Origin of the sequence: Aquitalea pelogenes, from assembly GCF_041914625.1 — a bacterium.
In the GTDB taxonomy this organism is placed as follows: domain Bacteria; phylum Pseudomonadota; class Gammaproteobacteria; order Burkholderiales; family Chromobacteriaceae; genus Aquitalea; species Aquitalea pelogenes.
The window spans coordinates 1-57671 of sequence record NZ_JAYSDA010000017.1; the positions used below are offsets into that span (position 1 = coordinate 1).

At 58.7% G+C, this 57671-nt stretch carries 48 protein-coding genes; 22 read left to right on the forward strand and 26 right to left on the reverse strand.

Annotated elements, in window-relative coordinates; all coding sequences use genetic code 11:
* Positions 1 to 206 precede the first annotated feature (206 nt).
* From ACE3SE_RS13705 to hda, 6 genes are all read right to left on the reverse strand, one after another.
* The gene (locus tag ACE3SE_RS13705) at positions 207 to 641 is read right to left on the reverse strand and encodes a hypothetical protein (RefSeq protein WP_374556169.1); all 435 of its coding nucleotides are present in this window, start codon (positions 639 to 641) and stop codon (positions 207 to 209) included.
* A complete protein-coding gene (locus tag ACE3SE_RS13710; RefSeq protein ID WP_374556061.1) occupies positions 638 to 1579 on the reverse strand; it encodes a Nudix family hydrolase in 942 nt (313 codons plus the stop codon). Before ACE3SE_RS13710 ends, ACE3SE_RS13705 begins: the two co-directional genes overlap by 4 nt.
* Positions 1580 to 1596: 17 nt before the next feature.
* Positions 1597 to 2478 (reverse strand): DMT family transporter, encoded by an 882-nt coding sequence (locus ACE3SE_RS13715; protein ID WP_374556063.1) that lies wholly within the window; start codon positions 2476 to 2478, stop codon positions 1597 to 1599.
* Complete coding sequence (locus ACE3SE_RS13720) at positions 2475 to 3353, reverse strand: ATP-binding protein (protein WP_374556065.1); 879 nt, start codon at positions 3351 to 3353, stop codon at positions 2475 to 2477. Before ACE3SE_RS13720 ends, ACE3SE_RS13715 begins: the two co-directional genes overlap by 4 nt.
* A 64-nt stretch (positions 3354 to 3417) precedes the next feature.
* The gene (locus ACE3SE_RS13725) at positions 3418 to 4104 is read right to left on the reverse strand and encodes an HAD family hydrolase (protein WP_045847288.1); all 687 of its coding nucleotides are present in this window, start codon (positions 4102 to 4104) and stop codon (positions 3418 to 3420) included.
* Positions 4101 to 4778, reverse strand: a complete 678-nt coding sequence (hda, locus tag ACE3SE_RS13730) for a DnaA regulatory inactivator Hda (protein WP_045847287.1) — start codon at positions 4776 to 4778, stop codon at positions 4101 to 4103. The genes ACE3SE_RS13725 and hda overlap by 4 nt, the downstream gene beginning before the upstream one ends.
* A 304-nt stretch (positions 4779 to 5082) precedes the next feature.
* Here hda and purM point away from each other — a divergent pair, with 304 nt between their 5' ends.
* From purM to ACE3SE_RS13780, 10 genes are all read left to right on the forward strand, one after another.
* Complete coding sequence (gene purM / locus ACE3SE_RS13735) at positions 5083 to 6120, forward strand: phosphoribosylformylglycinamidine cyclo-ligase (RefSeq protein WP_062788176.1); 1038 nt, start codon at positions 5083 to 5085, stop codon at positions 6118 to 6120.
* Between the two features lie 94 nt (positions 6121 to 6214).
* Entirely contained in the window at positions 6215 to 6844 is a 630-nt protein-coding gene (gene purN, locus ACE3SE_RS13740; RefSeq protein ID WP_062788179.1) for a phosphoribosylglycinamide formyltransferase, read from the forward strand.
* 13 nt (positions 6845 to 6857) lie between these two features.
* Positions 6858 to 8024, forward strand: a complete 1167-nt coding sequence (locus ACE3SE_RS13745) for a DUF3108 domain-containing protein (RefSeq protein ID WP_374556068.1) — start codon at positions 6858 to 6860, stop codon at positions 8022 to 8024.
* A gap of 5 nt (positions 8025 to 8029) precedes the next feature.
* Positions 8030 to 9283 (forward strand): RsmB/NOP family class I SAM-dependent RNA methyltransferase, encoded by a 1254-nt coding sequence (locus ACE3SE_RS13750; protein ID WP_197077194.1) that lies wholly within the window; start codon positions 8030 to 8032, stop codon positions 9281 to 9283.
* 105 nt (positions 9284 to 9388) lie between these two features.
* Positions 9389 to 10747, forward strand: a complete 1359-nt coding sequence (locus tag ACE3SE_RS13755; RefSeq protein ID WP_199102860.1) for a chloride channel protein — start codon at positions 9389 to 9391, stop codon at positions 10745 to 10747.
* A 93-nt stretch (positions 10748 to 10840) separates the two neighbouring features.
* Positions 10841 to 11152 carry a Grx4 family monothiol glutaredoxin gene (gene grxD / locus ACE3SE_RS13760; protein ID WP_045847283.1) on the forward strand — a complete coding sequence of 104 codons (312 nt, stop codon included), beginning with the start codon at positions 10841 to 10843 and terminating at the stop codon, positions 11150 to 11152.
* 154 nt (positions 11153 to 11306) lie between these two features.
* Positions 11307 to 12152: an EAL domain-containing protein gene (locus ACE3SE_RS13765; RefSeq protein WP_374556071.1), complete on the forward strand. Its 846-nt coding sequence runs from the start codon at positions 11307 to 11309 to the stop codon at positions 12150 to 12152.
* Positions 12153 to 12282: 130 nt separating this feature from the next.
* Positions 12283 to 12915 carry a uracil phosphoribosyltransferase gene (upp, locus tag ACE3SE_RS13770; protein WP_045847282.1) on the forward strand — a complete coding sequence of 211 codons (633 nt, stop codon included), beginning with the start codon at positions 12283 to 12285 and terminating at the stop codon, positions 12913 to 12915.
* 100 nt (positions 12916 to 13015) lie between these two features.
* On the forward strand, positions 13016 to 13657 hold the full coding sequence (locus ACE3SE_RS13775; RefSeq protein ID WP_242673485.1) for a hypothetical protein: 642 nt from the start codon (positions 13016 to 13018) through the stop codon (positions 13655 to 13657).
* Positions 13658 to 13711: 54 nt separating this feature from the next.
* Positions 13712 to 14956, forward strand: a complete 1245-nt coding sequence (locus tag ACE3SE_RS13780) for a uracil-xanthine permease family protein (RefSeq protein ID WP_045847280.1) — start codon at positions 13712 to 13714, stop codon at positions 14954 to 14956.
* Positions 14957 to 15240: 284 nt separating this feature from the next.
* Here the strand turns inward: ACE3SE_RS13780 and ACE3SE_RS13785 are convergent, their stop codons facing one another.
* The 3 genes from ACE3SE_RS13785 to ACE3SE_RS13795 form a co-directional block, all read right to left on the reverse strand.
* Positions 15241 to 15759, reverse strand: a complete 519-nt coding sequence (locus tag ACE3SE_RS13785; RefSeq protein WP_062788194.1) for a GNAT family N-acetyltransferase — start codon at positions 15757 to 15759, stop codon at positions 15241 to 15243.
* Complete coding sequence (locus tag ACE3SE_RS13790; RefSeq protein ID WP_131358193.1) at positions 15756 to 16268, reverse strand: GNAT family N-acetyltransferase; 513 nt, start codon at positions 16266 to 16268, stop codon at positions 15756 to 15758. Before ACE3SE_RS13790 ends, ACE3SE_RS13785 begins: the two co-directional genes overlap by 4 nt.
* Before the next feature lie 144 nt (positions 16269 to 16412).
* On the reverse strand, positions 16413 to 19241 hold the full coding sequence (locus tag ACE3SE_RS13795; protein WP_374556075.1) for an FAD-binding and (Fe-S)-binding domain-containing protein: 2829 nt from the start codon (positions 19239 to 19241) through the stop codon (positions 16413 to 16415).
* Positions 19242 to 19450: 209 nt separating this feature from the next.
* On the opposite strand from ACE3SE_RS13795, the gene ACE3SE_RS13800 reads away from it, so the two are divergent.
* Together ACE3SE_RS13800 and ACE3SE_RS13805 are read left to right on the forward strand one after the other, a co-directional pair.
* Entirely contained in the window at positions 19451 to 20005 is a 555-nt protein-coding gene (locus ACE3SE_RS13800) for a hydrolase (RefSeq protein ID WP_062788198.1), read from the forward strand.
* Positions 20006 to 20387: 382 nt separating this feature from the next.
* Positions 20388 to 20717, forward strand: coding sequence for a DUF2322 family protein (locus ACE3SE_RS13805; protein ID WP_374556077.1), 330 nt, complete (start codon positions 20388 to 20390; stop codon positions 20715 to 20717).
* Between the two features lie 84 nt (positions 20718 to 20801).
* Here ACE3SE_RS13805 and ACE3SE_RS13810 read toward each other — a convergent pair whose 3' ends face one another.
* The 12 genes from ACE3SE_RS13810 to ACE3SE_RS13865 all read right to left on the reverse strand — a co-directional run bounded on the left by ACE3SE_RS13810 (position 20802) and on the right by ACE3SE_RS13865 (position 32556).
* Positions 20802 to 22046, reverse strand: a complete 1245-nt coding sequence (locus ACE3SE_RS13810; protein WP_374556079.1) for an aromatic amino acid transport family protein — start codon at positions 22044 to 22046, stop codon at positions 20802 to 20804.
* Positions 22047 to 22117: 71 nt separating this feature from the next.
* Positions 22118 to 22489 carry a nuclear transport factor 2 family protein gene (locus ACE3SE_RS13815; protein ID WP_062788203.1) on the reverse strand — a complete coding sequence of 124 codons (372 nt, stop codon included), beginning with the start codon at positions 22487 to 22489 and terminating at the stop codon, positions 22118 to 22120.
* 18 nt (positions 22490 to 22507) lie between these two features.
* Complete coding sequence (locus tag ACE3SE_RS13820; RefSeq protein WP_374556081.1) at positions 22508 to 23953, reverse strand: FAD-dependent oxidoreductase; 1446 nt, start codon at positions 23951 to 23953, stop codon at positions 22508 to 22510.
* A gap of 281 nt (positions 23954 to 24234) precedes the next feature.
* Positions 24235 to 24684, reverse strand: a complete 450-nt coding sequence (gene rplI, locus ACE3SE_RS13825) for a 50S ribosomal protein L9 (RefSeq protein ID WP_045847268.1) — start codon at positions 24682 to 24684, stop codon at positions 24235 to 24237.
* An 18-nt stretch (positions 24685 to 24702) separates the two neighbouring features.
* Positions 24703 to 24930, reverse strand: a complete 228-nt coding sequence (rpsR, locus tag ACE3SE_RS13830) for a 30S ribosomal protein S18 (protein ID WP_011137185.1) — start codon at positions 24928 to 24930, stop codon at positions 24703 to 24705.
* 5 nt (positions 24931 to 24935) lie between these two features.
* Entirely contained in the window at positions 24936 to 25235 is a 300-nt protein-coding gene (priB, locus tag ACE3SE_RS13835) for a primosomal replication protein N (RefSeq protein WP_045847267.1), read from the reverse strand.
* 18 nt (positions 25236 to 25253) lie between these two features.
* Entirely contained in the window at positions 25254 to 25628 is a 375-nt protein-coding gene (gene rpsF / locus ACE3SE_RS13840; RefSeq protein ID WP_045847266.1) for a 30S ribosomal protein S6, read from the reverse strand.
* A gap of 154 nt (positions 25629 to 25782) precedes the next feature.
* The gene (locus ACE3SE_RS13845) at positions 25783 to 26058 is read right to left on the reverse strand and encodes a hypothetical protein (protein WP_374556086.1); all 276 of its coding nucleotides are present in this window, start codon (positions 26056 to 26058) and stop codon (positions 25783 to 25785) included.
* A 96-nt stretch (positions 26059 to 26154) separates the two neighbouring features.
* Positions 26155 to 26481, reverse strand: coding sequence for a metal-sensitive transcriptional regulator (locus ACE3SE_RS13850; protein WP_045847264.1), 327 nt, complete (start codon positions 26479 to 26481; stop codon positions 26155 to 26157).
* A 77-nt stretch (positions 26482 to 26558) separates the two neighbouring features.
* Positions 26559 to 28055 (reverse strand): multicopper oxidase family protein, encoded by a 1497-nt coding sequence (locus tag ACE3SE_RS13855; RefSeq protein ID WP_374556088.1) that lies wholly within the window; start codon positions 28053 to 28055, stop codon positions 26559 to 26561.
* Positions 28056 to 28431: 376 nt separating this feature from the next.
* Positions 28432 to 29187 (reverse strand): 23S rRNA (guanosine(2251)-2'-O)-methyltransferase RlmB, encoded by a 756-nt coding sequence (gene rlmB / locus ACE3SE_RS13860; protein ID WP_374556090.1) that lies wholly within the window; start codon positions 29185 to 29187, stop codon positions 28432 to 28434.
* 84 nt (positions 29188 to 29271) lie between these two features.
* On the reverse strand, positions 29272 to 32556 hold the full coding sequence (locus ACE3SE_RS13865) for a sensor domain-containing protein (RefSeq protein ID WP_374556092.1): 3285 nt from the start codon (positions 32554 to 32556) through the stop codon (positions 29272 to 29274).
* 185 nt (positions 32557 to 32741) lie between these two features.
* Here ACE3SE_RS13865 and mfd point away from each other — a divergent pair, with 185 nt between their 5' ends.
* Together mfd and ACE3SE_RS13875 are read left to right on the forward strand one after the other, a co-directional pair.
* Positions 32742 to 36143 (forward strand): transcription-repair coupling factor, encoded by a 3402-nt coding sequence (gene mfd / locus ACE3SE_RS13870; RefSeq protein ID WP_374556094.1) that lies wholly within the window; start codon positions 32742 to 32744, stop codon positions 36141 to 36143.
* Between the two features lie 179 nt (positions 36144 to 36322).
* Positions 36323 to 37033, forward strand: a complete 711-nt coding sequence (locus tag ACE3SE_RS13875) for a Clp protease ClpP (RefSeq protein ID WP_374556096.1) — start codon at positions 36323 to 36325, stop codon at positions 37031 to 37033.
* A gap of 68 nt (positions 37034 to 37101) precedes the next feature.
* Here ACE3SE_RS13875 and ACE3SE_RS13880 read toward each other — a convergent pair whose 3' ends face one another.
* From ACE3SE_RS13880 to ACE3SE_RS13900, 5 genes are all read right to left on the reverse strand, one after another.
* Positions 37102 to 37431 (reverse strand): DHCW motif cupin fold protein, encoded by a 330-nt coding sequence (locus ACE3SE_RS13880; protein ID WP_045847259.1) that lies wholly within the window; start codon positions 37429 to 37431, stop codon positions 37102 to 37104.
* 121 nt (positions 37432 to 37552) lie between these two features.
* On the reverse strand, positions 37553 to 40219 hold the full coding sequence (adhE, locus tag ACE3SE_RS13885) for a bifunctional acetaldehyde-CoA/alcohol dehydrogenase (protein ID WP_131358166.1): 2667 nt from the start codon (positions 40217 to 40219) through the stop codon (positions 37553 to 37555).
* Positions 40220 to 40631: 412 nt separating this feature from the next.
* Positions 40632 to 41705, reverse strand: a complete 1074-nt coding sequence (locus ACE3SE_RS13890; RefSeq protein WP_374556099.1) for a carbonic anhydrase — start codon at positions 41703 to 41705, stop codon at positions 40632 to 40634.
* Between the two features lie 211 nt (positions 41706 to 41916).
* Positions 41917 to 42801 carry a DMT family transporter gene (locus tag ACE3SE_RS13895; RefSeq protein ID WP_045847257.1) on the reverse strand — a complete coding sequence of 295 codons (885 nt, stop codon included), beginning with the start codon at positions 42799 to 42801 and terminating at the stop codon, positions 41917 to 41919.
* A gap of 70 nt (positions 42802 to 42871) precedes the next feature.
* Positions 42872 to 43483: a short chain dehydrogenase gene (locus tag ACE3SE_RS13900; protein ID WP_374556101.1), complete on the reverse strand. Its 612-nt coding sequence runs from the start codon at positions 43481 to 43483 to the stop codon at positions 42872 to 42874.
* 253 nt (positions 43484 to 43736) lie between these two features.
* Between ACE3SE_RS13900 and ACE3SE_RS13905 the strand changes: the two genes are divergently transcribed.
* From ACE3SE_RS13905 to ACE3SE_RS13940, 8 genes are all read left to right on the forward strand, one after another.
* The gene (locus tag ACE3SE_RS13905) at positions 43737 to 44669 is read left to right on the forward strand and encodes a LysR family transcriptional regulator (RefSeq protein WP_045847254.1); all 933 of its coding nucleotides are present in this window, start codon (positions 43737 to 43739) and stop codon (positions 44667 to 44669) included.
* A gap of 116 nt (positions 44670 to 44785) precedes the next feature.
* A complete protein-coding gene (locus tag ACE3SE_RS13910) occupies positions 44786 to 45967 on the forward strand; it encodes an FAD-dependent monooxygenase (protein ID WP_374556103.1) in 1182 nt (393 codons plus the stop codon).
* A gap of 945 nt (positions 45968 to 46912) precedes the next feature.
* Positions 46913 to 47350, forward strand: coding sequence for a hypothetical protein (locus ACE3SE_RS13915; RefSeq protein ID WP_374556105.1), 438 nt, complete (start codon positions 46913 to 46915; stop codon positions 47348 to 47350).
* A gap of 700 nt (positions 47351 to 48050) precedes the next feature.
* Positions 48051 to 48536 (forward strand): hypothetical protein, encoded by a 486-nt coding sequence (locus ACE3SE_RS13920; RefSeq protein ID WP_374556107.1) that lies wholly within the window; start codon positions 48051 to 48053, stop codon positions 48534 to 48536.
* Between the two features lie 18 nt (positions 48537 to 48554).
* Positions 48555 to 52463: a calcium-binding protein gene (locus ACE3SE_RS13925; protein ID WP_374556109.1), complete on the forward strand. Its 3909-nt coding sequence runs from the start codon at positions 48555 to 48557 to the stop codon at positions 52461 to 52463.
* A 120-nt stretch (positions 52464 to 52583) separates the two neighbouring features.
* Positions 52584 to 54785, forward strand: coding sequence for a type I secretion system permease/ATPase (locus tag ACE3SE_RS13930; RefSeq protein ID WP_374556111.1), 2202 nt, complete (start codon positions 52584 to 52586; stop codon positions 54783 to 54785).
* Complete coding sequence (locus ACE3SE_RS13935) at positions 54782 to 56125, forward strand: HlyD family type I secretion periplasmic adaptor subunit (protein ID WP_374556113.1); 1344 nt, start codon at positions 54782 to 54784, stop codon at positions 56123 to 56125. Before ACE3SE_RS13930 ends, ACE3SE_RS13935 begins: the two co-directional genes overlap by 4 nt.
* 58 nt (positions 56126 to 56183) lie before the next feature.
* Positions 56184 to 57545, forward strand: coding sequence for a TolC family protein (locus tag ACE3SE_RS13940; RefSeq protein ID WP_374556115.1), 1362 nt, complete (start codon positions 56184 to 56186; stop codon positions 57543 to 57545).
* The last annotated feature ends 126 nt before the right edge of the window (positions 57546 to 57671 follow it).

The window sequence follows — 57671 nt, forward strand, 5'->3', positions numbered from 1 at the left end:
CTCAGACATTGCAGGCGCTTAAAACCTCGCCCCGGCCACCCGTCGGCATGCTTGACGGGGCCTGGTGGCTGCGTCGGTGCGGTGGAAATTAGTCGGCATCTGCGGCATCTAGCCTAGTATCACAACCGGAACAGCCTCAGCCCAAACCCACAATTTCTACAAAAAAGGCCCCTTCCGGAGCCTTTGCGTGCTGAACGATACCTGCGCTACTGCGCCTGGAACGGCAGGCTGTAAGCCTTCTCCCCCAGATGCAGGGTGGCAATCCAGTGACGGCTGCCTGTGGCACATACCGGCAGGGTGATGCGGGCTTGCCAGTTGGCGCCATCCGCCACAAAGCGGTAGCGATTGAACCCCATGTCCATGTCTGCCATGGCGAACTCCACGCTGGGTTCGCTGGCAGTCACCCCTTCCAGCCGCATGACAAAAGGCTTGCCGTTTTGCGGAGGCGTGACAAAACGCAGGCTGCCGTCGTCCGGCAGGCTGCACGCCCCCTGTGTGACATTGCAGGCCAGCGACTCCGGCACAGCGGCTTGTTGCTTGTGCTGGAAATACCACCAGATGAGGCCGCCCTTGAGTGCCGCCAGCAATATCAGGGCTACGCCAATCAACAGCAGTTTTTTCTGCTTGAGATTCATCGTCATTGCCATGCCCCCCGCATCAGCGCCACCCCGTGCGCACCATGCTGGCGGGCTCGTGGCAGATCCTGCTGCTGCAAACCACCCAGCGCATACACCGGCAGCGGGATGCCATCTGCCAATACCATCGTAAAGCCTTGCCAGCCCAGTGGCGTGACGCCGGGGTGGCTGGCCGTGGGCTGGACGTGTCCAAGCAAGGCGTAATCCAGGCCGAGCGCTGCCGCCTGTTGCAATTCCTCAGCCGAATGCACCGAAGCGCCCACCCAGTCAAAATCCGGCCGCAGTGCCAGATGTCGCAGACGGGTGCCATTCAGATGCACGCCATCCACCGGCCAGCCGGCCAGCCAGTCCGGCTCGGCATTCACCACCACCTTGCCGCCGCGCGCATGCACGATAGCAGCCACGTCGGAGACAAAGGCCTGCAACTGCTGCCGGTCCATATCCGGTTCACGCACCTGTACCAGCCCGTATGCAGGGCCAGCGGCCAAGGCTTGCAACTGGGCGGCCACGCCAATTTCATGCGCGCAAGTGATGGCATAGACGGCAGGCAGTTGCAGGGATTTGAGGATAGGCCCGTTGGCCGGCAGCATGGGCTCGACACTGATCTGGTCTGGCGCTTGCCAGGCAAACTGCTGTCCCTCTTGCGGTTGCGGCTCGCCCTGCCAGTCCCATACCCGGAAGAAGTGCAAGCGTACCGATGCATGTTCGTAGTGATGCACCCGGGTCAGCCAGGGCGTGGCATGGGTCACCGTGATGGCCATTTCTTCTTGCAGCTCGCGCACCAGCGCCTGCATGGCGCTTTCGCCCGGCTCCACCTTGCCGCCGGGGAATTCCCAGTAACCGGCATAGGGCTTGCCTTCCGGCCGGCTGCCCAGCATGAAGCTGCCATCCGGTCGCATCAGTGCGCCCGCCACCACTTCGATGATTTTCTTGTCGGAATGCATGTTGATTATTGTTTGCCTTAATGTTTCTCGCGGGCCACCACCACGCCGCTGGCGATGATGAGTGCACCGCCCAGCCAGGTGGTGATGCCGGGCATTTCACCAAAAAACAGATAGCCCAGTGCGGCTGCCCATAGCAGGATGCTGTATTCCAGCGGTGCCACCGCCGACAGCTGCACATAGCGCAGTGACAGGGCGTTGACGAAATTGGCCAACCCGCCGCTCAGGCCCAGCAACAGCAGTACCAGCCAGTCGCCCCAGCCGGGCAGCTGCCAGTCGCTGCCGGCAGTCAGCGCACTGACTACCAGCATGATCAGCGTTCCCAGCATGGCAATGGTGGCCGGGCTGTCGGTGGCCGACAACTGGCGCGTCAGCAGCGAGGCCAGGGCATAAGACAAGGCAGAACCCACCGCCAGCAGGCTGTAGACATTGAACTGCAGGCCGGACCAGCCACACACCACCAGCACACCCAGCAAGCCCAGTACCACCGCCAGCCATTGCCGCCGCCCAACGCGCTCGCCCAGCCATACCAGGCTGAGCAAGAGCATGAACACCGGGTTGGACAGGGTGATCACCGTCACCGTGGCCAGGGGCAGATGGCGCAAGGCAATGAAGAAAGTGACGATGGTGACCAGCACCACCATGCCACGCAGCAAATGCCGCCACGGATGGGCTGTGGCCAGCAGCCTGGCCGGTGCGCTGCTGTGACGCAGCCCCAATACCAACAAGATGGGCAGGGCAAACAGCGAGCGGAAGAAGATGATCTCCCCCACCGGATAGCCATGGGTCAGCCATTTGGCGCTGGCATCCATCACCGCCAGCAAAAAGATGGCCAGGCTGTACAGCAGGATGCCGCGCGCCTTGTGCTGCGACGGCATGCTGGCAGCGGCCGTCACGCTCACTTGCCCAGCTCCGCCTTGCGTTCCTTGGCGCTACGCCCGGCCCAGTCATTGGCAAACTGCCAGGCTACCCGGCCGGAACGGCTGGCACGCAGCTGGCTCCATTGCAGGGCGGCGCGTTCGGCTTCGCTGTCCATCGGCAGCTGGAAATGCTCCAGCCAGGTTTTGACCGCAGCGAGGTAAGCGTCCTGATCAAACGGATAAAACGACAACCACAGGCCGAAGCGGTCCGACAGCGACACTTTTTCTTCGATGGCTTCGCCCGGATGGATTTCGCCATCGCTGACCCAGCCTTCGCGGTTTTCGCTGTGTTTTTCCGGCATCAGGTGACGGCGGTTGGAGGTGGCATACACCAGCATGTTTTCCGCCCGGCGGGCCAGGCCGCCATCCAGTGCGGTTTTCAGTGCCTTGTAGGCGTCATCACCATCTTCAAACGACAGGTCGTCACAGAACAGGATGTAACGCTCCTTGCGACCGGCCACCAGTGCCATGATCTGGGCCAGATCGGACAAATGCTCCTTGTCCACCTCGATGATGCGCAGGCCCTTGTCGGCAAACTCCGGCAGCAAGGCTTTTACCAGTGACGATTTGCCGGTGCCACGCGCACCAGTCAGCAGCACATTGTTGGCCGGTTTGCCCTTGACGAACTGGCGGGTGTTGCGCACCAAGAGCTTGAGCTGATTGTCGATATGGGTCAGCCGTGCCAGCGGCAGGGTGTGCGGCTCGTTGACACTCTCCAGCCAGCCGGCCATACCCTGACGCCGCCAGCGGTAGGCCGTTGCACTCCAGTCCGGCTCGGGCCGGGCCGGGGGCAACAGGGGTTCGAGACGGGCCAGCAGGGCTTCGGCGCGGGCCAGGAATGCTTGCAGTTGCTCCATATCATCTCTCCATACAAAAACAGTCTGGCCGTAGCCAGACTGTCTGAACTATTGATGCGCTATTTCAGCCACGCAGGCTGATGATCGGCCAGCCCTGCTCCTTGGCATGCTGGCGCAGGGTGTCGTCCGGGTCGACTGCCACCGGGTTGCTGACGATGGACAACAAGGGCAGGTCGTTGTGCGAATCGCTATAGAAGAAGCTGCGGCCATAGCTGGCCAGCGTCTGGCCACGTTCGGCCAGCCACATTTCCAGCCGGGTGATCTTGCCGGCCTGGAAGCTGGGTACGCCGGTGTGCTTGCCGGTGTAACGACCATCAGCGGTGCGTTCCAGGTCGATGGCAATCAGGTGTTCGTCATCCACGCCCAGTTCGGCCGCGATGGGGCCGGTGATGAAGCGGTTGGTGGCGGTGATGATGAGGATTTCATCGCCCTGCTGGCGATGCAGGTTGAGCAGGTCACGCGCGGCTTGCGGAATGATGGGGCGGATATGCTCATCCATATAAGCCGCATGCAGTGCCGCCAGTTCCTGATTGTCGTAGCGGGTGAGCGGTTCCAGCGCAAATTCCAGGTATTCGCCGATATTCAGCGTGCCGGCCTTGTACTGTTCGTAGAAATGGTTGTTGCGGTGGTCGTAGTAAGCCTGATCCACAATGCCGCGCTTGATCAGGAAGCGCGGCCATTCGAAATCGGAGTCGCCGATCAGCAGGGTGTTGTCCAGGTCAAACAGGGCCAGATTGCGTGCTTGGGTCATGTGTCGGAAGAACTCGCGGTTTGCAAAACGTTTTTCACCAGCGGCACGGTGATGGGCCGGCGCAGCGCCAGCGAATAGCGGTCCAGCATGTCCAGCATGCCGATCAGGCTGGACAGGTCGCGCCGCCAGTGGGTAAGCAGGTAACGGAATACATCGTCGGCAATCGCCAGCTGGCGGTTGGCGGCATGGGTGCGCAGGGCGGCCAGCTTGTCGTCGTCAGACAGGGCCTTTACTTCCAGCACCAGTCCCCAGCCCAGGCGGGTACGCAGGTCGTCGCGCACGGCGGCGGCCATCGGCGGCTTGCGCCCGGCCATCAGCAGGCGGCCTTCGCCGCTCTCCTTCAGGGAGTTATAAAAGGAGAACAGGGTGATCTGGTCGTCCGGTGCCAGGTCGTCGACATGGTCTACGGCGATGAAGCTGGCTTCACGGGCGAAATCCGGCAAATGCTCTTTCTGGCCATCCAGATAAATGGAAGCACGCCCCAGCCGCTCGGCATGGGCAATCCAGGCTTGCAACAGATGCGTCTTGCCGCTGCCGGGTTCACCCCACAGATAGATGAAACGCTCGCCATCCTCCGCCGTGAGGGCGGTAATCACCTCGCGGTTGCGCTGGGCCAGGAAATTGTCGAAAGCCGGCAGCGGCGTGGGGGTCAGGTCTAGTACTAGCTGGTCCAAGAGTAAGGTCGTGTGGGCCGATTGAAGTCAGGCTGCAATTTTACGCTGAGATGCCTGCTTGGCGAAACCGCTGCATGGCATTTGTTTAGTGCTTGTTGTTGTATAAAATCGCCAGTCTGCATGCTCCCGCCGCGCCTGCGCACCCAGCCAACTGCCACTCCCCCAGCCTGCCCGGCACACATCCGGACAACACATTGCAAACTTAGCGCAGCTTTCCCGAGGAAATTCAGTTAAAATACAGTGCTTTCGCATCAGCGAAAGCTTGACGTGAAAATACTTCAAGTTAGCAGAAAGCGAGTTTACCTTGAGCACCCAGTCCCTCAGTTACCGTGATGCAGGCGTGGATATCGACGCCGGCGACGCGCTCGTCGAAAACATCAAGCCCTATGCCAAGCGCACCATGCGCCCGGAAGTTCTCGGCGGTATCGGCGGTTTCGGCGCACTGGTGGAAATTTCCAAAAAGTACAAAGAGCCCGTCCTGGTTTCCGGCACCGATGGCGTGGGCACCAAGCTGAAACTCGCCTTTGACTGGAACCGCCACGACACCGTCGGCATCGATCTGGTCGCCATGAGCGTGAACGACATCCTGGTACAGGGCGCCGAGCCGCTGTTCTTCCTTGATTACTTCGCCTGCGGCAAGCTGGACGTACCGCAAGCCACCGACGTGATCAAGGGCATTGCCGCCGGTTGCGAACAAGCCGGTTGTGCACTGATCGGCGGCGAAACGGCTGAAATGCCGGGCATGTACCCGGTGGGCGAATACGATCTGGCCGGCTTTGCTGTCGGCGTGGTGGAAAAAAGCCAGGTGATCACCGGCCGTACCATCGTACCGGGCGATGTTGTCCTGGGCCTGGGTTCCAACGGTGTGCATTCCAACGGCTACAGCCTGGTTCGCAAGATCATCGACCGCGCCCAGCCGGATCTGGACGCCGCCTTTGATGGCGACAAGAGCCTGCGCGACGCCGTGATTGCGCCGACCCGCATCTACGTGAAACCGCTGCTCAAGCTGATGCAGACCCTGCCGGTAAAAGGCATGGCCCACATCACCGGCGGCGGCATCACCGAAAACACGCCGCGCGTACTGCCGGACAATGTTGTCGCCCAACTGGATGCAAACAGCTGGGAGCTGCCCAAGCTGTTCCAGTGGCTGCAAAAAGAAGGCAATGTGGACAGCCAGGAAATGTACCGCACCTTCAACTGTGGCATCGGCATGGTAGTGATTGTGGCCGAAGAGCACGTGGCTGCTGCCACTGCCCTGCTGCAGCAGGAAGGCGAAACCGTACATCGCCTGGGCACTGTGCGCGCCCGCAATGGTGACGAACACCAGACCCAGATTTCCTGAGTCCGGCAGTGACACCGAACGGCGCCGCTAGCACTGCTGGCGGCGCTTGTTTTTTTACCGGCAGGCATTGTGGCTGCCGCAGACATGTTGACCCATGAAGAATATCGTCATCCTGATTTCCGGCCGTGGCTCCAATATGCAGGCCATTGTCGACGCCAATATCGCCGGCGCATGCATTGCGGCGGTGATATCCAATCGCCCTGATGCCGCTGGTCTCGCCTGGGCCGCCGAGCGTGGCATTGCCACGGCCGTGGTGGACCACAAGGCCTATGCCAGCCGCGAGGACTTCGATGCCGCACTGGCCCAGGTCATTGATGGCTTCCAGCCGCAGCTGGTGGTGCTGGCCGGTTTCATGCGCATTCTGACCGCCGGCTTCACCCGTCGTTACGAAGGCCGCATGCTCAACATCCACCCCTCGCTGCTGCCCGCCTTCCCCGGCCTGCATACCCACGCGCGGGCGCTGGAAATGGGCTGCAAGGTGGCAGGTTGTACCGTGCACTTTGTCACGGCCGAACTGGATCACGGCCCCATCGTGTCGCAAGGCGTGGTCAGCCTGCTGCCGGGCGACACCCCGGACAGCGTGGCCGCGCGGGTATTGCAGCTGGAACACCAGCTCTACCCCGATGCCGTACGACGTTTTGTCGCCGATGAACTGAACATTATTGATGGCCGCGTGGCCTCGCCAGACCAGCCTCCCGGCAGCCTGATGGCCCCGGCGCCGTAATTCCGGCATCAGCATGAAGACACCGCTGCGGGTCTTTGCCCTTGCCTTGCTGCTCTCGGTACTGGTGCATCTGACCATGCTGGGCTCGGGCCTGTTGCCCGATGCCGTCATCGAACTGCCGCCCGATCAGGCGCTGCGCAAGATTGACGTCAAGATGCAGGCTCTGGCGCTGGACACACCGGCGCCACCCGCAGTACCCACTGCCCGGTTGCTGCCTGTCGGCCCGGCGGTCGACTCCGCCCCGCACCAGCCGTCAGCCAGAAAGCACAAGCGCAAACGCGATGCCTCAGGTGCGCAGGCCAGAGCAGACACCGTAGCGGACAAAGCGGCGGAGCATCCAGCCGACCTGGCCGATGCCAGCCAGCCGGCCACAGAAAGCAGCAAGCGTGCCGAGGCCAGCATGCCGGAGGCAGAACCGCCGGCATCAAAGCCGGAAAAACACGCCAAGGCAGCAGAAGCCAGTGCGCCGGCAACCAGCAACAACGACAGGCCGGCCGGTTATCTGACCCCGGCCAGCGCACTGCACCGCTTCCCGGCGCGGGCCAAACTTGGCTACCAGACCTTCTATAATGGTGCGATGGTGGGCAGCGGCGGTCTGGATTGGCAACAGGATGGCCACCGCTACACGCTGGAAATCCGCTTCAATCCGCTGGTGGGCGGAAATCGGCGCTACCTTTCGCAAGGGCAGCTGGGCAAACAAGGCCTGCAACCGGATAGCCTGCAAGCCTGGGTAGGTCAGGATGCCAAGGAGTCCGCCCGCTTTGACTGGTCTGCCGGCATGCTGCATTTTGGCGACCAGGGCGACAAGGAAGTCGCCTTGCGCAGCGGGGCGCAAGATGTATTCAGCCTGGCTTTCCAGCTGGGCCTGAAGGGCGGCCAGCTTGGCACTGCCCCGCTACAGATCACCACCGGGAAAAAGGTCTACGAATATCCGATGACCCCCAGTGGCGAAACCGATTACGACACCGGCTCCGGCAAGATCCGGGTGATTGTGTTCCGCGCCAAGGGCGAGGACGACATCACCGAATTCTGGCTGGCTCCGGATTTCTCCAACCTGCCGGTGCGCATTTCGCGCATCGACAAAAGCAAGCGGGTGGAACTGCGCGCCGTGCTGATCAATGTTGACGGCACCGAGCAATGGCGCCTGCCCGCTCGCCCCATGACCCGGAATAACCGTTAATGAATATCAGCCATAGCCAACTGAAACATATCGAAACCGTCATCGGCCAGATGACCCGCTTCGACCGCCCGGCCGATGCCGTGCTGTCCGCCTACTTCCGCGAAAACGTGAAGCTGGGTTCCAACGACCGTCACCTGATTGCCGAAACTGCTTTTGGCTGCCTGCGCCGCCTGATCCAGTTCCGCGCCCTCATCGCCCCGGAAAAAGCCACGCCGCGCCGCCTGGCCATGGTGGCGCTGATGCGTCTGCAAAAGCTCAATATCAAGGAAATGGCTGATTGCACCAGTGCTGGTGAACGCGAATGGCTCGGTGGCGTCAAGGGCAAGACGCTGGAAGACAGCCTGTCCGTGGCGGCCGAACTGCCGGAATGGGTGATCGAGCGTCTGGCAGAAAAAGACCCGAAAGACGTGCTGGCACTGGGCCTGGGCCTGATGGAACCCGCCCCGCTAGACCTGCGCGTCAACACCCTGAAAATGAAGCGTGATGAAGTCATCGACCGTCTGCGCGCCGACGGCATGCCCTGCGAACCCACTCCGTACTCCCCGCTCGGCATCCGCCTGCAAGGCAAGCCCTCGCTGAGCAAGTACGAGCTGTTCAAGTCTGGTGCCATCGAAGTGCAGGATGAAGGCAGCCAGCTCTTGGGCCTGATTACCGGCGCACGCCGTGGTGAAATGGTGGTGGACTTCTGTGCCGGTGCCGGTGGCAAGACCCTGCTGCTGGGCGCACAAATGGCTTCCAGCGGCCGCCTGTACGCATTTGACGTGTCGGAAAAGCGCTTGGCCAACCTCAAGCCGCGTCTGGCCCGCTCCGGCCTGTCCAATGTGCATCCGCAACTGCTGGCACATGAAAACGACAGCAAGGTGAAGCGTCTGGCCGGCAAGGCGGATCGCGTGCTGGTGGATGCCCCCTGCTCCGGCCTTGGCACCCTGCGCCGTAACCCGGACCTGAAATTCCGCCAGAGCCCGGAAAGCGTGGCCGAGCTGAACGCCAAGCAAACCGCCATCCTGGCGTCGGCAGCCCGTCTGGTCAAAGTGGGCGGCCGTCTGGTGTATGCCACCTGCAGCCTGCTGCCGCAGGAAAACCGCGACATCGTGGAAGCCTTCCTGGCTGCACATCCGGACTTCAGCCTGCTGCCGATGGATGCCGCGCTGGCCGAACAGAAAATTCCGCTGCAAATCGGTGATTATCTGGAACTGAAACCGCATTTGCATAATTCTGACGGTTTCTTTGCCGCGGTTCTGGTCAGGAAAGCAGATTGACCTTATCATTAGAGTATTAGCAGAATCGAAAATACTGTTCAATCCAGAATGATTTGCGTTTCGGCTCTGCTACTCTCTTGATAAACCGATGGAGTTCCCACCCCCATGTCCGACTCCAGAGTCGCCCGGCGCCTGGGCCAGCACGGCCTGCGCGCCAGCCGCCGCCTGAGATACCTGTATTTGTCCGTGGGATTGTGGCGGCGTCGGGCTCCCATCTGGATTGCTGCCATCCTCATCGGCCTGGTGGCCGCCGTGTTTGCCAATGGCAGCCATCTGTCGCACGAGCTGTTCTACCAGATCTACGATCAATCGCCGTTTTGGGCGCTGTTGATCACCCCCGCCGGGCTGGGTTTGTCCGTCTGGCTGCTGCGCACCTTCTTTGAAGGTGCCGGTGGTGGCGGCATTCCGCAAACCATCATTGCCATGCAGCCTGGCATGCATGCGCTGCGCGCACGCATCCTGACCATGCGGGCTGCCGTGGGCAAGATGGTGCTGACGCTGATCGGCGTGGGCTGTGGCTCCACCATGGGCTATGAAGGCCCCATCGTGCAGGTGGGTGCTGCTATCAAGTATTCCCTCAACCGCGAAGCCGCCTTGCGCCATGAAGGCGTGGCACGCAGTTTCATTCTGGCCGGTGCCGCCGCCGGGGTAGCCGCCGCGTTCAACACCCCGCTGGCCGGCATCGTGTTTGCCATCGAGGAAATGGGCCGCACCTTCGACCAGCGTGCCAGTTCCACCATCCTGCTGTCGGTGATTCTGGCCGGTATCACCGCCATTGCCGTACTGGGCGATTACAACTACTTCGGCGTGGTATCCGTCGCGCTGGAGTTGCGCTCGGGCTGGATGGCCATTCCGGTATGCGGCATCGTCGGCGGCATCATCGGCGGGCTGACTTCACGTGCCATTCTGGCACTGGCCAACCGCCTGCCCGGCCCCTTGCATGACTGGCGCAGCCATTACCCCATCCTGTTTGCCATTGCCTGTGGCTTGCTGCTGGCCGTCATCGGCATTGGCAGTGATGGCATTACCTTTGGCACCGGCTATTTCCGTGCCAAGGAAATCATTGAAGGTGGCGGCAGCAGCATGCAGGAATACGGCATTCTCAAGCTGCTGTCGCTGATCATCACCTATATCAGCGGCGCACCCGGCGGCATGTTTGCCCCCTCCCTCGCCGTAGGGGCGGGCTTTGGCCTGAACATGTCATTGTTGCTGCCGTTTTTGCCCCAGGCCGCCATGGTGCTGCTGGGCATGGTGGCGTTTTTCTCCGGCATGACGCGCGCACCGATGACCGGCTTTGTCATCGTGATGGAAATGACTTCATCTTCGTCCAGCATGATCATCCCGCTGATGGCGACTGCGCTGGTGGCGGCCAATGTGTCGCGCTTCATGAACCGGCATGCCTTGTATGACGGCCAGGCCGAGATATTCCTGCGCCAGCTGCGCGCACGCCATCAGGCAAATTGACCGGGACGGCCCGCTTACGTACAATAACCCATTGATTCAGTCAAGTATTCAGGGTCAGCCCGGCGCCGGCCCTTTCACAGCAAGGAATTCCCCATGGATACCCAGGAAATCATCAAGCAGACCGTTACCGAAAATCCGGTTGTGTTGTTCATGAAAGGTTCGGCCCAGTTCCCGCAGTGCGGCTTTTCCTCGCGCGCAGTGCAAATCCTGAAAGCCTGTGGCGTCGAAACCATCAAGACCGTCGACGTGCTGCAAGACCCGGAAATCCGCCAGGGCATCAAGGAATTCTCCAACTGGCCGACCATTCCACAGCTGTACGTGAAGGGTGAATTCATTGGCGGTTCGGACATCATGTACGAGATGTACCAGTCCGGCGAACTGCAACAGGTGCTGGAAGGCCTGTAAGCCACGCATTGCAGTCATCCTGAAAACCCGGCCGTGCCGGGTTTTTTTGCGGCATTTTGAAGATGAACATATCCACCCGGAATTCCCTGTCTTACAATTCAGCCATGACAGACAGGCAAGGCAGCGCCCTTTTCGTAGCGGATACCTGACAGACATGACCTCCTCCCAAGCTGACGGCTTCTATGCCGCTCCGGACCAAAGCGCCAGCCCGTTGACTGCCAACGGTGGCACGGCCATGCCGATTGATGAAATCTGGAAAGCGCTGGTCAACGACCAGCTGGTGCCATATTTCCAGCCGATTGTGAACATCCAGACCCGCCGCGTGATCGGTGCCGAGGCGCTGGCGCGCTGGCGTCACCCGGCGCTGGGCGTGCTGTCCCCCATCACCTTTGTGCCGGTGATGGAAGAGCGCGGCATGATTCGCGAGCTGACCGAACTGATTCTGGAAAAGTCCCTGTATGCCTGCCGCGACTGGCTGGATCAGGGCTTCGACCTGAATGTATCGATCAACCTGTCGGCCCAGTTGCTGGCCGACCCGCAACTGACCGCCCACCTTACCCAGAAAACACGTCTGGCCGGCTTGACCCCAGCCAACCTGACGCTGGAGTTTTCCGAGAGCACCTTGCGCCAGCACTGGACGGTAGCCGACACCCAGCTGGCAACACTGCGCCAGGCCGGTTTTGGCGTGATGGTGGACGAGTTCGGCATTGGCGTGGGGCTGACCGACAAACTCAAGTCCAGTCACTTCAGCGGCCTGAAAACCGACCGGGCCTTTGTCCACGGCGCAGGGGATAACCAGCACTTGCGTGCCATCCTGCAAGAAGCCCTGGAGCTGGGACAACGTGAAGGCCTGCAGACCATTGGCATGGGCGTGGAAGACGCCGGAGACCTCTCCGTCCTGACGGAACTAGGGTGCACTGCGGTGCAGGGTTATATCTGCTCGGCGCCATTGCCTGCATCAGGGTTAATCCCGTGGATTTCCAGCTGGGAAAAGCGGTAGAATATCGCCCCATACCTCATTCAAAGACCGGCCGCGGCAACAAGGCCGGTTTCGCATATCTGAAACAAGCTGCCATTGCGGTTCACAAGACCGGCATAGGCAGCTTTTTCGCAGGGTTGGGACCAAAAAAATGAATATCCACGTAGTCAACCATCCGCTGGTGCAACATAAACTGGGTCTGCTGCGCGAAGGCGACATCAGCACCATGAAATTCCGCCAGCTCACCCAGGAACTGGCTCGCCTGCTGGCCTATGAAGCCACGCGCGACTTCGAACTGGAAGCCACCACCATCGACGGCTGGTGCGGCAAGATCGACGTACAGCAAATCAAGGGCAAGAAAGTCACTGTCGTTCCCATCCTGCGCGCCGGCATCGGCATGCTGGACGGCGTGCTTGATCTGGTGCCTTCCGCCAAGATCAGCGTGGTGGGCCTGGCCCGCAACGAAGAAACGCTGGAGCCTGTGTCCTACTTCGAGAAATTCGTCGACAGCCTGGACGAGCGCATCGCCATCATCATCGACCCGATGCTGGCAACCGGCGGCTCCATGGTAGCCACCATCGAACTGCTCAAGCGCAAAGGCTGCAAGCAGATCAAGGCGGTGGTGATGGTCGCAGCACCGGAAGGCGTGAAGGTGGTCAACGATGCCCATCCGGACGTGCAACTGTACGCGGCATCGCTGGACAGCCATCTGAATGAAAACGGCTACATCATCCCGGGTCTGGGTGATGCCGGTGACAAGATTTTCGGCACCAAGCACATCTGAGTCCTGCCCATGCCCGCAACACGCCGCTCATCTTCAGCCGAAGTAGCGGCGTTTTTTGCAGGCCTTGCAACCCCAGCTCCATGCACAAGGAAGACCTACGGTGTTGAGTCCGCATCAGGCGATTGATCAGGATTTTTTGCTGCGCTTTCCCGATGGTTTGCAGGACGCGGCATGGCAGGCACTGGCCAGAAAGCACCGCAGCGTGGACAGCGTCATCACGCTGTGCAGCCAGGGACTGGCCGCCACAACCATGCAGCAGGCGCTAAACGACGGCAATCTTGCCGCCATCAGCGAAACCTGTCGCCAGATCATCGGCCGCAGCACCACGGTAAGCACCTTCGAGAAGATGGCCTTTCGCAATTACCTGGGCTTTCGCGATGTGCACCTGCCGTTTGCCCAGGCCTTGTATCGCCTGCTGCACCAGTTTGGCCCGGACAGCTTTGCCGACTTTGTCGAGGTACTGCAGTTGTGCCGCAACGACGGTAATGCCAATCCGGCCAAGTGGCCGGTGGTGACCTGCTTTCTGGCTTACAGCCAGCCGGATGTGCATGTGTGCATCAAGCCCACCACCATCAAGAAAGTGGCGGCGCGGCTGGGCGTGGACATTGCCTATCGCCCGCTACCGAACTTTGATACCTACTCACGGGTACAGGCCATGGTGCGGGACTTCAGGCAACACAGCGAGCTGGCGCGGGAGCAGAACAACATCATTGCCCAGGCCATCATGTATTGCACGGTCTGAGTCAGCGTCAGACCAAGCCCATTTCAATTTCAACAAAAACAGGGAAATCCCATTATGTTCCAACACGTGAAGGTGGCCATCTCCGGCGCCCAGATCCTGTTCGTCGCTTTTGGCGCACTGGTTCTGGTTCCGCTGCTGACTGGCCTCAACCCGGCCATGGCCTTGCTTGGTGCCGGTATCGGCACCTTGCTGTTCCAGCTGTGCACCGGTCGTCAGGTACCCATTTTCCTGGGCAGCTCCTTTGCCTTTATCGGCCCCATCATCTACTCCATGCATACCTGGGGCCAGGGTGCCACCATGTTCGGCCTGTTTGCCGCCGGTTTCATGTACTTCGTGTTTGCCGCCATCGTGCGCTGGCGCGGCATGGCCATGGTCAACAAGCTGCTGCCGCCGGTGGTGATCGGCCCGGTGATCATGATCATCGGTCTGTCGGTAGCCACCGCAGCTTCCGGCATGGCCATGGGCCAGGCTGGCGGCAAGCAGATCATGCCGTATGAAACCTCCATGCTGCTGGCTGCCATTTCGCTGGCCACCACCATCATCGTTTCCATTTACGCGCGTGGCATGTTCAAGCTGGTGCCGATTCTGGCTGGCGTCACCGTGGGCTATATCGCTGCTGCCTTCATGGGCGTGGTGGATTTTGCCAAGCTGGCCAATGCACCGTGGTTTGCCGCACCGGTATTCCACAGCCCCGAGGTCAACTGGTCTGCCGCGCTGTTCATGCTGCCGGTGGCCATTGCCCCGTCCATCGAACACATCGGTGGCGTGATGGCCATTGGCGGCGTGACCGGCAAGGACTTCACCAAGACACCGGGCCTGCATCGCACCCTGATGGGTGATGGCCTGGGCGTGTGTGTGGCTGGCCTGATCGGCGGCCCGCCGGTGACTACCTATGCCGAAGTGACCGGCGCTGTGATGATCACCCGCAACTTCAACCCGGTGACCATGACCTGGGCTGCCGTGTTTGCCATCTGCATGGCGTTCTTCGGCAAGTTCAATGCCCTGCTGCAATCCATCCCGATGCCGGTAATGGGCGGCATCATGGTGCTGCTGTTCGGCACCATCGCCTCCATCGGCCTGAAGACACTGATTGAAGCCAAGGTGGACCTGATGCAGCCGCGCAATCTGGTCATCATCTCGGTAGTGCTGACTGCCGGTATCGGTGGCCTGACGCTGAAACTGGGCGGGCTGGAACTGGCCGGCGTGGGCCTGTGCTCGATTCTGGCCATGGCACTGAACCTGATTCTGCCCAAATCCTCGGCCAGCCATGACGGCATTGTCGAAGGGCAGGACATCTAAGTACTTGATCAAGGCGATCGGACACGACTGCCTGAGAAAGACAAAAGCGCGGGCTATCCGCGCTTTTTCTTTATATAAATCAGACAGGTCGCAATATTACCGCTTCATGTCCGGATGATGAACGACAGCTTGCCGGGCAGATTGGATAATGTTGACACTCTGTTGAAGTTTCTTCAGGGCTTGCCGTGCATCAGCAAGCCACTGCCGTCAGGGGCAGACAGCAAACTCCTTTGTTGTGTAATTGAAAACGCCATCTGTCGATGGCGTTATTTTTTGTCCGGCATCTAAACCGGTCCATGCAAGGGCATGGGGCGCAGTCTTGCCATTTTCAACACATCTTCATAACGCCCGTTGCGCAAGGCATATGCGCGCAAACAGGCCTCTTCGACAAAACCGTATTTGCGGTACAAGCCCAGCGCAGCGGCATTGTCGGTGAATACCGTCAGTTCCACCCGGTGCAGGCCCAGCCAGTTATCGGCCAGGTCCAGCATGGCCTGCAGCAAGGCAGAACCTACCCCCTGCCCTTGCCATTCGCGCTGCACCGCCATGCCCAGGCTGGCACCATGTGCCAGTCTTGGTGCACATTCCCGCCACAGTGAACCATGGGCAATCACCTGCCCTTCGGCCGTTTCCAGCAACAGCGCATGGTGCAGCGGGTCGCTAGCCGCCAGCCGCTGTTGCCATAGCTGCATGGATGGATAAGGAAGCTGCAGGGTATTGCCGTAACAGAGCGGATCGCTCATCAGGGCGCGCAGTGCCGCGGCATCTGCCGGACCGGGTTTGCGAATGCGAAACTGGCTCATGCCTGACCTCCTGCCGGCCAGTGCAGCCGTGCCATCACCACGCTGTCCACGTAGCGTCCGTCTTGCAGGATGTCCTGCCGCACCACGCCTTCATGCTGGAAGCCAAAGCGCTCGTACAGCGCAATGGCGCGCTGGTTGTCCTGCTGGGCCATCAGTTGCAGCCGGATCAGCCCCAGCCAGTTGTCGGACAGCTCCAGCAGGGCCTGCATCAGTGCACGCCCCACGCCCTTGCCCTGCCATTCATCGCGGACCAGCAGGAACAGGTCGGCCACATGGCGGCAACGCGCCTGCGGCAGGATGGTGAGCCCGGCGCTGGCTATCACTTCGTCGGCAGCATCACAGGCCACCAGCCAGTGACAGGATGGGGACAGCTGCTGCAATTTTTGCTGCCAGTCGGCGGCCGACTGATAGGGCTGCTGTGAAGTATGGCGTACCACGCCGGGGGCGGATTGCAAGCGCGCCATGGCGGCGGCGTCTTCCGGCTCGATGCGGCGGATATGAAAACTCATGCGCGATTGCTCCCTTGCAGCCAGTTACAGACAGTCAATCCGCCATCATGACAAACAGCAGCAGGGTGTTACAAGCCAGCTGATCAAACAAAAGCCCCGTTCCATGATGGAAACGGGGCTGTCGATTGATGACAGGACTGCAGATCAGCGGCTACGGCAGGCCTTGTCCACCAGATACATCAGGCTTTGATAAGGGATGCCGGAGTTGGCAGACAGGCCGATCTCGCAGGTGACGCTATTGGAGAAGCCGCTGCCGCAGTCCTTCACCTGTGCCTTCAGGCCGGTGAGTGCACTGCTGTTGAGTTCCGGATGGCTGAAGCCCTTGTCACCGGCAAAGCCGCAGCAGGTAATGCCCTGCGGCTCGACCACCTTGCTGGCGCAGCGTTTGGCCAGGGCATTGAGCATGGCCGCCTGGCCGGTCTTGCGCATGGAGCACACCACGTGCAACGCCACGCTTTCTGGCTGTGGGGTGAAGACCAGATATTCGGCGGCCACCTCCTGCACGAAACGGGTAACGTCATACACTTGCAGACGCTTGTCCTGCAGCCCTTCCAGCATGCTGGCGGTACACACGCCATTGTCGACAATCACCGGCCAGCGGCCATTGTCACTGGCCTGCAGCAAGGCCGCTTCCAGCTCGGACAGCTTGCTGGCGGCGGCATCCACTGCCCCCTTGGACTTGAACGGCGTGCCACAGCACAGGCCATCCATCTGCTGCGGGTAAAGAATCTGGTAACCGGCCTTGCCGAGCACCGAGGCCACCACCTCGTTCAGCGGGCGCTGGTCCGGCTGCGCCTTGGCCGGGGCAAAAGTGCGTGTCAGGCAGGATGGCAGATACACCACCTTGCGCTCGCCCTGTTTGCCGCCATCCAGCCGCAGCTTGCCGGCAGCACGCGGGAAGTATGGCGTCCAGTACGGAATACGCCGCCCCACCACCCGGCGCAGGCTGCGCATCAGCACGCCGGTGGCGGCATTGCCGGCCACGCTTTGCACGGTTTGCAGCGCACGCAAGCCAAGACGCGCACCCGCCGTGGCGGTATCGTAGTGGCTGGCCAGGGTATTGGCCAGCGCCCAGCCGGTATCGCTCAGATTCTGCTGGCGCAGCTGGCTGGTGAGCGCGCCGGTGTTGATGCCCACCGGACAGGCGGATTCGCACAAGCCACAGGTGGTACAGGTTTCATCCCCGGCAAACTGGTAACTCTCACGCAATGCATCCAGCCGGGACGGATCCTTGCCGCTTTGCTCCAGCGCAGCCATTTCGCGGTTGGCCACAATGCGCTGGCGCGGCGACAGGGTGATGGCGCGGCTGGGGCACATCACTTCGCAGAAGCCGCACTCGATGCACTTGTCGATCAGCGCATTGGCGGTGGGAATCGGCTTCAGGTTGCGGATATGCAGCAGCTTGTCGTGGGTGATGATCACATCCGGATTCAGGATGCCATCCGGGTCGAACAGGGCTTTGAGCTCCTGCATGATGCGATACGCCGCCGGGCCCCATTCCATCTCGACAAACGGTGCCATATTGCGGCCGGTGCCGTGCTCGGCCTTTACCGCACCTTCGTATTCCACCGCCACCAGCTTGCACACGTCCTCGATAAAGGCTTCGTAGCGCTTGATTTCGGCTTCGCCGGAGAAGTTGGGTGTGAACACGAAGTGCAGGTTACCTTCCAGCGCATGGCCGAAGATGATGGCTTCGTCGTAATGGTATTGGCGGAACAAGGCCTGCAGCTTGAGCGTGCCTTCAGCCAGGTGCTCAATGGGGAACACCACGTCTTCGATGATGACGGTGGTTTCCGCAGCACGCATGGCCCCCACACTGGGGAACATGCCCTTGCGGATATTCCACAAGCGAGTGTATTCCTCGGCCACATCGGTAAAGCGGATGCCGGACAGATTGGGAATGGCCGCGATATAACCGCAAATGGCGTCAATCTGTGTGGTCAGCGCCACGGCATCACGGGCACGGGTTTCAATCAGGATGGCCGCAGCCTCGTCGCCCAGCGTTTTCAGTTCGGCCGGCACCCCGGCCTTGTTTTCCACCGAGCGCAGGCTGGCGCGGTCCAGCAGCTCGGCCGAGGACACCACGTCCTTGTGCTGGGCCAGCAACTGGATGGCATCGCAGGCGTCCTTGATGGTGGGGTACAGCACCAACGCCGATGCCTTGCTGGGCAGCTCTTCCACCGTGTGGTAAGTCGCCTCGGACACAAAAGCCAGCGTGCCTTCGCTGCCGACAATCAGGTGCAGCAGCATGTCCAGCGGATCGGCAAAATCCACCAGCGCATTCAGGCTGTAGCCGGTGGTGTTCTTCATCTTGTACTTGCGGCGGATACGCGCTTCCAGCTCGCCATCGGCACGGATACGGCCTGCCAGTGCGCCCAGCCCGGCCAGCAAGCCGGCGTGAGACTGGCGGAAAGCCGCCACGCTGGCGGCATCGCCGGTATCCAGCACCGTACCGTCAGCCAGCACCAGTCGCAGGCTCTTGATGGTCTGGTAGGTGTTTTGCGCCGTACCGCAGCACATGCCACTGGAGTTGTTGCTGACAATGCCGCCTATCATCGCCGAGTTGATGGTGGCCGGGTCCGGACCGATCTTGCGACCAAACGGCAACAGTGCCGCATTGGCGGCCGCGCCGATCACCCCCGGCTGCAGGCGGATGGCACGTCCTTCATCCAGGACTTGCAGGTCTTTCCAGCCATGATTGGCCACCACCAGAATGGAATCGCTCACCGCCTGGCCGGACAGCGAAGTACCTGCCGCACGGAAGGTGACCGGCAATTTCAATGCCGCAGCCTGTGCCAGCACTGCCTGCACTTCGGCCTCGGAGTGTGTCTGGATGACAAGTTTGGGCACCAGCCGGTAACAGGACGCATCCGTCCCGTAGGCCAGGGTGGACAGCGGGTCGCTAAAGACCCGCCTGGGGTCGATCACTTCGACAATGGCTTGGTGAAACAGCCGGTAAGCACCTTGCAGCATGAACTCTCTCCGCGGCGCGGGCAGCTGCTCTGTGTCGGCTTGCCACGCCAGGTTGCGCACGTCACCCGCTTGCAGAACTGCAATGGCAGGTGAACGGTCCCAAGAATGTTGAAGCGGCATAGTGCCACATCTGGCATTTCTGCCCATCAAGGGATTACCCTGTCAGCCGGAAGGCTTACCGATGAAAAAGCACAGAAAGGGGCAGCGACATGTTGATGCAGATTGATCAAGCCACATTGCTGGTAGTGGATATCCAGGACAAGCTGTTACCGGCGGTGGACCAGGCCGACGCCATGCTGGCAGCCAGCCTGTGGCTGGTGGGTGTGGCACATGACACCGGCCTGCCCATTGTGTTTTCCGAACAATATCCACGCGGCCTGGGCCACACCGAAGCCAGCCTGCTGGCACTGGCACCGCAAGCAGCCGTCGTGGAAAAGCTGCATTTTTCCTGCGTCGCCGCCGACTGCCTGCCAGACAGCCTGCTGGCGCGCAAACAGGTGATTGTCTGCGGCATGGAAACGCATGTCTGTGTCTTGCAGACGGTGCTGCAACTGCTGGCACAGGGCAAACAGGTGTTTGTGGTGGCCGATGCCGTGGCCAGCCGCCGCGACAGCGACAAGCAACTGGGCTTGCAACGCATGCAGGCAGCGGGAGCGGTATTGGTCAGTCGGGAAATGGTGTTGTTCGAAATGCTGGGCGTTGCCGGCAGTGAACTGTTCAAGGCCATGAGCCGCAAATATCTGATGGGCGTTCAACCAGGCTGAAGGCGGGTTGGTCGTCTGGCCGAAGAGTGGTCTCTTCGGCCAGACCGGCCGGTGGCGGCTATGCCGCTCTGTTTTCTCCTTTGCAGACTGGCGCAGGACGGTGATTGCAAGGAGGAGGGAGCAATCACCCGTCGCCAGCTACTGCATCACATATAGCAAATAGCGTGCCAGAGATGACAAGCCTTTGATAATATTGAATATGTCAATTTTCAGTACCGGATATCGTAAGCCCGCCTACCGGACAGACAATATGCACGCACCAATTCAGGGCATGAATCGACCAGAATGGCGCAAGCCCCTACCCTCTGGCGGCTGGTGCTCTTGTGCTAGCATCAGCTGACTGAACCCGACAACTCTTTATTACAAGCAGGAAATCCACCGCATGACCACCACCTTCAAGGATATTCTGGAAGCCTTGCCAACCACCGATGGCATCGCCGCCATCGTGCTGCTGGATGCTGCCGGCGAAACCCTCACCCGTCTGGAAAACAAGCCGGGCACTGCCGGTTCGGTACGGGTTTACCATGCCCTCATCAAGAAGCACAGCCATATCAACCGTGCAGCTGCCCTGGAAGGCTTGCAGCTGTATGCAGAACATACTGCCGATGCGCGCCTGTATCCGGGCAAGCATCCGAATATCGACCGCCTGCTGGCCATTGCCGAAGACGGCGCACCTGGCCTGCGTGCCCGCATCGTGCTGGAAAACGACTAGCCACCAGCCTGCGCCTGACCGACCCGGCCTGTGCCAGGTCGGTCAACACTCACTTGTGCAGGCAGGAGCAGGCGTTTCAGCTTGCTACCAGCTTTCCGGTAGCACCCCAAACAGCGATACCACCGCATACACTCCGCTGAGGAAGAAGGTGGCGACAATCAGCCACTGCACACCGCGGTGGGCATACCAGCCACAGACGAACTCGCTGTCAACATCGCCCCGACGCCGTGCGGCATTCAGCAGCAGAACCGGGATGATGCCCATCAGCACGCCACCAAATGTGCCGGCGAAGTACAGCGCATTAACGAAGCTGGCAATACCCGAATACGCCAGCAGGAAAGGCGGCAGTGCAACCACAACAAGCACCAGCAGGCGTTTGCCTTTTTGCTGTTCGCTTCCCAGGCGGAAGTGGTCGAAGATATTGGTGAACAGGCAGCCACCCAGCCCCCAGTAGGAAGTCAGCATGGCCAGCAAGGCAAAGATGTTGGCGGTGTAATAAGCCCATTGCCCCAGCGCCCTGCCCCAGCTTAGCGTGGCCACCTGAGTCAGGTTGTCGCTGCCGACCAGGGCAATCACCGAAGCCGGAATCAGCGCGACAAAGACAAAGGTCAGCGCCATGCCCGCCATGATGAGCCCCGGCAGCTTGCGCGGTGCCGTCAGATTACCGCGCACCAGCTCTGGCACCAGAAACTGCGCGCCGAACACAAATACCGCCAGATTGAACACCGGCACCACATACTGCCAGTGACTGAGCCACAGATTGCTCAACTGCGCATCCTGACTGGCAATCGACGCCAAAATCAGTGCCAGGATGATGACAATCATGCTGATGCTGATCAGCTTGTTACCCGCCCCCAGCACTTTCAGGCCTAGATACAGCACGGCTACCGACGGCACGATGAACAGGATGCTACCCAGCTCCCTGCTCATGCCATATGCGCCGAGCAAATCCAGCATGATGCTGCCACTGCCTGCCATATAGGCCGTCAACGCACCAAAGCTGTTCGCAGCCACCGCCAGAAACAACAGCCAGCCGCCCACTCCGCCCAGATAACGGCGAGCCAGGCCACTGAGCTGATGATTGCCACGGGTGCGCAGCGCCACCTCCGTCAGGTAGAGCATGGTGATGGTGCACAGCACACAGGTGAGTGCCAGGCACAGCAACAGCGGGACATAACCGGTCTTGCGTGCGGCAAAAGCCATGCCCAGTACGCCCGCCCCGATATTGGTGCCAAAAATGATGCCTATGGTTTCCAGCCTGCTGATGGGCTGCACCAGCAGGCCAGAGTCTGCATGGGACGGCTCTGCCGCCAGTTCAGTTGAATGCATGAAAGCTCCGTGGAAGTGCAAGAATCAGCCGGTCAGCGTGGCAACCACACTGACGCGGCTGGCGACAGGTTTCACTGCGGATGGGAATACAGCTTGAACGCGATACGCCAACGTCCCTGGCGCTTGAACAGCGAGACGTAATCGGTGAAAACCTTCCCGGCCAAAGGCGTTTGCAGCTCCGCCATGGCGGCATTGCCGCACAGACGGATTTCGCCGATCTGCAGGCCATAGGGCTCACCCTGGGCATGCGGCGAAACTCGGGTTTGCAGCAGATTGCGGTATTGCGTCTGGTCCAGCCGCGATTCGTTACCGTCAACATCGCCAAGCAAGATGGCATCGGGACGGAATGCTTCTTCCAGTTTTTCCGGCCGGCCGTAATACAAGGCGTGGTAATAGGCAGTGAGTGCCTGGCGGATCTGTTCGATATCCGATGAGCAAGACATGCGGTTCTCCAGATGGGTCTAGCGGGATTGGGATTGGGATTGGGTATTCTTGGTTGGCGACAGGCCGGCGGGAGCCAGCTTGCTCAATTGCTGCATCAACCAGGATGGCTGACGGTTTTCGTCGGCAGCCAGATCGACCTGCCCCACCGCATGGCGCACCAGACGGCCACCGATATAGCGTATGGGTTCGGGAGGAAAGTCGCGTTGCAGGCCTTGCACCAGGCCACAGCGCGCCCATTCGTTATCCTGTCCGAGTGCCAGCGCCGCCAGGATGCGGCCACCCAGCATGGAGGGGCCAACGCCATTGCCGGAGTAGCCAATGGCATAGAAGACATTTGCTTGCTGCGGCAGCGCACCGAAATGCGGCAAGCCGTTATGGGTACGGTCGATGGGGCCGGTCCAGTTGCTGACAACATCGGCGGCCTGCACTCCCGGATAGGCACGGCGCAAATGGGCAGCCACCGTGTCGGCGATGCCGGATGGCCCGTCCAGCTTGTCGGCCAGCCGGCTGCCGTATACCAGTTGTTCGCTGCCACCACCTTTGCCAAAAACAATGCAGCCATCGGGCGTAGTGCGGTAGTAATGCACCAGCATGCGGCTATCGGAGATGGTCATGCCATTGGTCCAGCCGATAGACTCCAGCAAGTCAGGCAAGGGACGCGTCATCACCACATCGCTGGATACCACGACAAAGGCCTTGCGGATGTCGGCAAACTGCGCAGCCCAGGCATTCATGGCCAGAATCACCTTGCCGGCACGCACGCTGCCCTGTGGACATTGCACCCGTGCCGGGGAGCCTGCTTCCAGCCGCTGCATCGGGGTGGACTCATACACCTTGACTCCAAGCTGGAGGGCATGGCGCAGCAGGCCACGCGCCAGCATGGCCGGCTGAATGGAGGCTGACACCGGCTCGAACACGCCATCCAGATGCAGGGCAGAACCAGCAAGCTGCGCCGCTTGTCCCGCAGCCAGACGCAGGAAGGGAGATTGCCCCAGGCGCTCCAGCTGGCTGGCTGTACCCTCCCAACTACCTAGCTGGGCGGTGGTGGTGGCAGCCCACAGCCAGCCATCCAGCCGCAGCTGGGCATCAATGCCATGCTGCTGGCAAAAGGCCTCCAGCTCGAAAATGGCCTGTGATGACAGCTGGCACAGGCGCAGGGCTTCGGCCTCGCCGCACATCTTGGCCAGCGACTGGTATTTGGCCCACAGGCTGAGCACAAAGCCGCCATTACGGCCACTGGCACCACTGCCACACATCCGCGCTTCGACAATCACTACCTCGGTTTCCGGGCTGGCTTCCTTGATACGGATGGCACTCCACAGACCGGTAAATCCACCGCCGACAATGCAGACATCGGCATTGACATGCTGCGTCAAGGGAGTGGGAACGAGCGGATTTTCCTGTGCCAGCGCGGCGCTCAGCCAGCTACTGAACTGACTGCATCGGGTAATGACAGATGACATGCGGCAATGCTCCTCGACTGCAAATACGGGGCCGTAGCGTGCCGCACAGCCAGTGCATGCTCGGCCCGGAGATGGACAGCAGGGAGCTTATTTGAAAAGACCAGTCAAATTGATGGGAAAAAACTGAAACAGCAAATGGAAAGCAGACGGAAGCAAACCTCATGCTTCTTGATCCTGACGGTGCCTATCGGGCTTGGGATGGCGCAGGTAAAACCGTCAGCCCATGAAAAAAGCCCGCAAAAGCGGGCTTTTTTCTTGCAGCACAATTCCGGATAAGGGAATCAGGCTTGGCCGACCACAACAACCTTGATCGGAGCAACCACGTCGTGGTGCAGGGCGATTTCGATGTCGTACTCACCGATGGCCTTGAACGGGCCGTTCGGCAGGCGAACTTCGAAACGCTTGATTTCCACGCCGAATGCGGTCACGGCTTCAGCCACGTCCACATTGGTCACGGAACCGAACAGACGGCCATCAACACCGGCTTTTTGCGCGATGGTGATAACAGCTTCAGCCAGCTTTTCAGCACGAACCTTGGCATCGGCCAGGATTTCAGCTTGCTTGGCTTCCAGTTCGGCGCGACGCGCTTCGAACTCTTTCAGGTTGTTTTCGGTAGCGCGCTTGGCTTTGCCTTGCGGGATCAGGAAGTTACGGGCGTAACCGTTCTTAACCTTTACCACGTCACCCAGTTGACCCAGGTTGGCAACTTTTTCGAGCAGAATGATTTGCATCTTAAGTCCTTTCCCGGCTTAGTGTTGATCGGTGTAAGGCAGGAAAGCCAGGAAGCGAGCACGCTTGATAGCAGTGGTCAGCTGACGCTGGTAGCGAGCCTTGGTACCGGTAATGCGAGCCGGGATGATTTTGCCGTTTTCGGCGATGAAGTCTTTCAGGAGATCAACGGATTTGTAGTCGATTTCCTTGATGCCTTCTGCCGTGAAGCGGCAGAACTTCTTGCGCTTGAAGAGTTGACGAGCCATTTTGACTAACCTTTTACAAATTCAACATATTCGATATTGAGTACCAACCGCGGATTCCTCAGACTGCGCTGGGACAGAAAGCCGGTAAGCGTTACCGTGTTTCCTGCCAGTTTGCCGGCAATACGCCGGGCGTCTTCACCAATCAGCACGGCCTGGATTTCACAGGCCACATCCCGTTCGAACCCGCCAGCAGTCTGTCTTGACTGGTGCCGGACCCACATTTCCACTACCGGAATACCGGCAGGGGTGTAACGCAGGTCTTCTTCGCGTTCGACCGTCGCGGTCAATACCAGACGGTTCTGCAAGTCCTTCACTCCTGCCTATCAGGCAGCAGCTTCGGCCTCGGCTGCCGGCTGGGAATCCAGCAGGTTCTTAGCCTTTTCGTCCTTCATCATCGGGGACGCTTCGGTAATGGCGCGGTCCAGCTTGATGGTCAGGTGACGCAGAACAGCGTCGTTGAACTTGAAGGCGTGCTCGATCTCGGCCAGGGTTTCGGACTGGCACTCAACGTTCATCAGAACGTAGTGGGCTTTGTGCAGCTTCTGGATCGGGTAAGCCAGTTGACGACGGCCCCAGTCTTCCAGACGGTGGATCTTGCCTTCAGCGGCCAGAACCATGCCCTTGTAGCGCTCGATCATGGCCGGAACCTGTTCGCTCTGGTCCGGATGGACGATGAACACGATTTCGTAATGACGCATGTTAACTCCTTATGGCTATTTAGCTTTTTGCCATGCGGTTGCAAAAAGCAAGGTAGTGAAACCGCAGCATTCTACGCACTTAATCAGGCCGGGGCAAACTAAATCGGCTGTATGCCTGGGCCGGATGACAAGCAGCGCAGTCAAAGCGCAACAACTACAGGCGCTTGTTGCGGTGAATATCGCTGACGAGGCCCTGATGCAGGGTGATCACCGTGGTATAGGGCAGGTCGATGTCGCCCAGCCAGAACAGCTCGGTATCGCCACTGCCTGCCGGGTCCGGACGGGTGTAGTCGGGCTTGCCCGCCAGTTGCGCCAGCTCGCTGGCCGGCATGCCGCGGTGCAGGCGCATGAATTGTTCGAACGGGAGCGGATCGGCCATCAGCCAGGGGGACAACAGCAGGCCAGCCAGCGCTGGCAGAAGGGTTTTCATGGCGGTGGGTTTCCATGGGCAGGTGGGGAAACCCGAGTATTCCACAAGGCGGAGCAATCGTTGATGAAGCCTGCCTTGATTGGGGCGTTCCGCGCCCTAACGCACCTTTTTCACCACATCGATCAGCTCGGTCACCATGCCGGTTGCATCGCCTTGTTGCAATGCGCGGCTGACACAACCCTTCATGTGGTTTTCCAGCAACTGCATGGCCACGGCGTCCAGTGCCGATTTGACTGCCGCCACCTGGGTCAGCACGTCCACGCAGTAACGGTCGGATTCCACCATGCCGCTGATGCCGCGTACCTGCCCTTCAATTCTGGCCAGCCGCTTGAGCAGGGCCGCCTTGTTGGGCTGGGTCACACTCTTGCCACTGGATTCCGGCTGCCCATGGCAGCAGTCGTCGTTTTTGGGGGCAAGGCTCATGCAGACTCCGCATTCTGGATTGAAAACAGGGCTGCCAGTGTAACACCGGCAGCCCTGCGCTGTTGTGCCTGGCTGCTTTATGTCCGGACATCCAGCATGGCCATCATGCCGGCATCCTCATGCTCCAGAATATGGCAGTGGAACATGCGCAGGCCGGGCATGGTCTGCACAAAGCGCAAGCGCACGGTTTCACCAGCCGGAATATTCACCACATCACGCCAGGCCAGGAAGGGTTCGGTTTGCCATACGCCGTCATCGGTGCGGGCAATCACCTGGAACTGGGTGCCATGGATGTGGAAGGGGTGGTCCATGTGCGCCTGACTGACGATGTCCCATTCTTCGATCTGGCCGACCTTGCCGGTGAAATCCACCCGGTTCATGTCGAATTTCTTGCCGTTGATCAGGAACATCGCCGCCGGGTTGGCCATGTTCTCGCTGAAGTTGACCACCCGCTTTACCGCAGGCTCGCCCAGCGCAGTGATATCGCGAAGTTTGTCCGGCAGCGTGGCGGTGACCTTGCTGCCTGCCTGGCGGATGGTGGCAAGGGTGAGGGTTTCGCTCTGCTCCGGGCTCATGGCCTTGCCGCGGTTGTAAGGCAAAGACTGCAAGGCGGATGGCTGGCCTGTAGCAAAGCGTCCGGTCACGACGATTTCCGCCCGCTCGCCGGGCGACAGCAGCAGGGTATCGATGTGGCGCGGTGCGCCGATCAGGCCGCCATCAGTACCCACCAGCTGTGCTTCGTGTGCGGGCAAGGCCAGCTTGAGGATGCGGGCACTGCTGGCATTCCAGATGCGCCAGCGCTGCCGCTCGCCCTGAGCCAGCGCAATGACCGGCTGCCAGCCGCCATTGACCAGCACGAACTGGCCTTCGCGGCCATCATGCCGGTCGGCAGCGCTGCTATCCGCAATCTGGCCATGGGCATCCAGCTTCAGGTCGGACAGCACCAGCCACTGCTCCGGCAGATGCGCCAGCGGGTCGTTGCGGCTTTTCACCACGAATACGCCGGCCAGCCCCATATAAGCCTGCTGCGCGGTATGGCCATGTGGATGCGGGTGATACCAGTAGCTGGCTGCGCTGCCCGGCGGCAAACGGAAGCGGTAGGCATGCTGCTGCCCCGGCAGAACCGGGTTGTGCGGATTGCCGTCCTGCTCTGCCGGCACCGGCATGCCATGCCAATGAATGGTGCTGGGCTGCTGCAGCTTATTGGCAAAAGCAATGTCCACTTCGTCCCCTTCCCAGGCCACGATGGCCGGGCCGGGAATCTGGCCGTTATACGCCCAGAAAGTAGTGGCGGGCTTGCCCGGCAACAGCGGCAGGCTGACCGGCGCGGCCTGCAACTGGCCGACAAACTGGCCGCTCCCCCCCTGATTGGCCAGCATGGACAGCGCAGGCAGGGGCAGGCCGCGCGGCAGGCCCAGACTCTCCGCGGCAGGCATGCTGGCACTTGCGCCGTGGTCCATGGCTGCGTGATCCATGCCCGGCATGTCGGCCATGCCTTCTGCCCTGCTCTTGCTTGCCAGCACCGGCATCAGCACCAACGCGCTGCTCCATTGCAGGAAATGTCTTCTGTCCATGTCTTCACTCCGTCAGTGGGGGCTTCAGCGTGGCAGGCATCATCCGGCCAACTCATCACGCATCTCAAATACCCCCCAAGGGTATAAAACCAGTAGAGCAGAGTATAGCCAGCCTGGTTCCGCAAGTGATCCACGCGATGACAAAAAACTGTCCTGCATCAAAAAAAACGACATGCCGTGGCATGGGCAGGCTGCCGACAAAGCCATCTGGTGCGATTGCACCGGACGCGGCAAAGCAGGGCCCTCCAACTCACTACCTGATTGCGCAGCCTTGCCATCCCTTCCCCCTCGCACTTTCATTACCGCACGTGTGAGGGGGCCAATAAACAGAAACCCCATGCCGTGGCATGGGGTTTCGAGGTGGGGTGCCGTGGGTTCAGCGGGCTTTTTCGGCGGCCAGCACACGCTGGCGGCGGCTTTCGGCCAGCACCATGCCGGAGGACACCGACACATTGAGGCTTTCCACCGTGCCACACATCGGAATGGACACCAGCACGTCGCAGTGCTCGCGCGTCAGGCGGCGCATGCCCTCGCCTTCCGAGCCCATCACCCAGGCCAGCGGACCAGCGGCATCCACATGGAACAGGTCGGTATCGGCGTCCATGGTGGTGCCGGCAATCCACACCCCGGCGTCTTTCAGGTCGCGCAGGGTGCGTGCCAGATTGGTGACGGTGATGTAGGGGATGACTTCTGCGGCACCGCAGGCCACTTTGGATACGGTGGCATTCAGCCCGGCCGAGCGGTCCTTGGGGGCAATCACCGCATGGGCACCCATGGCGTCGGCCACGCGCAGGCAGGCGCCCAGGTTATGCGGGTCGGTCACGCCGTCCAGAATCAGCAGCAGCGGCGGTTCGTTGAGGTTTTCCAGCACGTCGTCCAGGTCGACATGGTTGCGGCTGGCGTCAATCATCGCCACCACGCCCTGATGGCGGGCATTGCCGCTCATGCTGTCCAGCCTGGCCTTGTCGACAATGTGCAGCTTGATGCTTTCTGTTGCGGCCTTGTCCAGCACGGCCTTGGCACGCTCATCGTGGCGGCCGCCAGCCAGCCAGATTTCGATCAGGCTTTTCGGGTTCTGCCACAAGCGGGCGTTGATGGCATGAAAGCCGTGAATGAGTCGCTTGTTGCTCATGCGCTTGAAGCCTTGTAAACGGGAATGGGCGCTATTGTAGCTGCAAAGGGCGGCGCTTGCTGCCAAACCGCTGCCCGTTGCCCATCACAGACCGCCCTGCCAGTCGGCCAGTACGGCCAGACGGGCCGACTTGGCCAGTTGCTCGGCCAGTTGCGGAAACTCCGTCGCCGGAACCGGCTTGCCAAAGTGATAGCCCTGCAACAGGGTGCAGCCTTTCAGCTCCAGGAAGTCTGCCTGGGCGGCATTTTCCACCCCTTCGGCCACCACCTTGAACTTGAGCTTCTTGGCCATGGCCAGGATGGCTTCGGCAATAGCGGCATTGTCTTCGTCACCCGGCAGGCCATCCACAAAGGAGCGGTCGATTTTCAGCGTATCCAGCGGGAAGCGCTTGAGATGGGACAGCGAGGAATAACCGGTGCCAAAGTCGTCAATCGACAGCCACACGCCCAGTGCTTTCAGTTCGGCCAGCTGGTGCACGGCTTCCACCGGGTTCTGCATGATCATGCTTTCGGTGATTTCCAGTTCCAGCCGGCTGGCATCCAGCCCGGTGGTTTGCAAGGCTCGCGCCACATTGTCCACCAGCGTGGTCTGTTCGAACTGACGCGCCGACAGGTTGACCGCCACGCGCGGCACAAACAGCCCGGCATCGTCCCAGGCCTTGATCTGGCGGCAGGCTTCCTGCAGCACCCAGTCGCCAATCGGCTTGATCAGGCCGGTTTCTTCGGCCAGCGGAATGAAGCGCAGCGGTGGAATCAGCCCCAGTTGCGGGTGACGCCAGCGGATCAGCACTTCCACCCCGGACATGTCGCGGCTGGCGGCATTGAGTTGCGGCTGGTAGTGCAGTTCGAATTCGCCCCGCTCCAGCGCCTGGCGCATGCCGTTTTCCAGCAGCAGGCGCTCGAAGGTCTGGGTATTCATCTCTGCGTCAAAGAACTGGTAGGTGTTCTTGCCGGCGTCCTTGGCGCGGTACATGGCGACATCCGCGTTTTTCAGCAGGCTGCGTGCATCGGTGCCGTCATTGGGGAACACGCTGATGCCGATGCTGCCGGTGACAAACACTTCGTGTTCTTCCAGTCGCAAACCACGGCCCAGCACGGTGAGGATGTCCTCGGCCAGCGCCGCCAGTTCGGCCTGATCGGCAAATTCGGTCAGCAGCAGGGTGAATTCGTCGCCACCTTGCCGCGCCAGCAGGCCGCGCTCGCCCACCGAATTGGACAGCCGAATGGCAATTTCGCGCAGCAGTTCATCACCGGACTGGTGACCGAAGGAGTCGTTGATCAGCTTGAAACGGTCCAGGTCGATGAACATCACCGCCAGCGGGGTCGGCTCGCCGCTCATGTCGACAATGGCCTGTTCCAGCCGGCTGATCAGGCTGCTGCGGTTGGGCAGGCGGGTGAGCGGGTCGTGATTGGCCAGAAACTGCAGGCGCTCTTCAGCCTGCTTGCGCACGGTGATGTCGGAAAACACCGCCACGTAGTTGCTGAGGAAGCCGCCGTCATCGCGCACCAGCGAAATGGACAGTTCAGCCGGATACCAGTCGCCATTCTTGCGCCGGTCGCGCATTTCGCCCTGCCAGTGGCCGTGCTGCGCCAGCGCCTCCAGCATTTGCTGGCTGACTGCGTCGTCATTTTCACTGAAGATGCGCGACAGCTTGCCCAGCGCCTCGCTCTCCTGATAGCCGGTAATGCGGGTAAAGGCGTGATTGACGGCGATGATGCGGGTATCCGCGTCCAGAATCAGGATGCCTTCCGCCGAATTTTCGAACACCTTGCCCGCCAGCTTCAGATTGGTATCGGCGGCAATGCGGTCTGAAATGTCCACCACCACGCCAATCAGCGCGGGCTTGCCGTCGTACTCCACCAGACGGCTGTGCACTTCCAGATCCACCAGATGGCCATCGCGACTGATGGCGCGGGTGGTGTAATGCATCACCTGGATATTGTCGCGCAGGCGGCGCTTGATCTGCAGCCGGATGCGGCCGGCCTCGCTGGGCGGCAGCAGGCTTTCCAGCGGCATGTCCTGCATGTCTTCCGGACGATAGCCGACAATATCCGCCAGCTTGGGGTTGACGTACACCAGCCGCTCGTCCTGCAGGATGTAGATGCCGACCAGGGTTTGTTCCACCAGCGCCCAGTATTTTTCCTCGGCTTCTTTCTTGGCTTTTTGCTCTTCGCGGGTACGGGTGATGTCGGTATCCACGCTGCCTACCCCGGCCGGGCGGCCCTGGCTGTCGAACAGCGGAAACTTGGTCACCAGCATGGTGAAGGTGCTGCCGCCGGTAGTGAAGCTTTCTTCAAACTGGCGCGGCTCCAGGCAATTGAGTACCACTTCGTCCTGCTGCTGGATGCGCCGGGCATCTTCAGGAGCAAAATAATCGCTCACCAGGCGGCCTACCATGGCGTACTCGGTAACGCCCAGCATGCGGCTGTAAGCGCGGTTGGCCAGCAGGAAGCGGCCATCCAGCCCCTTGAGCGACATCATGTTGGGGCTGTTGTTGACCAGCGACTCCACCCGCGAGCGGAATTCGTTCAGCTCGTCTTCCTTGCGGCGGTGCACATCACTCAGCGTTGCCACCAGCAAGGAAGCCACGATGAAAGTGAGGCACAGCGCCGTTTCGGTCATCAGCTCGGTACTGCCGGCATACAGGTAAAGACCAGGGAAAAAACCGGGCAGGGACAACAACAGACACAGCAGGGCACCGGACAGGCATGCACCCAACAAGCGGCCGCGGAAGGAGGCCCAGATCATCAGGGGAAAAAACAGTACCGGGCGCGGTATGGGCAAGTCCTGTGCATTGCTTACCATGGAAGCCCATACAGCCAGCATCACCAGCAAGATCACCAGCAACTCCAGCAACCGACGCCGGTCGGGCAGGCTGCTCAGTCGCAACAGCGGCAGGCAGGAGGTCATGGCCAGCATGCAGCAGGCACCGGCCTGCGCCATCCATTGCAATACCTCGGGCAAACTGCCATGCCAGAAGGAATAGACGCCGAGCAAGGCGATGGGCGGAGCGGTGAAATAGGCACACACTTCCAGCAGGTTCAGCAACAGGCGGGAGATGGCCGAACCATCGGTTGAAGTGGCCGGTGACGCACGCAACAAATGTGCGCCCGGCAACAGCAGCAGCAAGGACAGGCTAAGGGCGGTCGCCCATGGCCATGGCAAATACTGGCCGGTCAGCAGCAGGGCTGCCGGCGGCCAGAACCACACCCGGCGCAAGCCGCGCCATAGCAGGCAGCCGGCAAACAGGCCGTGTGGCAGGAAACCGTACAAAGGAATCTCACCCAGGGCGCTCCTGGGCCATAGCAACAAGCTGGCGGCAAACACGGCAAAAGCCAGCCAGCCGGCAAACATCCCCTTAGTTTTCACTCTCCCAATCCTTTACAGCCACAGTCCGTCCATGCCCGGCAATGCCGGGCGGTGATTATTGGTATGAGGTACGGATATGTGGCGGGTCGCGGGCCTTGTAGCCTCTTGTAAATGGATGGCAAACACACCCATGGCGTGAAATGCCCGCTGGTATAATACTCGCAGATCCACGAATGTGAAGAAGAATGTTGGACACACTGCCTCGCATTGCCCCCGCCGGTCAGAAGACCCGCTGCCCTGCCCTGCCCGATGGCCTGGATGCTGCCGTACTGGCAGGCCTGGCTAAGGCCGGCCACACCCTGCTGGTGCTGACTGCCGATGCCCAGTCCGCACAACGGCTGAAGGCCGAGTTGCCCTGGTTTGCCCCCGACATCAAGGCGGCCTTGCTGCCTGACTGGGAGACGCTGCCTTACGACCATTTCTCGCCGCACGGCGAGCTGGTGAGCGAGCGGCTGGCCACCTTGTGGCAAATCCACCGCGGCGAATGCCAGGTGGTGATTGCACCGGTCAGCACCGCCATGACACGGCTCTCGCCGGTCAGCTACCTGCTGGGCCGCACCTTCTTGTTGCAAAGCAAGCAACAACTGGATGTGGAGCAACTGCGCGCCGACATGGTGATGGCAGGCTACAGCCACGTCACGCAGGTGATGGCACCGGGCGAGTTTTCCATTCGTGGCGGCCTGGTGGACCTGTTCCCCATGGGCAGCACCCTGCCCTACCGCATCGACCTGTTCGACAAGGAAATCGACAGCCTGCGCACCTTCGACCCGGACAGCCAGCGCACGCTGTACCCGGTGCCGGAAATCCGCATGCTGCCGGCGCGCGAATATCCGGCGGATGAAAGCGGCGTCACCGCCTTCCGCCAGCATTATCGCGAGCGCATGGAAGGCGACCCGTCCAAGAGCCGCATCTATAAAGACGTCTCGGCCAATCTGTTCCCTGCCGGTATCGAGTACTACCTGCCGCTGTTCTTTGACGAAACCGCCACCCTGTTCGACTACGTGGGCGAATCCGCCCTGGTGGTGCTGCACCGCGACGTGGCCGGTGCCGCCGACACCTTCTGGAAGGACGTACAGAACCGCTACCACATGGCACAGGGCGACCCGGAACGACCGGTACTGCCGCCTGCCGATGTGTTCTTGCGTCAGGACGAATTCCTTGGTCGCATCAAGCCTTATTCGCGCATTGAAATCCCGGCTGCAGGCGAAGCGGATGCCGCCAGCCTCACCCTGCCCGACCTCGCGGTGGAGCGCCGCGCCGACAACCCGCTGCACAAGCTGGCGCATTATCTGCAGACCAGCGGCCAGCGCGTGCTGCTGACGGCAGAAAGCCTGGGGCGGCGCGAAACCATGGTGCAGTTCCTGCAGGAACACGGCATCAAGCCACAGCTGATCGACAACTGGCAGGAGTTTGCCAACGGCAACATGCCGCTGGCGCTGGTGGTGGCCCCGCTGTATTCCGGCTTTGCCCAGCAACAACCGCCGCTGTCCATCATCACCGAGAGCGAGCTGTACCAGCATATTGCGCGCAGCCACACTCGCCGCCGCCATGTGAAGATGAGCTCGGACTCCATGCTGCGCGATCTGGCCGAGGTGAAATCCGGCGACCCGGTGGTGCACGAGCAGCACGGCATCGGCCGCTATATCGGTCTGGTGTCGATGGATCTGGGCGAAGGCGAAACCGAGCTGATGCAGCTGGAGTACGCCGACAACGCCACGCTATACGTGCCGGTCAGCCAGCTGCACCTGATTTCGCGCTATGCCGGAGGCCCGTCCGAACAGGCCCCGCTGCACAAGCTGGGCAACCCGGCCTGGGAAAAGGCCAAGAAGAAAGCCGCCGAAAAAGCACGCGATACCGCCGCCGAGCTGCTTAACCTCTACGCCCAGCGCGCCGCGCGCGAAGGCCACAGTTTCACCCTGTCCCACCACGATTACGACGCCTTTGCCGCCGGTTTCGGTTTTGAAGAAACCATAGACCAGGCCAATGCCATCGAAGCCGTGATCCACGATATGTGCAGCGGCAAGCCGATGGACCGTCTGGTGTGCGGCGATGTGGGCTTCGGCAAGACCGAAGTCGCGCTGCGTGCCGCTTTTGTCGCGGTGATGGGCGGCAAGCAGGTGGCGCTGCTGGTGCCCACCACCTTGCTGGCCGAGCAGCATTTCCAGAACTTCTCCGACCGCTTCAACGACTGGCCGGTGAAGATTGCCGAGCTGTCGCGCTTTCGCAGCGCCAAGGAAAGCAAGGCCGCGCTGGCGGGCCTGGCCGAGGGCACGGTGGACATCGTCATCGGCACCCACAAGCTGGTGCAGCCGGATGTACAGTTCAAGAACCTGGGGCTGGTGATCATCGACGAAGAGCACCGCTTTGGCGTGCGCCAGAAGGAACAGCTCAAGCGCCTGCGCGCCAATGTGGACGTGCTCACCCTCACCGCCACGCCGATTCCGCGCACCCTGTCGATGGCGCTGGAAGGACTGCGCGACTTCTCGGTCATCGCCACTGCGCCCAACCGCCGCCTGGCCGTGAAAACCTTTATCAGCCCGGCCAGCAATGGCGTGATCCGCGAGGCCATCCTGCGTGAACTCAAGCGTGGCGGTCAGGTGTTCTTCCTGCACAACGAGGTGGACACCATTGCCAACATGCAGGAAAAACTGGCCGAACTGGTGCCGGAAGCCCGCATCGGCGTGGCCCACGGCCAGTTGCGCGAACGCGAGCTGGAGCAGGTAATGCGCGACTTCCTGCAACAGCGTTTCAATGTGCTGCTGTGCTCCACCATCATCGAAACCGGCATCGACATTCCCAATGCCAACACCATCCTGATCAACCGCGCCGACAAGTTCGGCCTGGCCCAGCTGCACCAGCTGCGTGGCCGGGTGGGCCGCAGCCATCATCAGGCCTATGCCTATCTGCTGACCCCGGACGGCATGACCAAGGACGCCGGCAAGCGGCTGGAAGCCATCCAGCTATCCGGCGAACTGGGGGCCGGTTTCTATCTGGCGATGCACGATATGGAAATCCGTGGCGCGGGTGAGGTACTGGGCGAAGGCCAGTCGGGCGAAATGCAGGAAGTGGGTTTCTCGCTGTTTACAGAGATGCTCAAACAAGCCGTGCGCGACCTGAAAAAAGGCCGCGAGCCGGACCTGGATGCACCGCTGGGTGTCACCACCGAAATCAATCTGCACAGCCCGGCGCTGCTGCCGGATGCCTACTGCCCGGACGTGCATGAACGGCTGGTGCTGTACAAGCGCCTGGCCACCTGCGAAACCGAGCAGGACATCGATGCCATCCACGAAGAACTGATCGACCGCTTCGGCCTGCCGCCGCAAACGGTGAAAACGCTGATCGAAAGCCACCGCCTGCGCCTGCTGGCCAAGCCGCTGGGCGTGGCCAAGCTGGACGCCAGCGAAGTGGCCATCCAGTTGCAGTTCATCAAGAACCCGCCGATCGACCCGATGAAGATCATCCAGCTGATCCAGAGCAAGAAGAACTACAAGCTGGCCGGGCAGGACAAGCTGCGGGTGGAGTCGAAGATAGAAGAAGTGGGCCTGCGCGTGGTGCGGGTGAAGGAGCTGCTGAAAGAACTGGGCTAGGTTCGGCCAGATCTGGCTCCACAACGCCTGCCGCCCGGTGCCGCAGGCGTTTTTTCTGTTTCCTGCATTGCCATATCGCAAAACAGGGAGGAAACAGGCTGGTCGCTCTTGTGGTGGCAGGGCTACACTGACAGTGCAACACGCAGTCTTCCTCATCCTTACAACAACAGGAAAATGCGATGACCCACTCCCGCTACCACGCCCCGCTGCAAGACCGCAGCACTGACGACGACGAAGACGACGATGTGAAACTGCCCGCCTTCCGCCGCTATGAATCACAAGGTGTGATCCGCCAGATTTCCTATTATCTGTCCGGCGAAATTGTCGACCCCATCCAGTACACCGACCTGCTGTACACCCTGCGCACTGCCAGTGCCACCGACCTGATCTTCCTGCACCTCAACACCCCCGGCGGCAATTTCGACACCGGTCTGCAGATCATCAACAACATCGCCGCCAGCGAGGCGCACGTCATCACCATTCTGGAAGCCCGCGCCTTTTCCATGGGCGCGCTGATCTTTCTGGCCGGGGACGAGCTGATCGTGCATGACACCTGCCAGCTGATGTTCCACAACTATTCATCCGCCTCGGTGGGCAAGGGTAACGAACAGGCAGCGCAGGTGATGGCCAGCCGCAAATGGTTCGACAAGGTGATGCGCAATGTCTGCCGCCCCTTCCTGAGTGATCAGGAACTGGAACGCATCAGCAAGGGCGAGGATATCTGGCTGGATACCGACGACATCCGCCGCCGCCTGCTGCATCTGCAAAAAGGAGAACCCGCCGTCAAGCCCAAAGGCACGCGGGCCAAGGTGAAACCGGTACCGGTCAGCGCCAGCGAAACCGACGCCGCCAAACCGGCACGCAGCAGCCGCAAGAGCAAGCCTGTCTGAGGCCACAAAACAGCGTAATGCCCCTGTGGCAAGCAGACACCACACCTCAATGGTGTGGTGAGCCGCACTCAATCCACAATGAACAGCCGCGCCCCCGTGCGGGTGGACGAGCGGTGCGGCTCGGCTTCATCGGCCACCTGATAACTCAGGCCGGGAGTCAGCATGAAGCGGCGGCCATCGGCCAGCTCGGTCAGCAACTCACCTTCCAGACACAGCAGGATATGACCCTTGCGACACCAGTGGTCGGCCACATAGCCGGGGCTGTACTCCACCATGCGCACGCGGATGTTGCCGAACTGACAGGTACGCCACAGCGCCATGCCGCTTTCGCCGGGATGCTCGGTAGGGGCAATGGCCGACCAGTCGGTCACGCCAAACGGAATAGTGTCGATTTGCATGCTGCGCTCCATCACGGGCTGATCAAGCAGACAGCTTAACCCAGCACACCAGGCATGGCATGCAGCGGGCAGGAAAAAGCCCGGAGCGCGCTCCGGGCCTGCTGGTCGAAACGCTGCGGATTTATACCGCTTTTTGCTTGCCTTTGGACTTGCGAACCACGGCAACATCGCTGGCGGCATCGCGCAAATGCGCTTCGCACCAGGCCCGGCCATAGTAGCTGTCCAGCAGCAGCTGTTTGAGTTCGCTGATCAAGGGGTAGCGCGGATTGGCCCCGGTGCACTGGTCGTCAAACGCTGCTTCGGCCAACTGGTCGACCCGGGCCAGAAAGTCCGCCTCTTCCACGCCGGCTGCCTGAATCGACATGGGGATGTTGAGCATCTGCTTGAGCTCGTCCACCCACTGCACCAGTTTTTCCACCCGTTCGTGATCGCGTTCGCCTTCCAGCCCCAGATGACGGGCGATTTCGGCATAGCGCGCCACGCTCTTGGGCCGGTCGTACTGGCTGAACGCGGTTTGCTTGGTCGGAATATCAGCCGCGTTGTAGCGGATGACATTGCTGATCAGCAGGGCATTGGCCAGACCATGCGCCAGGCCGAACTCCGCACCCAGCTTGTGCGCCATGGAGTGGCATACGCCCAGGAAGGCGTTGGCAAAGGCGATGCCGGCAATGCTGGCAGCGTTATGCACTTGCTCGCGCGCTTTCGGGTCGCGTGCGCCGTTCAGATAGGCCGATGGCAGGTAGTCCTTCAGCAGCTTCAGCGCCTGCAGGGCCTGCGGGTCGGAGTATTCGTTGGCCATCACCGACACATAAGCTTCCAGCGCATGCGTCACCGCGTCGATGCCGCCAAAGGCGGTGAGCGACTTGGGCATGTCCATCACCAGATTGGCATCCACAATGGCCATGTGCGGAGTCAGCTCGTAATCGGCAATCGGGTATTTCACCCCGGTTACTTCGTCGGTCACCACGGCAAACGGCGTGACTTCCGAGCCGGTGCCGGATGTGGTGGGCACCGCCACCAGCATGGCTTTGCCACCCAGCTTGGGGAACTGGTAAATGCGTTTGCGGATGTCCATGAAGCGCAGCGCCAGATCGGCAAAATGCACTTCCGGGTGTTCGTACATCACCCAGATGATCTTGGCCGCATCCATCGGCGAGCCGCCGCCCAACGCCATGATCACGTCCGGCTGGAAGGCATGGGCCAGTTCGGCACCCTTGCGCACCACGGCCAGCGTGGGGTCGGCAGGGACATCGAAGAACACTTCCACTTCCAGGCCCATTTTTTTCAGCAGCCGCACCGGCTCATCCACAAAACCGTGCTCCAGCAGGTAATGCCCGGTCACGATCAGGCAACGCTTTTTGTCCGCCAGGTCTTCCAGTGCCACCGGCAGGCAGCCACGACGGAAGTAAATGGACTTGGGCAGTTTGTGCCACAACATGTTTTCCGCCCTCTTGGCCACGGTTTTCTTGTTGATCAGGTGTTTGGGGCCGACGTTTTCCGAGATGGAATTACCGCCCCAGGAACCGCAACCCAGCGTCAGCGACGGCGCCAGGCTGAAGTTGTACAAATCACCGATACCGCCATGTGAGGACGGGGTGTTGATGAGGATACGGGCGGTTTTCATCTTGTCGCCAAAATAGCGGATGCGCTCGCCTTGCAAGTCCTGATCGGTATACAGCGCCGAGGTGTGGCCGATACCACCCAGTGCCACCAGTGCAGCAGCCTTGTCGCAGGCATCGGCAAAATCGCGGGCGCGGTACATGGCCAGCGTGGGCGACAGCTTTTCGTGGGCGAAGGCTTCGTCATTGCTCAGATCACTCACTTCGCCAATCAGCACCTTGGTGTCCGCCGGTACGGTAATGCCGGCCATGGCGGCAATCTTCACGGCGCTCTGGCCGACAATCGCAGCATTCAGACTGCCACGGTTGAGGATGACACCCGCCACGGCGGCGGTTTGCTCTGCGCTGAGAATGTAACCGCCATGGCGCGAAAACCGTTCGCGCACGGCCTCGTAAATGCTGTCCACCACGATGACTGACTGCTCGGACGCACATACCACGCCGTTGTCGAAAGTCTTGGACATCAGGATGGAGGCCACGGCGCGCTTGATGTCGGCGGTTTCGTCGATTACCGCCGGGGTATTGCCTGCGCCCACGCCAATGGCGGGTTTGCCGGAGGAATACGCGGCCTTCACCATGCCGGGGCCACCGGTGGCCAGGATCAGGTTGATGTCCGGGTGCTGCATCAGTGCGTTGGACAACTCGACGCTAGGCTCGTCTATCCAGCCGATGATGTCCTGCGGTGCACCGGCAGCCACGGCGGCTTCCAGTACCAGCCGTGCCGCTTCGCAAGTGGAACGCCGCGCCCGCGGATGGGGCGAGAAGATGATGGCATTGCGGGTTTTCAGCGCGATCAGCGCCTTGAAAATGGCCGTGGAGGTGGGGTTGGTGGTGGGCACGATGCCGCACAGGATGCCGATGGGTTCGGCAATGGTGATGGTGCCGAAGCTGTCGTCTTCCGACAGCACGCCGCAGGTCTTTTCATCCTTGTATTTGTTGTAGATGTACTCGGAGGCAAAGTGATTCTTGATCACCTTGTCTTCCATCACCCCCATGCCGGTTTCTTCCACCGCCATGCGTGCCAGCGGAATGCGCGCATCGGCCGCGGCCAGCGCCGCGCTGCGGAAAATGACATCCACCTGCTGTTGGGAAAATTCGGCAAAAACCGCCTGAGCCTGTTTGACACGCGCTACCAGCGCATCGAGTTGTTCCAATGAAGATACCGACATGACACGACTCCAATGACAAAAAAGAAATCTGCCCGGGCTGCATGACATTCAGTTGATAGCCGTATTCATCCGGCAGGCTTTGCCAAATACAAACTGAATATACAGCCCTGCATGCTGTAATTAATCCACTACAACCATGCAAATAAAATTGTCAGACAAACAAGGCCAATGCCTTTGTTTTACTGGAAAAATCATTATTAAAGGCAGATTACTCTTTTTATCTGTTCATCGTTTTGCGCCAGACCAAGTAAACAAGTCGTCAGCAACAGAAAACAGGATGTCCAGGTAAATCATTCAAAGTCCGGTTCAGTCAGCCTGTAGTCTGTCACTTACAAAAACAGACTGAACAAAAAGAAAAACCGCCAGCGCGGGTCAACGCGGTGGCGGTTCTGGTACAGAAAAAGTGCTGCGCTCAGCGCATGAAGCTGTATTTGAAATACTGGCCCTGCTTCATCAGTTCGCGGATCTTGCCCGGTTCGGTCTCGCCGTTCAAATTGGTGATGATCAGCTTGCCGGCCCCCTGGCGCAGATCGTTACGGAAATCGTAGAACGCCCCCAGAATGGCCAGATGTCCGGCTTCCACCTCGCCGGAAAACTTCAGGATGGCGCTTTCCACCTGGTTATTCACATTCAGCAGCGCGCCATCGGTAGGGTCGATGCCTTGCGGAATGTTGATGGTGGCCAATTCCTTGCGGATGGCCGGTTCCAGCTTGCTGTAATCGGCCGAGGCTGCCTTGATGGCACCGCAGGCGGCATGGCCGACAAAAATCAGCAGCGGGGTATGCAGATGGCGCACGCCGTACTCCACCGAGCCCTCTGCCGTGGCCAGCTGGTTGCCGATGTCGCGCACCATGAACAGGTCGTTGACGGCGCTCTTGTCCATCACCTCGCTTTGCACCCGGGAATCGGAGCAGGTGACTACTGTGGCGCGTGGCGTCTGCTTGTCGGCAAAGGTCTTGAAGTAAGTCGCATTGTGGTGCGCCATGTAATCACTGTTGTCGTGCAGGATGGTCGTTACCGCGGCACGCACTTGCTGCACTTCGGAGCCATGGCCGTGTTCGTCATGGCTGCTCTCCTCCGGCTTGCGCTCCACCGCCTTGGGCTTGGCTTTGGCACGGCGCGGCTTGGCCGCACGCCTGGCCTCATGCACTGCAGCGCCCGGGGCATGTACCTCGGGGCTCGGGCCAACTGGTGCTTTCAGCAGAGGTGCCGCCCCTTGCTTTACTTCAGGCTGCAGGGTTTCCGGCTCCTTGGGCTTGGCGCGCGCCGCCGCCATGGATGCAGCCAGCTTGCCCGGCAACACGATGGTCTTGGTCGGTGCTTCCGCTGCGGCCGATGCCGCCTGCTTGCCCGGCAAGACAATGGGCTTGCCGTGTTCGGCAGGTGCCGCAGCCTTTTCTTCGGCCTGCGCCACGGTTACCAGCAAACCACCCCCGAGTAGTATGACCGCCGCCTGCAGCGAACGGATCTGCCATGTCTTGTTCATCACGCCTTGCATCCTGTTATTGATATGGAGAAGCCATTCAGTCCGGAACGAGCCCCGGCCGGAGAGAACGGCTGATCGGCACGCTTCGCCGACAAACCTAGAGTTATTTATAGTGTCAGGCTGCTGGCAACGCCGCCTTTCCCTTGCGCAGGTGATGGCTGGCGATGGTACAGCACTTGTTATCTGTCATATCGACCGGTTTTTACCAAACTTAACATTCAGACTGCCTGGCCGAAGACCTTCCCTCGCCCAGCAATACCCCACCCAGCACCAACAGGCAGGCCAGCCATTGCGCCGGAACCAGGGTTTCATCCAGCAGCCACCACGCCAGCAGGACGGTAAACAGCGGAATCAGATTGATAAAGGGCGATGCCCGCGACACCGGCATCTTGCTGACGGCCCAGGTATACAGGCCATATGCCCCCAGGGTGACGAACACCCCCAGGTACACCACCATCAGGCTGGGCCAGAGCGGAAAATGACTGGGCCAATGGCCCCAGGGGCTAAGCAGGGCCAGACCAAACCAGACGCTGCCCAGCACCGTCTGCATGCCGGTAATGGCCAATGCCGAATAACGACGCGACAGGCGCTTGGCAATCAGCACATAGCCAGTGGCACACAACATGGCGCAAAACTCCAGCGCATTGCCCAATACCGGGTTGGGGGCCTGGGCGGATACCTGGTTGTCCAGCGTCAGCCACAGCACCCCGGCAAAGGAAATGACCAGCCCCAGCCAGCCACGCGGGCTCATTTTTTCATGCAGGAACAACATGGCGCCCACCCCGGTAAGCAAGGGCAGCGTGGCAGTAATGACCGATGCCTGTGCCGCACTGGTATTCACCAGCGCCTGGGCTTCAAACAGAAAATACAGACAGGGCTCGGCCAGGCCCATGGCCAGCATCCAGCGCCAGTCGCCACGCTGGTAACGCCAGCGCTCTGCCCGCTGCCACAACAAGGGCAGAATGCAGCAACTGGCCAGCACCATGCGGGCAAACAGCACCGCCAGCGGGTCGAACACGACAAAGACGATTTTCAGCGCGATAAAGGCACTGGCCCAGAGCAGCATGGCGGCGCTGAGCGCAAAAGTGGGCAACATGAGCAATCCATTGCAAAAGGAAAACCGCCGGTGCTGATCACCGGCGGCGCTCATTTTCCCACATCCGGCCTTAGCGCGTGACTTCGGGAAAGACTTCCAGCACCTTGCCAGTCAGGGGCTGGGTCAGGGCGCGCAGATAACTGTGGGCAATCTGCTCACGGCTCACCGGCATGAAACCGGCAAAGGCCACGGCACCGCGCTCATCCCCCGCCACGACACCGGGGCTGACCAGATTCACCCGCGCCTGTCCCCACAACTCCTGTGCCGCCGAGCGCACAAAGGCAGCCAGACCGGCATTGACCACACTGGCGCAACTACCACCCAGAATATGCTCGCGCTCCAACAGGCCGGAAGTGAGCACGAATACCGCCCCCGCGTGCAGGTGGCGCGCACCGATCTGCACCAGACGCACCTGCCCCATCAGCTTGTCATGCAGGCCCGACTGCCAATCGTCCTCGCTCAGCTGTTGCAAGGGCTTGAACGGCACATGGCCGGCGGTCACCACCACTGCGTTCAGGTCTGGATGCGCCTGATACATGGCCTCGATGCTGGCCGGGTCGGTCATGTCCACCCGCACCTCAGCATCATGACGCCCGCCCACCAGCACCTCATGTTCTGTTGACAACAATGCCACCACGGCACTACCGATAACACCACGTCCACCAATAACCAGTACTTTCATTGCCTTGCCTTGCCTTTCTTGATTGAGCATCGTTCTGAAAATGACGCCAATCAATCATACACAGGACAATTTTGCAGATTAATCCCAATAAAACGACTTCAATGTTCAAAATTTGAAACAATACAGGGCAAGCCTGCCTGACCGACGGCCTGTTAAGAAAATTCCTGGCACTGTTCAGGAAACTGGGCAGCCCTATGCTAATATCGTGAAAAACGCCGTCAAATACATCGCTCTTACCACGCACTGTTCTGCCATGAAAACAAATCCCACTCCATCGCCCGATGCCCTGCTGGCTTTTGATGCACTGGCGCGCAAAGGCAGTTTCACCGCCGCCGCCGATGACATCGGCTGCGCCAAAAGCCGCATCAGCCAGCTGGTGAAAGAGCTGGAACAGCAGCTTGGTACCGTGCTGGTGCTGCGCAACACCCGCCGCGTGGCACTGACCGAAACCGGCCGCCGTCTGGCCGAGCACGCCCGCCAGTTGCGCGAGATGCTGGAAAAAGTGGGGCCGGATATCGAAGAAGCACAGGGCCTGATCGAAGGCCCGCTGCGCATCAGCGCTACCGCCTCGTTTGCCCAGTACCTGCTGGCTCCCATGCTGTCCGAGCTGGCAGCCTGCCATCCGGATCTGGAACTGGAGCTGCGCGCGGAAAACCGCCTGCAAGACCCGATCAACGACGGCGTCGACTTCTGCATCCGCTCGCGCAATGTGCACGACGACCGTCTGGTAGCAAAGCCGCTGGGCTTTGTCTGGGAAGCGCCCTACGCCTCGCCCGAGTATCTGGCAAAAGCCCCGCCGCTGGTCAGCCCGGACGACCTGTGCCGTCACCGCATCCTGCTTAACAGCCATCATGTCTATGGCCGGGAATGGCGGCTGGAAAAAGACGGCGAACTCAAATCCATCACCACCCGTCCCATGCTGGTGTGCGACCAGTACGCCTCGCTGATTTCCGGCCTGATTGCCGGCCACGGCGTGGCCCTGCTGCCGCACTATGTGGCCAGCCATTATCTGGAAAGCGGCCATCTGGTACGGGTATTGCCGGGCTGGCAAGGCGGCAGCTGGCCGGTGTACCTGGTATTCCCGTATCGCCAGCCACTGCCGAAGAAATACGAAGCCTTTATCCAGCATGTCACCCCGCGCCTGCGCGCCGTGCTGGAAGAGCGCCCGCTGTACTCCGGCGACTGAAGCCGCGCACTTGCCCGGCGCTTGATCCAGACCAAAGCCAATGGCAGCCGCCTTTGGCACAATCGCGCGCAATACTGCAACGAGAATCAGGCGCAATGCGCCGCATGAGGGCCGTAATGGAACATCTGGATATCTTGATCGTCGGCGGAGGCATGGTGGGCAGCGCCCTGGCCTCTGCACTCAGTGGCAAGGGCCTGAAGCTGGCCGTACTGGAACAGACCGCGCCCACGGCGTTTGACCCGGCTCAGGCACCGGACCTGCGTGTATCAGCCATCAGCCCCGCATCGGCACAGTTGCTGGAACGCCTGGGTGCCTGGCCACGCATTCTCGCCATGCGCGCCGCCCCTTACCGCCGCATGCAGGTATGGGAAGACCAGGAACAGAACGGCACCCTGTTTGATGCCGCCGAAGCCGGTGTGGACGCACTGGGGCACATCGTGGAAAACCGCATCGTACAACTGGCCACCACCGCCTGCCTGCAAGAAAGAGACGACATCCGCTATATCTGCCCGGCGCGCATTGCCAGCATTGTCTACTCGCCCAAGGCATCGCGCGTCACGCTGGAAGACGGCACCGTACTGGTCGCCCGCCTTCTGGTTGCCGCCGACGGTGCACGCTCCCAGGTGCGCGATGCAGCAGGCATCGGCATCACCAGCTGGGACTACCCCATGCATGCGCTGGTAGCCAGCTGCGAAATGGAATACGGCCAGCAGGACATCACCTGGCAACGCTTTACCGCCACCGGCCCGCAAGCCTTCCTGCCGCTCACCGGCCCGCATGCCTCTCTGGTGTGGTACAACACGCCCACCGAAGTGAAGCGCCTGCTGGCACTGAGCGACGAAGAACTGGTTTCCGCCTTCAGCGCCACCTTCCCGCAAAAGCTGGGCGGCATCCGCCAGCTGCTGGCACGCGGCTCCTTCGCCCTCACCCGTCGCCATGCGGCAACGTATGCCAAGGATGGCGTGGTGCTGGCCGGTGACGCCGCCCACACCATTCACCCGCTGGCCGGGCAAGGGGTCAACCTCGGCTTTCAGGATGTGGCCGAACTGGCCGACATCATCAGCCGCGCCGTCAGCGAAGGACGCGACTTTGCCGATATCAGCGTGCTCAAAGCCTACGAACGACGCCGCAAACCAGCCAATCTGGCCATGCAGACCGGCATGGACGCTTTCTGCTTCGGCTTTAGCAACAACATTCCGCCGCTCAAGGCAGCCCGCAAGCTGGGGCTGAAACTTGCCGACAAAGCCGGCCCGCTCAAACGCGAAGTCATCCGCTACGCGCTGGGCTTGCCGCGCTAAGAGCGGCTAACAAAATAGCGTAGCCTCCCTGGGGCAAGGCGCGCCGACGCAAACAGTACAAAGGTATGGCAAGGAGGCGCAACGCAGCAGCAGGCTTTTTGTTAGCGGCGCCAAGGCAGTCTTGTGCTCATCCGGCACAGCAGAGCCGAAAGGTCCTGTTGTGCCTGTTCTTGCCTCAATCCCTTCCACCCGGCACCCCGCCCATACCCGCCCTTTGGCACCCAGCAAGCCTTCTGCCATACACACCGAAACCACTCAGCGACACACACTCGTCGGCAACCACCAAACGCTACTTTTGCAGCAAGCACGGCTGCATTCAGCCCCAGAAATCGCGGCTACGCCATAGCCAAGGGGAAAAGTGAAATTGCGTACACACTAAGCGCAATCCTACTAAGGGCCGCTAACAAAACCTCGTAGAGAACCCGGGCCAAGGCGCGCCGACGCAGACAGTACATGGCGTACGGCAAGGCGGCGTAACGCTGGAGCGGGGTTTTGTTATCGGGTCTAAACACACAACGTCCAAACGTCCCTGCTTGAACACAGGCAGAGCGCATGCGCAACTAACAGCATGCAATCACCACGCTTCACCCTTATACAGCCACCATCGCACCCACGAGTCTCACTCATTTAATTCAAAATTGTTTGTTACAACATTCGGCCATACCACTACAACATCAGTAAATTATTCAGCCAAGTCAATTTAAAACAATCATTCCTCTTTACGTTAAATAGCAACACAATAAATAACAAGAAAATTCCAAATAAATTTCAGCGATAGTCAGCACATCTACTGCTTATCTTCTTAATTCAGTTCATCCTGCCTGTTCTTTATACGCGTATACCCATCATCACGACTCAATATACCTTCGCATGACAAAGTGAATAGCATCCTTTCCCCAATCCAAATGGATAACCCCCTTGATGACAGACATAGCAGCCCTTGGCATGACTTACCTACTACACCGCCACTGGCTTTATCGCTTTACCCTGTTAGCACTGCTCGGTTTGGCCCTGCCTGCTTGTTCAGGAGAAAAACCGGAAGCCTGTGGCGCTGGTGTCCCCAGGCATGCAAGGCATTCCTATACCAAATTGACCTGCCCTATTGCCGGACGTATGGGAGATATCAAGCTGGCCATTCCAAAGCAATACCAATTTACCGAAATCGGCTACAAGGGCTTTGATTTATGGCGCAAAGAAACTTATCAGAACATTCCACCCGTTCCCACTCTGGAGAGCGAACTCAGCTATTTCACCATCATGGTACGGCGTAATAATTTCAAACCCATCGAAACTCACTCAATCCTTTGCCACCAAAAACATACAACCATACTGTTCCAACAGACTATTTACATAAGTACAATCACAACCTTACCTTACCAGTAAATCACACCATTAATCATGAAGGCAATGACAAACTATTTTTATTATCGCAAGTATATAAATTTGGCGATTCTGATAATTTCAGTAGCACTATCGGGATGCCACCCCTGTTCATTAATTCAATGCAACACCTGGATCACAGCTACTGCGCATATAGAAAAAACAATCAAATTATTATAGAAATCCCTGAAGAATTTAAAAATAAATACATAAAAATTCAACTAATGTCTATTCGTAAATTAAACGAAAACGGCATTGGATCAAACAGTTACTGGTCAATCGGATCTCGCGCATCAAGAAACATATTCGAAAAAAAAATGACTTTCCAATAAAATATGGACATCTACCAGAATATATGAAACTAGACATAAGCCCTGTAAAAATTACAAATGGAACATACACAATAACTGGCGCCGTAGTCTTCCCTGAAAATAGCAAGATAAATTCTTATAGATTAAATGGGAAATTTAAAATCTCAAACAATTCATTAGAAAATATAGAAAAATAAAACTTTATTACTCATGAATATCAAAATCCATAAAGTTAAAATCCTGAAGCAGTGTTTTTTAAATCCATCACAAGCATATTAATTTGCAGCAAGTTAAATGAATGCAATTCTTATTCGAAAAGTCGCGTGGCAATTTCAGCAAATTTATTATCCAAACTCAATAGCAGCTTAATATTATCGCAGGGCAATTTAATTATGAAGTTAAAAATTCAATCTTCACTCAAATACACATGCCTACAAATATTAACCCTAATATATCTAACCGGGCTAAGCGGTTGCCATCCATGCTCAATTATTCAGTGTGGAAACTGGGTTACAGCCATAGCACAAAATGATGGCAATGGGAATATTATTATAGACATTCCGAACATCAAATATTCACCTAAAATAAAATTCATTTCGATCGAAAAAATAAATAAAAACCAAATTGAAAACAACATTCAATGGTCAATCATAGAGAATGATTCTGCAGATGCAAGTAAATTACAATCATCCGACCTTCCAATACAATACGGACACATCCCAAACAGGTTCAGAACTCAAGTAAACCCCATAAAACTAACAACAGGAACTTACAGGATTAGAGGGGAAGTATATGGAATAGATAAAACTGGAAACAAAACACATGACAACATAACCGGCAAATTTGAATATTTCAATAAAAGCACATCAAACAATTAATTTCCCCTGGAGACATAGATGAGCCAGCGCAAACTGACCGATAACGAAATAACCATACTCAAAAAAGTATATGGCAACTCTATCGACTACTCTAAAATAGTGATTAATACTAGAATATTACCCGGAGATGCTGCCGTCACCACATTCAACACCATTTCATTTCCAGTTGATTTTTACAAACAAGACTACACAACAACTGGTGACATAACATATACTTCATGGTTAGTTCATGAAGTTGCTCATGTGTGGCAATGGCAAGTTAAAAATAACGTCACTATATTAAGTGGAATTGGAAACTGGCTTACCAATGGCTTCAGCTATGACAGCAATGTTTACAAATATTCAATAAATGATAAATTTGAAAATATGAATATTGAACAGCAGGCAGCTGCCATTACAGATAGATTCTTATTACAGAATGGAGTACGCAACCCAAGTTCTTGCAGAGATTGCTCAAGCAACCCTCTTGGTGATGGTTCCTTTGATCGCCTACTTCAAAATTTCGATACGGTAAACAAAATTGCAAAAGCCCAATCCATTTCAGACACGTCAACATTGATTAAAATAGATAACAATCAGGACGGAAAGACTGATCAGTTAATTTATACTTTTAAAAATTTATATGGCGGCCCTGATCAATATATTTCCACGGGCAACTCCTTTGCCGACCTGCTGAATGCCGACCGGCAAATGCGCTATCTGTATGGCCAAGGCAGCGTGCTGGATTCCATCTGGCGTGATTACAGTAATTTTTCAACCTATCAATTGGTATACAGCAGCCCTACCTTTACTACGCCTACCTACCATTTTGGCTACGACCCAATCGGCGCTTTCTACGAAAGCAAGGCCATTGCTACCGATAACGCTGCGTCCATTGCCAAACAAACCTTCCGCGTGCTGGATGGCAATGGCAAGGCCGTGTCGGCAGCGCAATTGCTGGCTCGCGATAGTAATAAAGACGGCAAGCTGAGTGGGGCGGAGCTGGATGGTCTGACCGCCTGGCAGGATGGCAATGAGGATGGCGTTGCGCAGGCCGGTGAAAACATCACCCTGGCCAGTGCGCTGAGTGGGCTTGGCTTGCAAACCATCCGTGCCAGCGATGTTGGCTTTTATACGGCAGGTCAGGCTGTTGGGCAAACCGTGGCTCAAAGCACAGCATTAGCACCACTAAACATTAAAATGCCACCGGTACTACCTACGGCATGGGGTAGTAACTATGCCACCTTGCGTAATACAGATAATCGCTTCTGGATAGCTTCTAGTCTGTGGATTGATTGGGCACCTTCTCAGATAAAGATTTCCAGCGACCAACGTAATATAGTTGGCACAGACGGAAATGACAGTTTTGATGTCAATTATTATGCCCAATACAATGGCCAATATTTCAATTTGGGATTGATTCAGAATTTTTATGCCGGTGGCGGCGACGACTTGATGGGTGGTTCTGACCGTAACGATAATTTATGGGGTGGTACCGGTAATGATATTTTGTGGGGTTATGCCGGAGATGATCGTTTATATGGTGAAGAAGGCAATGACCAGCTGGATGGTGGTGCGGGCAATGATTTGCTGGATGGTGGCAGTGGTAATGATTTGCTGCTGGGACAAGAGGGTAACGACACGCTGATTGGCGGAGATGGCCATGATGAGTTGAATGGGGGGAGTGGCCATGATGTGCTGGATGGCGGGACTGGCAATGACAAGCTGTTTGGCGGTGTCGGGAATGATGTACTGAATGGTGGCGATGGTGATGACCTGCTTTTTGGCTTCACCCCAAGTAACGACAGCAAACAAACCCTGGCTCTTGGTGAAAGCGACGATGATGTGTTGTTTGGTGGCGCAGGGAACGACCTGTTGCTGGGTGGTTGGGGCCAGGATTATCTGGATGGTGGCAGCGGTGACGATGAGCTGAATGGTGGTTATGGCGATGATGTGATGGATGGTGGCAGCGGTGCCGACAAGATGTTTGGCGGGGTGGGTAATGACCGCATGTGGGGTGGTGATGGCGATGACATCATGCTGGGGTTCACGCCAGGCAATGATACCAAGCAGAGCTTGGCAGCTGGCGAAACAGATAATGATGTGATGTATGGCGGTGCGGGCAATGATTTGATGATAGGTGGGCTGGGGAATGACCAGTTATGGGGTGGTACCGGCAACGATGAATTGCAAGGGAATGAGGGGGATGACTGGCTGTATGGCGAGGCCGGTAATGACCGGCTGTTTGGTGGCGCTGGCGATGATGTGATTTATGGCGGGGATGGTGATGATTTGATTGTCGGTGGCATGGCCAATAATGAAGCACCCTTGCCTGCTGGTACACGCGATAATAATTTTCTGTATGGCGGTGCCGGGAATGACACCATTATTGGTGGCATCGGCAATGACTATATTGACGGTGGAGCCGGTGCCGACACCATGGAAGGCGGAAAAGGCAACGATACCTATATCGTCAATAGCGTGAATGATGTGGTGCTGGAACAGCTGGACGAAGGCTACGATACCGTCGTCAGCAGTGTCAATTATATTCTGAATGCCAATATAGAAGAATTGCGCCTATTGGAAGGCTACACCATCAATGGCACTGGCAATAGTCTGAATAACCTGATTATTGGGAACAGCCAGGATAATATCCTGGATGGTGTCACTGGGGCCGATACCATGATAGGTGGACTGGGCAATGATATTTATTATGTCGACAATGCCGGTGATAAGGTGATTGAACTGGCTGGCGAGGGAGTGGATACGGTCTATGCCAGTATCAGCTACGCCCTGGGTGAGCATGTCGAGAACCTCACCCTGCTGGACTTTGCCAAGCCGGAAAAGGGCCTGGCCGACGGGGTGGATATTCTGGTGTATGGCTATCCCAAGGCCAACGAGCTGGATTATATGCAAGGCAATGCCATCCCCGGTTTCAAAGGCACTTGCGCACTGACCAGCATTGCCAACCTGGCGACTCAGGCCAATATCGCCCTGACCGAAGGACAGGTGGTGCAGCGGGCGATAGACAATAAATGGTGCGTTACCGACCCCGTCAAGACTGACTACCAGCGCGGTGGTAGTAATTTCCATGATCAGCAAGCCTTGTTGGATAGCTATGGTATTCGAAATGGTCTGATTGCCGGCTATAACGAGCAAGCCATTGCCAACCTGATCAAGGGTGGGCGCGGGGTGATCATTGCGGTTAACAGTGGCAAGCTGTGGAACGATGCTGCTTATTTGGATGATGGAAGCACCAATCATGTAGTGACGGTCACTGGCGTGGCCTGCGATGCCAAGAGCGGTGAAATTAATGGCTTTTATATTGCCGACTCGGGCCGTGGGCTGGTGAGCGACATGACCCGTTATATTCCGCTGGCTGATTTCCGCCGGGATGCCAATGTCACCAACGCTTACGCCATTTACACCATCGAACCCATCAAGCTATGGGAAGAAAACATCAACGCCACCGGCAATGCGCTGGATAACCAGATTATCGGCAACCGTGGCGATAATGTGCTGATGGGAGGCAAAGGCAATGACACGCTGATTGGCCAGGCCGGTAACGACCGCTATGTATTTAACCGTGGCGATGGCCAAGACTTGATCATTGATCAGGATGCCACGCTGGGTAATACCGATACCTTGCAGCTGAATGGCATCAATCAGACTGATTTGTGGTTCTCCAAACAAGGTATGGACCTGCAAATCCAGGTGCTGGGCAGTACGGACAAGCTCACCGTGAAGGACTGGTACACCCCGGGTAGCAGCGGCACGGACAATCAGATAGAACGCATTCAAACCGCGGATGGCCGCACGATGTACAACAGCGACGTCGCCCAATTTGTACAGGCCATGAGTGCGTTTGCACCACCGTCTGCTACCCAAACCAGTTGGGTTAATGGTCAGCAAAGCAATGGCCAGGTGTTGCTGGCGGTTAATCATTAGTCCCGTCAAATCATCCTGTTAAGCAGTCGGGAGGTAAGCCTCGCTTGCCTCCTGTACTGCTATTGTTCCCGGCTGGTGATGCAGCACCGCCTTCATCCTGTTCGTTTTGGCTTTGCTTCCATGTCTACACCCTCTTCCTCTCCGGCTGATGCCACCCATAGCAAGCAGCTTGACAGCGGCTTGCACTGTTTGATTCTGATGGCGCAATTACATGGTATTGCTGCCGATGCCGCGCAGTTACACCACCAGTTTGGCAATTCAGCATTTTCGGTACAAATCCTGTTGCTGGCAGCGCGCAAGTTGGGGCTGACCGCCAAATGTATTCAACAAGACATGGCGCGGCTGGAACGTGCGCCCTTACCCGCCATTGGAATATGGCGGGATGGCGGCTTTTTTATCATGGGAAAAGTGGATACCACCCATGAGTCTTGGCGAGTGCTGATTCAGCAGCCCGGCGAGCCTCCGCAGGTAGTCGGTTTGCCAGACTTGCTGTCGCGCTGGAGTGGCGAATTGATTCTGTTTACCAGCCGTGCCAGCTTTGCCGGGGCCATGGCGAAATTTGATTTCACCTGGTTTATCCCTGCCGTGGTGAAGTATCGCAAGTCATTGGGCGAGGTATTGCTGATTTCACTGGCGCTGCAACTGATTGGCCTGATCACCCCCTTGTTCTTTCAGGTGGTAATGGACAAGGTACTGGTGAACCATGCCATGACCACGCTGAACGTGATAGCCATCGGCCTGATTGTGGCCACCTTGTTTGATGCCTTGCTCAGCGGAATTCGCACTGCGGTATTTGCCAACACCAGCAGCAAGATTGATGTGGAACTGGGTGCCCGGCTATTTGACCATTTGCTGTCATTGCCGGTGGCGTATTTTCAGGCTCGGCGTGCCGGGGACTCGGTGGCACGCATACGCGAACTGGAAAATATCCGCTCTTTCCTCACCGGTAACGCCATGACTCTGGTACTGGATACGGTATTTTCTGTTGTATTTTTACTGGTGATGCTGTGGTACAGCGTGCCATTGACCATGATTGTATTGGCATCCATCCCGGTCTATCTGCTGCTGTCGTTTATTTTTACCCCTATCCTGCGCGCCAAGCTGAATGACAAGTTCAATAAAAGTGCCGAGAACCAATCTTTTCTGGTGGAAACCCTCACCGGGATAGACACCATCAAATCGATGGCGGTAGAGCCGCGCTGGCGGCAAAAGTGGGACAAACAGCTGGCAGCTTATGTGGCAGCCGGGCTATCCACCACCAATGTCGGTCTGGTGGCCAGTGGCGGTGTCAGTCTGGTCAGCAAGCTGGTGACCGCGGGCATCATGTGGCTGGGAGCCTTGCAAGTATTGGACAGCAAAATGACCGTGGGCGAGCTGGTGGCTTTTAATATGCTGGCCGGCCAGGTATCAGCGCCCATTCTGCGGCTAGCGCAGTTATGGAATGATTTCCAGCAGGTGGGTATTTCCATGCAGCGGCTGGGCGATATCCTGAATACGCATACCGAAGTGGAGGGCCATAAAACCCGCATTCCGCGCATTACCGGTGCCATTGGTTTTGATCAGGTGTCCTTTCGCTACCGCCCGGATGCCAGCGATGTACTGCGTGGCGTATCTCTGGAAATCAAGCCGGGCGAGGTGATTGGCATTGTCGGTCGCTCCGGGTCAGGTAAAAGCACCTTGAGCAAACTGGTACAGCGGCTGTATGTGCCGGACCGGGGCCGGGTGACGGTGGATGGTCAGGATATTGCCATTGTGGACACCGCCTCCTTGCGTCAGCAAATTGGCGTGGTTTTGCAAGAAAACACCTTATTTTCCCGTTCAATTCGCGACAATATTGCGCTGACCGATCCTGCGGCACCAATTGAGAAAATCATTCAGGTGGCCAAGCTGGCTGGCGCGCATGACTTTATCTGTGAATTGCCGGAAGCCTACGACACGTTGGTTGGCGAACAGGGTGCCGGCTTGTCTGGTGGCCAGCGGCAGCGGATTGCCATTGCACGGGCGTTATTACTTGATCCACGCATTCTGATTTTTGACGAAGCCACCAGCGCACTGGATTACGAATCGGAAAAAGTCATCCAGGACAATATGCGGCGGATTGCCGCCGGTCGCACGGTATTGATTATTGCGCATCGCTTGTCGGCAGTACGGGATGCCAACCGGATTATCGTGATGGAAAAGGGGCAGATTGCCGAATCCGGCAATCACGCCCAACTGATGCAACAGCCGAATGGCATTTATCGCCATTTGCATACCTTGCAGGGGCAGGCAGCCGTCAACCCGGTAGTACATGGCAATCCTGACCCCCTGGAGCAGGTATGAGCTTGCGTCACCGGCTACAGGCCGGGTTCGATCTGCTGCGCCGTTATGTTTCGGTTTTCCGTCACTTCTGGCGTATCCGCGATACGCTGAAAACCGATTTTTTCAATAAACAGGAAGCCGAATTTCTGCCTGCCGGACTGGCATTACGGGAAGCACCCGACTCGCCCACCTTGCGGCTCAGTGCCCGTGTGCTGATGAGCTTGCTGCTGGCAGCCATACTGTGGGCTTGCTTTGGCCACATCGATATCATCGTCACCGCCACGGGCAAGATCATTCCATCGGCACGCATCAAAACCATTGCCTCGGTCGATGTGGCCAGTGTCAAAGCCTTGCATGTGAAGGAAGGGCAAACCGTACGTGCAGGCGAGGTACTGGTTGAGCTGGATGCCAGCAGCAGTGACGCCGAGTATGACAAAGCCGCGGATGCCTTGCTGCAGGCGCGCTTGCAAGTGGCCCGTTCGCAAGCCCTGATCGAAGCGGTGGACCAGCACCGTCCGCCACGCCTGCCGGATACCAGTGATATTCCCCAGCAGCAATGGCGCGCGGCCAAGCAACAACTGGACAGTCAATATCAGGATTTCCGCGCCAAACTCCAACGGCTGGATAGTGATATCGCCCGTTTTGCCGCCGCATTGCCGCTGGCGACACAGCGCGAACAGGACTACAAGTTGCTGGCACAGGACAATACCGTCTCCCGCCATGCCTGGCTGGAAAAGGAGCAGGCGCGGATTGATCTGGCAGGGCAGCTGGCGGATGCGCGCAATCAGCGTACCGCCTTGATTGCCCAAACCCGCAAAGAGGCCTTCGACGCCATCACCGAAGGCAACAAGATCGTGATTGCCTCCGGACAGGATGCCCGCAGGGCGGGTACGCGTAGCCAGTTACTGAAATTGACCGCACCTGTCGATGGTACGGTGCAGCAACTCACCGTACACACGGTGGGAGGCGTCGTCCCGGCGGCGCAGCCATTGATGCAGATTGTTCCCCGACAATCCACCATGGAAGTCGAAGCGTTTATCGAAAACAAGGACATCGGCTTCGTGCGTGTCGGCCAGACTGCTGCCGTCAAGATTGACGCCTTTGAATACACCAAGTACGGCACCATTCCAGCCCAGGTCAGTCATGTTTCCCACGATGCCATCCAGGATGAAAAGCGCGGTCTGCTCTATGCCAGCAAGATCACGCTGGACCGGGACAGCCTGACTGTTGACGACCGAAAACAGGCGCTCACCCCCGGTATGGCAGTTAACGTGGATATCAAAACCGGCAACCGCCGCGTGATTGAATATCTGCTCTCTCCCCTGCTTCGCCACCAGCAGGAGTCCTTGCGTGAACGCTAACACTCGGGCTTATCCGCTACTTACACTGTGTTGCCTTGTATTACCGATGGCGTCTACCTTGGCTGAAATCAGCAGGCCGGGCTGGCTGTCAGACCCACTGCTGGCCAGCCCGCCACTGGTGGAGACTGCTGCTGATCATGGTCAGCCTTGCCAGAGGCTGCCGGACAACACCGCAACAATCATCAGCCTGGCCACAGCGCTGGACATGGCGCTGTGTTTTAATCCGCAATCGCAGGATGCATGGGCTTCCATCCGCCAATACAGTGCACAACGCGGAGAAGCACGTGCCGCCTACTTGCCAAACATCAGCGCAGGCATCAGCCGTCAGCAGCAGCAATCCCGCTACCCTGCCACCAGTCGCCAGATGGATACCAGCATTAGCACCGATAGCCGTTATGCCAGCCTGACCTGGCGACTGCTGGATTTTGGTGGCAGGGAAGCCAGGCTGCAGGCGGCTGACCATATGCTGAGCGCGGCCCTTGCCAGCAGGGATGCCATCATTCAAAAAATCATGCGGGATGTGATTGCCTTGTACTTTTCCGCCCAATCCGCCCAAGCCGAACGTGATGCCCGCTTAGAAGGCAAGAATATTGCGCAAGGGATTCTGACCATGACCAAGCGTCGCGAAGCGCAAGGCCTGGCTGCTCATACCGATAGCTTGCAAGCGGCAACTGCCCTGGCCAAGGCAGAGCTGGAACTGGCTCGCGCCACAGCCAATGCCGACAAGACAAGCCTGGCACTCGCCTTGAAACTGGGCTTTCCACAAGGAATGGTGCAATTACCACGCATACAGGCTGCCGATGTCCGTCGTTATAACGTGATCCAGAAAGACCTGAGTGCCTGGCAGGCACTTGCCAGTGAACAACATCCGGCCATTGTGGCGGCCTATGCGCAGTGGCAAGCCGCGAAAGAGCAGTACAAGGCCACGCGGGCAGATGGCCTGCCGGTACTGGACTTCAGCCATAGCCGCTACCTGAATGGACGGCCCAATCAGGAACTGAGCGCCAGGCAGTCCCGCGAAACGGTCACTGGCCTGACATTGAGCATCCCGCTGTTTGAAGGCTTTGGCCGACACTACAAGCAACAAGGAGCACTGGCACAGATCGCCCAGAAAGAAGCGCAATGGCAGGAAACCCGGAATCAGGTACTGCATGACATCAGTCAAACTTACAGCGAAGCCACGGCCTCCTTGCTCACCCTGGAGGCCTCGGGAAGACTGCTGCGCATTGCAGAGGAAACCATGCAGGCCATACAGCGGAAATATGCAATGGGGCTGGCTGACACGCAGGAAATTCTCAATGCGCAGGCCGGTCTGGCCGATGCACGACAGGAACGGGTACGCACATTGGCAGAATGGCGTTCGGCACAGCTACGCTTGCTGACGGACGCGGGGAAGTTGCGCATGCATGATGTGGAGTGAACTTCAATAATGATCACGTGGCATGAATAGACCGGACAAATGTCTGGCATTTTCATGCAGGTCCTGCAAGCGGCTGCTTGTTTGCAGCCCTCCCAGCCCTCCCAGCACAGCCATAAAAAAAACCGC

Bases quoted from the DNA above. Each gene is read 5' to 3' on its own strand.
- ACE3SE_RS13705 (WP_374556169.1), bottom strand. From the start codon at position 641: ATGACGATGAATCTCAAGCAGAAAAAACTGCTGTTGATTGGCGTAGCC.
- ACE3SE_RS13710 (WP_374556061.1), bottom strand. From the start codon at position 1,579: ATGCATTCCGACAAGAAAATCATCGAAGTGGTGGCGGGCGCACTGATG.
- ACE3SE_RS13720 (WP_374556065.1), bottom strand. From the start codon at position 3,353: ATGGAGCAACTGCAAGCATTCCTGGCCCGCGCCGAAGCCCTGCTGGCC.
- ACE3SE_RS13725 (WP_045847288.1), bottom strand. From the start codon at position 4,104: ATGACCCAAGCACGCAATCTGGCCCTGTTTGACCTGGACAACACCCTG.
- purN (WP_062788179.1), top strand. From the start codon at position 6,215: ATGAAGAATATCGTCATCCTGATTTCCGGCCGTGGCTCCAATATGCAG.
- ACE3SE_RS13745 (WP_374556068.1), top strand. From the start codon at position 6,858: ATGAAGACACCGCTGCGGGTCTTTGCCCTTGCCTTGCTGCTCTCGGTA.
- ACE3SE_RS13755 (WP_199102860.1), top strand. From the start codon at position 9,389: ATGTCCGACTCCAGAGTCGCCCGGCGCCTGGGCCAGCACGGCCTGCGC.
- grxD (WP_045847283.1), top strand. From the start codon at position 10,841: ATGGATACCCAGGAAATCATCAAGCAGACCGTTACCGAAAATCCGGTT.
- ACE3SE_RS13765 (WP_374556071.1), top strand. From the start codon at position 11,307: ATGACCTCCTCCCAAGCTGACGGCTTCTATGCCGCTCCGGACCAAAGC.
- upp (WP_045847282.1), top strand. From the start codon at position 12,283: ATGAATATCCACGTAGTCAACCATCCGCTGGTGCAACATAAACTGGGT.
- ACE3SE_RS13780 (WP_045847280.1), top strand. From the start codon at position 13,712: ATGTTCCAACACGTGAAGGTGGCCATCTCCGGCGCCCAGATCCTGTTC.
- ACE3SE_RS13785 (WP_062788194.1), bottom strand. From the start codon at position 15,759: ATGAGCCAGTTTCGCATTCGCAAACCCGGTCCGGCAGATGCCGCGGCA.
- ACE3SE_RS13790 (WP_131358193.1), bottom strand. From the start codon at position 16,268: ATGAGTTTTCATATCCGCCGCATCGAGCCGGAAGACGCCGCCGCCATG.
- ACE3SE_RS13795 (WP_374556075.1), bottom strand. From the start codon at position 19,241: ATGCTGCAAGGTGCTTACCGGCTGTTTCACCAAGCCATTGTCGAAGTG.
- ACE3SE_RS13800 (WP_062788198.1), top strand. From the start codon at position 19,451: ATGTTGATGCAGATTGATCAAGCCACATTGCTGGTAGTGGATATCCAG.
- ACE3SE_RS13805 (WP_374556077.1), top strand. From the start codon at position 20,388: ATGACCACCACCTTCAAGGATATTCTGGAAGCCTTGCCAACCACCGAT.
- ACE3SE_RS13810 (WP_374556079.1), bottom strand. From the start codon at position 22,046: ATGCATTCAACTGAACTGGCGGCAGAGCCGTCCCATGCAGACTCTGGC.
- ACE3SE_RS13815 (WP_062788203.1), bottom strand. From the start codon at position 22,489: ATGTCTTGCTCATCGGATATCGAACAGATCCGCCAGGCACTCACTGCC.
- ACE3SE_RS13820 (WP_374556081.1), bottom strand. From the start codon at position 23,953: ATGTCATCTGTCATTACCCGATGCAGTCAGTTCAGTAGCTGGCTGAGC.
- rplI (WP_045847268.1), bottom strand. From the start codon at position 24,684: ATGCAAATCATTCTGCTCGAAAAAGTTGCCAACCTGGGTCAACTGGGT.
- rpsR (WP_011137185.1), bottom strand. From the start codon at position 24,930: ATGGCTCGTCAACTCTTCAAGCGCAAGAAGTTCTGCCGCTTCACGGCA.
- rpsF (WP_045847266.1), bottom strand. From the start codon at position 25,628: ATGCGTCATTACGAAATCGTGTTCATCGTCCATCCGGACCAGAGCGAA.
- ACE3SE_RS13845 (WP_374556086.1), bottom strand. From the start codon at position 26,058: ATGAAAACCCTTCTGCCAGCGCTGGCTGGCCTGCTGTTGTCCCCCTGG.
- ACE3SE_RS13850 (WP_045847264.1), bottom strand. From the start codon at position 26,481: ATGAGCCTTGCCCCCAAAAACGACGACTGCTGCCATGGGCAGCCGGAA.
- ACE3SE_RS13855 (WP_374556088.1), bottom strand. From the start codon at position 28,055: ATGGACAGAAGACATTTCCTGCAATGGAGCAGCGCGTTGGTGCTGATG.
- rlmB (WP_374556090.1), bottom strand. From the start codon at position 29,187: ATGAGCAACAAGCGACTCATTCACGGCTTTCATGCCATCAACGCCCGC.
- mfd (WP_374556094.1), top strand. From the start codon at position 32,742: ATGTTGGACACACTGCCTCGCATTGCCCCCGCCGGTCAGAAGACCCGC.
- ACE3SE_RS13875 (WP_374556096.1), top strand. From the start codon at position 36,323: ATGACCCACTCCCGCTACCACGCCCCGCTGCAAGACCGCAGCACTGAC.
- ACE3SE_RS13880 (WP_045847259.1), bottom strand. From the start codon at position 37,431: ATGCAAATCGACACTATTCCGTTTGGCGTGACCGACTGGTCGGCCATT.
- adhE (WP_131358166.1), bottom strand. From the start codon at position 40,219: ATGTCGGTATCTTCATTGGAACAACTCGATGCGCTGGTAGCGCGTGTC.
- ACE3SE_RS13890 (WP_374556099.1), bottom strand. From the start codon at position 41,705: ATGAACAAGACATGGCAGATCCGTTCGCTGCAGGCGGCGGTCATACTA.
- ACE3SE_RS13895 (WP_045847257.1), bottom strand. From the start codon at position 42,801: ATGTTGCCCACTTTTGCGCTCAGCGCCGCCATGCTGCTCTGGGCCAGT.
- ACE3SE_RS13900 (WP_374556101.1), bottom strand. From the start codon at position 43,483: ATGAAAGTACTGGTTATTGGTGGACGTGGTGTTATCGGTAGTGCCGTG.
- ACE3SE_RS13905 (WP_045847254.1), top strand. From the start codon at position 43,737: ATGAAAACAAATCCCACTCCATCGCCCGATGCCCTGCTGGCTTTTGAT.
- ACE3SE_RS13910 (WP_374556103.1), top strand. From the start codon at position 44,786: ATGGAACATCTGGATATCTTGATCGTCGGCGGAGGCATGGTGGGCAGC.
- ACE3SE_RS13915 (WP_374556105.1), top strand. From the start codon at position 46,913: ATGACTTACCTACTACACCGCCACTGGCTTTATCGCTTTACCCTGTTA.
- ACE3SE_RS13920 (WP_374556107.1), top strand. From the start codon at position 48,051: ATGAAGTTAAAAATTCAATCTTCACTCAAATACACATGCCTACAAATA.
- ACE3SE_RS13925 (WP_374556109.1), top strand. From the start codon at position 48,555: ATGAGCCAGCGCAAACTGACCGATAACGAAATAACCATACTCAAAAAA.
- ACE3SE_RS13930 (WP_374556111.1), top strand. From the start codon at position 52,584: ATGTCTACACCCTCTTCCTCTCCGGCTGATGCCACCCATAGCAAGCAG.
- ACE3SE_RS13935 (WP_374556113.1), top strand. From the start codon at position 54,782: ATGAGCTTGCGTCACCGGCTACAGGCCGGGTTCGATCTGCTGCGCCGT.